Here is a 56,780-nt window from a genome sequence, read left to right on the forward strand (position 1 = left end):
GGCCCGCCTGTGGTCCACAGGCGGGCCCGAGCGCTCTCGGGTCCGGATGCCGGCCGGGCCGGTCAGCCCTTCCGGCCGGTCAGCCCTTCCGGCGGGTCAGCTTGGCGACCCGGTCGGCGACACCCCACGAGGTGACCCGCAGAAGCGCCTCGATCACGATGTGCCGGCTCATCTTGGAGGCGCCCAGCTCGCGCTCGATGAAGGTGATCGGCACCTCGGCCACCTTGAAGCCGGCCTTCACCGTCCGCCAGGCCAGGTCCACCTGGAAGCAGTACCCGGCCGAGGCGACCTCGTCCATGCCCAGGCCGAGCAGGGTCTCCTTGCGGAACGCCCGGTAGCCGCCGGTGACGTCCCGGATCGGCACGTTCAGCATCAGGCGCGAGTACGTCGAACCGCCGCGCGAGAGCAGCAGGCGCGACTTCGGCCAGTTCACCACCCGGCCGCCCGGCACCCAGCGCGAGCCGAGCACCAGGTCGGCGCCGCGCAGCGCGCTCAGCAGCCGGTCCAGTTCCTCGGGCTGGTGCGAGCCGTCCGCGTCCATCTCGACCAGGACGTCGTAGCCGTTGTCGATGCCCCAGCGGAAGCCGGCCAGGTAGGCGGCGCCCAGCCCCTCCTTGCCCCGGCGGTGCATCACGTGCACGTTCGAGTCCTCGGCGGCCAGCTTGTCGGCCAGCTCGCCGGTGCCGTCAGGGCTGTTGTCGTCGGCGACCAGGACGTGGGCCTCGGGGACCGCGGCACGGACCCGGCCGACGATCCGCTCGACGTTCTCCGCCTCGTTGAACGTCGGGATGATCACCAGCACCCTGCCGAGATCAGCAAAACTCTGCTGGTTCACGGTCACGTACAAACCTCTCGGCCGGTGGCGGGAAGTGCCAGTCACCGTTGCCCGCACTCTGAACGCAGTCCCCGTCGGCGTCCCGCCGACCTGGGAACCACTGTGGAAAACACTGCGTCCTGGCATCCTACTACCGGCCTGTAGGACCACCGGTACGGCTGCGGTGCTCCCCGGCCACTCCCCCCGCCCGCTCCCCCGGCACTCCCCGCCGCACCCGGCCGTTTCCCCGGGGGCCGCACCGGTCGGCTAGGGTCGATGCCCGGCCTTTGCCCGGGCCACCCGCACCGCGGGCCACCCGCACCGGCCCGCCCGGGGGCGGACCGGCGATCCGGCACACCAGCCACTGCAGCAGAGGAGCAGGACCGCGCGCATGGACAGGCTCGTCAACACTGTCCGCCCGTACGCCTGGGGGTCGGTCACCGCACTCCCCGAGCTGCTCGGGCAGGAACCCACCGGCGAACCACAGGCCGAGCTGTGGATGGGCGCCCACCCCGGCGCGCCGTCCCGCGCCGACCGGGGGGACGGCCCGCGCCCGCTGGACGAGCTGATCGCCGCCGACCCCGCGGGCGAGCTCGGCGCCGCCACCGTGGCCCGGTTCGGGCCCTCGCTGCCCTTCCTGTTCAAGGTCCTGGCCGCCGGCATCCCGCTCTCCATCCAGGCCCACCCGACCCTCGACCAGGCCCGGGCCGGGTACGCCGCGGAGAACGCCCTGGGCATCCCGCTGGACGCCCCGCACCGCAGCTACCGCGACGCCAACCACAAGCCCGAACTCATCTGCGCACTGGCCGAGTTCGACGGGCTCTGCGGCTTCCGCACGCCCGCCGGCGCGGCCGCCCTGATGGCCGGGCTCCGGGTACCCGCGCTCGACCCGCTGATCGGCCTGCTCAACACCGGGGACGAGTCCCGGGCGCTGCGCGACACCCTGGCCGCGGTCCTCACCATGGACGAGGACACCGCGGCCGCCGCCGTCCGGGACACCGCCGAGGCGGTGGACAAGGCCGCCGCCGGCGACCCCGACGGCCCGTACGCGCTGTACACCCGGATCACCCGCGAGTTCCCCGGCGACCGCGGCCTGATCGCCGGTCTGCTGCTCAACGCCGTCCGGCTCCGGCCCGGCCAGGCGCTCTACCTCGGCGCCGGCGTGCCGCACGCCTATCTGCACGGCGTCTGCGTCGAGTTGCAGGCCAACTCCGACAACGTGCTGCGGGCCGGGCTCACGCCCAAGTACGTCGACGTGCCGGAGCTGCTCAAGGTCGTCGAGTTCACCCCGGGCACCCCCGACCTGCTCGTCCCGACCGCCGTCGACGGCACCCCCGGCGAGGAGCTCTACCCCGTCCCGATCGACGAGTTCCGGCTCTCCCGCTTCACCCTGGACGGCCACGAGCGCGAGGTCGACGGCCGCGCCCCGCAGATCCTGCTCTGCACGGCCGGCACCGCCCGGCTCACCGCCGCCGACGGCACCACCCTGGACCTGGCCCGCGGCGAGTCGGTCTTCCTCCCCGCGACCGGCACCGCCACCCGGCTCGCCGGCACCGCCGCCACCGTCTTCCGCGCGACCGTCACGCTCTGACGGCGGCACGCGCCGCCCGCACGACGCACCGGGCCCGCACCCCCCGAGGGGGTGCGGGCCCGGCGTGCGTGCAGTGCTCAGGCGGCGCTGCCGGCCTTGCGGCGGCGGACGTAGAACAGCACGCCGACACCGGCGGCCATCGACACCGCGCTCATCAGCGCGAGCTGCGACGTGGCGTCCGAGGCACCCGTGTCGGCCAGCTCACCGGCCGCGGTGGTGGTCGTCCCGGCCGTGGTGGTCGTGGTCGTGGTGGTGGTGCCGGTCGAGCCCGTGCTGCGACCGGTCGAACCCGACGTGCGGGCCGTGGTGGTACCGGAGCCGGCCGGGACGGCCGAGGCGTTCTGCGCCGTGGTCGTCCCGGCCGGGACGGTCTGCGCCTGCTCGGCCGGGGTGCCCGACCCGGTGCCCTCGGCCGGCTTCGGCGCGGGCAGCGCAGCCGCGGCCGCCCGGAGGTCCGCGAGCGCCTTGTCCGCCGCCTCCTTGGCCTCCTTGGCCACCTTGAGGGCCTGCTGGGCCTTGCCGAGCTCCCGCGAGACGGCGACCCGCCAGTCGTCCGCGGCGTCCTTGGCGGCGGCCGACTCCTGCTCCGCGGCGGCCAGCCCGGCCTTCGCGGCGTCCAGCTCGACGTCCCGCTGGTGCAGGGCGACGAACAGGGCGACCCGCTCGTCATCGGTCGCGGTGGGCGGCAGCTTGTCGATCGCGGCGCTGGCGTCCTGACGCGCCTTGACCGCGGCGTCCCGCTTGCGGACCGCGGCGGACTTGGCGGCGTCCGCCTTGGCGACCCGCTCGCCGATCTCGGCCGGCAGCGGCCCGTGCAGCTTGTCCGTGGTCTCCTTCTGCTTGGCGGCCTCCTCGGCCACGGCGGCCTCGTAGGCCTTCGCCGCGTCGGCCGCGGCCTTTTCCAGCTTGGCGATCCCGTCGACCCGGCCCTGGCCGGCGCCGGTCTCGGCGAAGGCGGGCGTGACGGACAGCGCGGCGGGAGAAAGCACGGCGGCGGCGACGACGGCAGCCGCCAGTGCACGACGGATCTTCAAAACAGTGCCCCCCTAGGCATGTTCAGAATGCGCGGATGCGCAGGTAAGGCCGTGGCGGAGTCGCGGAGGAAACTGGCTCAACGCAACACGACAGTCGTGATCATATAAGCAGTCCGCACCGGAACCGCAAGGGGATTCCCAACGGCCGTCCGTACCTGAACGGTTGCCCGGTCAGTCTCTCGTCATGTCGACAAAGCGCGAGTAATGGCCCTGGAATGCCACGGTGATGGTGGCGGTCGGACCGTTACGGTGCTTGGCGACGATCAGGTCGGCCTCGCCCGCGCGGGGGGACTCCTTCTCGTAGGCGTCCTCGCGGTGGAGCAGGATGACCATGTCGGCGTCCTGCTCGATCGAGCCGGACTCACGCAGGTCGGAGACCATCGGCCGCTTGTCGGTGCGCTGTTCGGGACCACGGTTCAGCTGGGAGAGCGCGATCACCGGGACTTCGAGCTCCTTGGCCAGCAGCTTCAGGTTTCGCGACATGTCCGAGACCTCCTGCTGACGGTTCTCGGCCCGGCGGGAGCCGCCGGACTGCATCAGCTGGAGGTAGTCGATGACGATCAGCTTGATGTCGTTGCGCTGCTTGAGCCGGCGGCACTTGGCCCGGATCTCCATCATCGACAGGTTCGGCGAGTCGTCGATGAACAGCGGCGCCTCGCTGACGTCCGGCATCCGGCGGGCGACCCGCGTCCAGTCGTCGTCCGTCATGTTCCCGGAACGCATGTGGTGCAGCGCGACCCGGGCCTCCGCGGAGAGCAGGCGCATGGCGATCTCGTTGCGTCCCATTTCGAGCGAGAAGATCACGCTCGGGAGCTTGTTGTGGATCGAGCAGGCCCGCGCGAAGTCCAGCGCCAGCGTCGACTTGCCCATGGCGGGACGGGCGGCGATGACGATCATCTGGCCGGGGTGCAGGCCGTTGGTCAGCTGGTCGAAGTCGGCGAAACCGGTGGGGACGCCGGACATCTGGCCGTTGCGGGAGCCGATCGCCTCGATCTCGTCGAGCGCGCCCTCCATGATGTCGGCCAGCGGCGCGTAGTCCTCGTTGGTGCGCTGCTCGGTGACGGCGTAGATCTCCGCCTGCGCCGCGTTGACGATCTCGTCCACGTCGCCCTCGGCGGCGTAGCCCATGCCGGCGATCCGGGTGCCTGCCTCGACCAGCCGGCGCAGCACGGCGCGCTCGTGGACGATCTCGGCGTAGTACTCGGCGTTGGCCGCGGTGGGGACGGAGTTGACCAGGGTGTGCAGGTAGCCCGGGCCGCCGACCCGGGTCAGCTCGCCGCGCTTGGTCAGCTCGCCGGCCACGGTGATCGGGTCGGCCGGCTCACCGCGGGCGTAGAGGTCGAGGATGGCGCCGTGGATCAGCTCGTGCGCGGGCCGGTAGTAGTCGGCCGGCTTGAGCACCTCGACCACGTCGGCGATGGCGTCCTTGGAGAGCAGCATGCCGCCGAGGACGGACTGCTCGGCGGCGAGGTCCTGCGGGGGGACCCGCTCGAAGCCGTCGACGCCCTCGGAGCGCGTGTCCTCGTCCTGGCGGCGCTTGCCGTCGCGCTGGAAGCCGCCGGAGCCCTTGCCGCCCTTCTGGAAGCCGCCCTGCGAACCGCCGCCCTGGAAGCCGCCCGAGCCCTGGCCCTGGCCGTTGCCGCGGCCGCGCGAGACCGGCAGCCGGTCGCCCGGGCCGGCCGGGAACGGGTCGTCGGCGAAGGCGCCAGCCGGGAACGGGTCGTCGGTCGGCCAGTCCTCCTCGGGCGGCGGGGCGTCGTGGTCGTCGTACTGGGGGCCGGTCACGCGTGTTCCCCGTTCAGCGAGTGGTGCGAGTTGGAGCGGGCCTTGCCGGTGGCCGGGTGGAGCGGAGCCGCGCTGCTCGTCTCGGGCCACCGCATTTCTACGCCACCTCACCGACGAACCGGACGGCGCGGCGGGTGGGAGTGTCGGCCTGGACAGCCCACGCTAAGGCGCCGGACACCCTTCAGCCAAGGCGGTTATCCACAGGGGGTGTGGACGAGCACCCGGAGGCTGTGGAGAAGTGCCGCAAACCTGTGGACACCCCTGTGGAAAGCCCTGTGGATAACCCGACGATCGATCCACCGTCAACTTGCTGACCTGCGATGACCCCTTTCCGGGGCTGTGCATGAGAAATTCTTCACACACAGCCGAGTGGCCGTGGACACACACCGCGGCGGGCCCGTCGCTCATGATTGCGAGTAACACTCCAAACCCCCTGGCAGTCGTTACCTGTGGATGAGTAGCCTTGTCCGCATGACCGCCCCCACCACCGTCCGCCGCCGGCACGACCGGGAGATCCTCTCCCTCGCCGTCCCGGCCTTCGGCGCCCTGGTCGCCGAGCCGCTGTTCCTGATGGCCGACTCGGCCATCGTGGGCCACCTCGGCACCCCGCAGCTGGCCGGGGTCGGCGTCGCCTCCGCCGCGCTCACCACCGTCACCGGGGTCTTCGTCTTCCTGGCCTACGCCACCACCGCCGCGGTCGCCCGCCGGATCGGCGCCGGCGACCGCCGGGCCGCGATCCGGCAGGGCATCGACGGCATCTGGCTCGCCCTGGCGCTCTCGGTCGGCGTGGTCGCCCTGACCCTGCTGCTGGCGCCCTGGACCGCCGAGGTGCTGGGCGCCTCCGCGACGGCCGCCCCGTACGCGGTGTCGTACCTGCGGATCAGCGCGCTGGGCATCCCGGCGATGCTGATGGTGATGGCCGCCACCGGCGTGCTGCGGGGCTTCCAGGACACCCGGACGCCGCTGCTGGTCGCGATCGCCGGGTTCACCGCCAACGTCGGCCTGAACGCCGGTCTGGTGTACGGCGCCGGGCTCGGCGTGGCCGGCTCGGCCTGGGGCACGGTGCTGGCGCAGACCGGGATGGCCGCCGCCTACCTGTTCGTGGTGGTCCGCGGGGCCCGCCGGGAGCGCGCCCCGCTCCGGCCGGACCCGGCCGGCATCCGGGCCTGCGCCAGGGCCGGCGGGCCGCTGATGGTCCGCACGCTGAGCCTGCGCGCCATCCTGATGATCGCCACCGCGGTGGCCGCCGGGCTCGGCGACGACCAGATCGCGGCGCACCAGATCGCCATGACGGTCTTCCTCTTCATCGCCTTCGCCCTGGACGCCATCGCCATCGCCGGGCAGGCGATCATCGGCCGCTACCTGGGTGCCGGGGACGTCCCGGGCGCCCGGGCGGCCACCCGGCGGATGATCGAGTGGGGCACCGGCGCCGGCCTGGTGCTCGGCCTGCTGGTGGTGGCCGCCCGCCCGCTGTACGTCCCGCTGTTCACCCCGGACCCGGCGGTGCAGGCGCAGCTCGGCACCGTCCTGCTGCTGCTCGCGCTCTGCCAGCCGGTGGCCGGCCTGGTCTTCGTGCTGGACGGGGTGCTGATGGGCGCCGGCGACGGCCCCTACCTGGCCTGGGCGATGCTCGCCACGCTGGCCGTCTTCGCCCCGGTGGCGCTCGCGGTGCCCGCGACCGGTACCGGGCTGGCCGGGCTCTGGTGGGCGATGAACCTGTTCATGCTGGTCCGCGGCGCCTTCCTGGCCTGGCGGGCGCGCGGCGGCAAGTGGCTGGTCACCGGCGCGGTGCGGGCCTGACCGGCGGCCCGGGGAACGACCGAGGGCCGGCCTCCCCGTGACGGGGAGACCGGCCCTCGGGCCACTGCTACGGAACTCAGGCAGCGACGACGGCGACGTCGAGGTTGGCCTGAACGTCGGCGTGCAGCTTGACCGAGACCTTGTGGGTGCCCACGGTCTTGATCGGCGAGCCGATCGCGACGGCGCGCTTGTCCACGGCCGGGCCGCCGGCGGCCTTGATGGCCTCGACGACGTCGGCCTGGGTGACCGAGCCGAACAGGCGGCCGGCCTCACCCGAGCGGACGGCCAGCTTGACCTGGACGCCCTCCAGCTTGCCCTTGACCTCGTTGGCGGCCTCGAGGGTCTGGATCTCGTGGATCTTGCGGGCGCGACGGATGGCGTCGACGTCCTTCTGGCCGCCCTTGGTCCAGCGGATGGCGAAGCCACGCGGGACCAGGTAGTTGCGGCCGTAGCCGTCCTTGACCTCGACGACCTCGCCGGCGGAGCCGAGACCCGGCACCTCGTGCGTGAGGATGATCTTCATCAGTTGGTCACCCTCTCTTAGCGCGCGGTGCTGGTGTAGGGCAGCAGCGCCATCTCACGGCTGTTCTTCACGGCCGTGGCGACGTCACGCTGGTGCTGGGTGCAGTTGCCGGTGACCCGGCGGGCACGGATCTTGCCGCGGTCGGAGATGAACTTCCGCAGCAGGTTCGTGTCCTTGTAGTCAACGTAGTTGACCTTGTCCTTGCAGAAGACGCAAACCTTCTTCTTCGGCTTGCGAGCAGGCGGCTTCGCCATTGTGTGCTCCATTTGGGGTTCACGGTCCGGCAGGCGTCCCAGGACGCCGGCCGCCGGACCGCACGAAATCTGTCAGCTCTAGAACGGGGGCTCTTCCGAGAAGCCGCCACCGGACGGGGCACCCCAGCCGCCGCCACCCTGGTTGCCACCAGAGGGAGCGCTGGACGCCCACGGGTCCTCGGACGGACCGGACTGGCCGCCGGAGTTGCCACCCCAGCCGCCGCCCTGCTGGCCGCCACCGCCGCCCCAGCCACCGCCCTGGCCGCCGCCCTGCTGGCCGCCGCCGAAGCCGCCGCCGCCGGGAGCGCCGGACCGGTTGGCCCGGGTGACCTTCGCGGTCGCCGAGCGCAGGCTCGGGCCCACCTCGTCGACCTCGACCTCGAAGACCGTCCGCTTCTCGCCTTCCTTGGTCTCGTAAGACCGCTGGCGCAGTCGGCCCTGCACGATGACGCGCATGCCGCGCTGCAGCGACTCGGCCACGTTCTCCGCCGGCTGCCGCCAGACGTTGCACGTGAGGAAGAGGCTCTCGCCGTCCTTCCACTCGTTCGTCTGACGGTCGAAGGTGCGGGGGGTGGACGCGATGCGGAACTTCGCGACCGCCGCACCCGACGGGGTGAAGCGCAGCTCGGGGTCGTCGACGAGATTGCCGACGAGGGTGATGACGGTCTCGCCTGCCATGGTGGTGATGACCTCTCCGGAAGAGTTCCGTTCACCGCTGTTTCACGTGAAACAGCGGACGCGAGCTACCCGAGGCCCGGAGGCCTCAGAGGTGGCTCAGTGGGTGTCCGGGCGCAGGACCTTGGTCCGCAGAACCGACTCGCTCAGGCCCAGCTGGCGGTCGAGCTCCTTGACGACCTCAGGCGTGGCCTTCAGGTCGATGACCGAGTAGATGCCCTCGGACTGCTTGTTGATCTCGTAAGCCAGACGGCGACGGCCCCAGGTGTCGACCTTCTCCACCTTGCCGCCGCCGTTGCGGACGACGGTGAGGAAGTTCTCGATCAGGGGGGCGACAGCGCGCTCCTCAACCGAGGGGTCGAGGATGACCATCAGCTCGTAGTGACGCATGAGTAACCCACCTCCTTTGGACTCAGCGGCCACGGTCTCTCCGTGGCAGGAGGGTTGTGCAGCGTCGGCACCGGAGTAGTGACGACTCCGGCCCACCGTAGTGGCCGGGTCCGACAATCGGGCCCCGCCGACCCGGAAGAGGGCGCAAGGGGGCACAACTACACCAGTGCAGACGGCACAGCCTACCTGCACTCGGACGGCCGAACAAAACGCATAGGGGTTGTGATCCCCATCCAACCGCCGCAATCTGGACGGAACGGGTTTCCTGCTCGTTCGTCTCCTCGCCAGGAGGTAGGACTCATGGCTCTGACCATCCACGGGCTCCCTCTCACCCTGAACACCGACGGCCACCGGCACCCCAGGGAGAACACCCTGGTCGGCATCACCGCCGTCCTGGGCGTGCTGGCCTTCACGACCTCCTTCTTCCACAACCTCCACATCATGTCTTCGTGGACCGGGCTCTTCGGCGTCGTCACCGGTCTCTGGGGGCAGTTCGTCTCCGTCACCACGGCCGAGCGGTTCGTCCTGATGATCTCGGTCGTCGCCTCCGCGTGGGGCCTCTACCTGGGCATCGCCCGCGGCGGCTTCGTGGGTTAGCCGCCCCGCACGCCACCCGGCGGGACTGCCCCGCCGGCCCTGCGGCCGCCCCGCCAGGAACCTCCCGCGCCCCCGCCGCGTACCTACGTCCAGGAGACGGGTACGCGACGGGGGCGCTGCCGTGCCCGCAGCCGCAGGGGCCCCGGGGGATAAAGTCACCCCGAGAACCCGGGGCCCACCGAGCCCGACCGACGAGGAGCACCGAGCATGAGCCTGCGCCTGAGGACGATCACCCGCGAGGAGCACCTCGCCTTCATCAGGAGCCGCGCCTCGGCCAGCCACATGCAGGTGCCGTCCTGGGGCGATGTGAAGGCCGAGTGGCGCTCCGAGTCGATCGGCTGGATCGACGAGTCCAACCAGATCGTCGGCGCCGGACTGGTGCTCTACCGGCAGCTGCCGAAGGTCAAGCGCTACCTGGCCTACCTGCCCGAGGGGCCGGTCATCGACTGGTTCGACCGCGACCTGGAGCGCTGGCTGTCGCCGATGCTGGCGCACCTGAAGTCGCAGGGCGCCTTCTCGGTGAAGATGGGCCCGCCGGTGGTCATCCGCCGCTGGAACGCGCCGACCATCAAGGAGGCCATCGCCGGCAAGCAGGCCAAGCGCCTGCGCGACATCGAGGCCGACTGGTACGAGCCGCGCGCCTTCGAGGTGGCCGACCGGCTCCGCAAGGCCGGCTGGCTGCAGGGCGAGGACGGCGGCGCCGGCTTCGGCGACGTCCAGCCGCGCTACGTCTTCCAGGTGCCGCTGGCCAACCGCTCGCTGGACGACATCCAGAAGGGCTTCAACCAGCTCTGGCGCCGCAACATCAAGAAGGCCGAGAAGAGCGGCGTCGAGGTGGTCCAGGGCGGCTACGACGAGCTGCCGATCTTCCACCAGCTGTACCTGGTGACCGCCGAGCGCGACCGCTTCACCCCGCGCCCGCTGTCGTACTTCCAGCGGATGTGGAAGGCCCTCACCGCCGAGGACCCGAACCGCATGCGGCTCTACATCGCCTACCACGAGGGCGAGCCGCTGGCCGCGACCACGATGCTGGTGGTCGGCGAGCACGTCTGGTACTCCTACGGCGCCTCGGCCAACCACAAGCGCGAGGTGAAGCCGTCCAACGCGATCCAGTGGCGGATGATGCGCGACTCCTACGCGCTCGGCGGCGGTGTGTACGACCTGCGCGGCATCTCCGACACGCTGGACGAGGACGACCACCTGTTCGGCCTCATCCAGTTCAAGGTCGGCACCGGCGGCCAGGCCGCCGAGTACCTCGGCGAGTGGGACTTCCCCCTCAACAAGCTGCTGCACAAGGCACTCGACCTCTACATGTCGCGCCGCTGAGCAGCCGCGCCGCCCGCCCCGCCGTGCCCAACACCCTCTGGGAGATGACCCGATGACGCTGTCGCTCTATCTCGACACCGAACGCTGGCGCACGCACCAGCGGTCCGTCCTGGCCGAGTTCCCCGGCCTGGTGCCGGTGGCGAAGGGCAACGGCTACGGCCTGGGCAACCACCGGCTCGCCGAGGAGGCGACCCTCCTCGGCACCGGTGTGCTGGCGGTCGGCACCGCGTACGAGGCGGCCGACGCGGCCGACTGGTACGGCGGCGAGCTGCTGGTGCTCACCCCGTTCCGGGTCGGCGAGGAGGCGCTGCCGCTGCCGCACGCCCGGGTGATCCGGACGGTGGCGAGCGTGGACGGGCTGCGTGCGCTGAACGGCGCCCGGGTGGTGGTGGAGTGCATGACCACCATGCGCCGGCACGGCGTCTCCGCCGCCGACCTGACGACGGTCGCCGCGGAGCTGGACGGGGTCGCCTTCGAGGGCCTGGCCCTGCACCTGCCGATGGACCGGCCGGACGGCTCCAGCCCGGTCGAGGAGGTCGCGTACTGGGTGGACACCGCCCGGGCGGCCGGGGTGCCGGTGCACACCGTGTACGTCAGCCACCTCGGCGCGGCCGGCATGGAGCAGCTGGCCCAGCGCTACCCGGACACCGTCTTCCGGGCCCGGATCGGCACCCGGCTCTGGCTGGGCGACCACGGGGCGCTGGAGGTCCGGGCCACGGTCCTGGACGTCACCCCGCTGAAGAAGGGCGAACGCTACGGCTACCGCCAGCACCCGGCGCCGGCCGACGGCCACATCGTGGTGGTCGCCGGCGGCACCGCGCACGGCATCGGCCTGGAGGCGCCCAAGTACGTGCAGGGCATGTCCTCGCGGGCCAAGGGGATCGCCCGGGCCGGTCTGGCGACGGTCAACAAGACCAAGTCGCCGTTCCACTGGGGCGGCAAGCAGCTCTGGTTCGCCGAGCCGCCGCACATGCAGGTCTCGCTGCTCTTCCTGGACAACGACACCAAGCCGCCGGCGGTCGGCGACGAGCTGACCCTGCAGGTCCGGCACACCACCACGCACTTCGACCGGGTGGTGGACCGGTAACCCCTCGGGGCGGGCAGCCCCTCGGGCTCACCCGCCCCGAGGGGCCGGCGCCCCTCAGGGCTTGGAGGTCTCGGCCGGTTCCGGGGCGGGCGGCTCGGCGAGCCACTGCTCCGGGCCGGCCGGCGCGTACCCGGCGTAGCTCGCCTCCTCGCGCAGCCCCCGGGCGGTGCCGAGCACGAACACGTCCGGGGCCTGGTCGAGCACCCCGCCGGACGGGTCGTCGGTGCCGTCCCAGCGCACCGGGTCGCGGTCCGGCAGCAGGACGTCCCGGATCACCATGCCGACCAGGTAGAGCGTGCCGAGCAGGTGCAGCACGATCGCGAAGTGGTACCAGGACTCGCCGATCCCGTGCTGCTTGGGCCCGGTGATGTAGCCCAGGTGGGACCAGATGCCCAGGGTGTAGAGCACCTCGCAGGCCTGCCAGATCAGGAAGTCGCGCCAGCGCGGCCGGGCCAGCACCGCGAGCGGGATCAGCCAGAGCACGTACTGCGGCGAGTACACCTTGTTGACCAGCACGAACGCGGCCACCACCAGGAAGGCCAGCTGCGCGACGCGCGGGCGGCGGGGCGCCGCGAGGGCGAGCCACCCTATCCCCAGGCAGCAGAGCACCATCAGCACCGCGATGAAGAGGTCGAGGTTCTCCAGCGCCACGCCCCGGCTCTGCATCAGGATCAGCCAGAACGAGCCGTAGTCCTCCTTGCGGTGCTTGCTGAACACGTAGAAGGTCGACCAGCCCTGCCAGTTCGCCACCATGATCGGCAGGTTGACCAGCAGCCAGGCCCCGACCGCACCGCCCAGCAGCGCCCGGAACTCGCGCCACTTGCCGGCCCGCCAGCAGAGCATCAGCAGCGGGCCGAGCAGCAGCAGCGGGTAGAGCTTGGCGGCGGTGGCCAGGCCGATGAAGACGCCCGCCCAGAGCGGCCGCGAGCCGGCCCACCAGGCCAGCGCGACGGCGGCCAGCGCCACCGCCAGCAGGTCCCAGTTGACGGTGGAGTTCAGCAGCAGGCCCGGCGCGAGCGCGAAGAGCAGGGCGTCCCAGGGACGGCGCCGGTGGGTCCGGGAGACGGCGATCACCGCGACCACCGCGCAGGCCATCAGCATGCCCGCGTTGATCGCCCAGAACCACTGCTCCTGGCTCTGGGCGGTGCCGCCGCCGGGCGTCAGCCAGGCCGCGACCTGCATGAACAGACCGGTCAGCACCGGGTACTCGAGGTACTGCAGGTCACCGGAGGTGCCCGGGATCCGGTCCACGTACGGGTGCAGCCCGGCCGAGAACCCGCGCCCCGAGAACAGGTGCGGGATGTCGCTGTAGCAGGCGTGGATGTACTGCGGCGAACCCGGCTGGAACCAGGCCCCGTTGTAGCAGGGCAGCTTCTGCACCATGCCCAGCACCGAGACCACGATCACCACCAGCGCCAGGAAGCGCGCCGGGATCCACCAGGAGACGCCCAGCAGGGCGCGCCGGCCGGGCGGGCCGCCGATCACCTCGCTGCCGGCCGCCGCCACCGGGTCCTCGTCCGCCGGGACGACCACGGTGTTGGCCGGGGGCGCGGCCGCGGCCGCCGTGGCGGGCACCACCGGAGCCGGCCCGGCGGCCTCGGTGGGCCCGCCCCGGCCGGCGGATTCCTCAGGAGCGCTCGACGTCATGCCGGACATCCTGCCGCACCTGTCCCGGCTGGACGAGGAGGCCCCCTGAGCGGCCTTCGACTCCGTCCGGCCATTCGTGACGAAACGGCGGTGGCGGCCCTCCGGAGAGGACCGCCACCGCCGTTCCGTGCCGCCCGTGCGTCAGGGCGCCGGAGCGCCGCTCGGAGTCGCCGAACCGGTGGGCTTGCCCGGCTTGCCGGTCGAGGTCGGCGGGTCGGTCGCCGTGGCGGTCGACGTCGGCTGCGTGGAACCGCACAGCCCCGGGATGATGCAGGTGGGCGTGTTGCCGCCGCCCGTCGGGTGGGTCTTGGTCTGCGTCGGGGTCGGCACCGTGCCGGGGCAGTCCACGCCGGGGACGCAGGCCGGGCCCTGGGTCGCGGTCGGCTGCGCCGGCTGCGGGCCGCCCGGGTCCGGGGCGTTGGTCGGCGCGGTCTCGGTCGCCGACGGCGCGGCCGTGGCGGTCGCCGTGCTCGGCGCGCCGGAGGAGTCGACCTGGGTCCCGACCGGCTGGGGGCTCGGGAAGTCCATCTTCGGCTCGTTGGCCAGCGCGGCCTTCATGTAGCGGGTGAAGACGTCGGTCGGGGTGTCACCGCCGTGCACCGAGTCCTTGCCGCCGGTGCCGTTGAGCGAGAGCCGCTCGTGCTTGGTCGGGTCCTCGCGCCACATCGCGACGCTGGTGGCCAGCTGCGGGGTGTAGCCGACCCACCAGGCCGACTTGTTCTGGTCGGTGGTACCGGTCTTGCCGGCCACCGGGCGGCCCAGCGCGTTGCTCTTCGAACCGGTACCGTTCTTCGCCACGTTCACCAGCACGTCGGTGACGTTGTCCGCGACGGCCGGCTCCAGGGCCTGCTTCAGGTCCGGCTTGTTGAAGCCGGGCCGGGCGGAGCCCTGCCACTCGACCTTCTTCACCGAGTACGGGTCGGCCTGCTTGCCGCTGGCCGCGAGGGTCGCGTAGGCGTCGGCCATCCGGATCGGGCTGATGGTCGAGGTGCCGAGCGGGAAGGTCGTGGTCTTCGGGTCGGCGAAGCTCTCCTTGCGGACGCCCATCTGCTCGGCGATGTTGGCCACGTTCTGGCCGCCGACGTCCTGGTTGAGCTGGACGAACGGCACGTTGTACGACCACTGCATGGCCTGCCGCAGCGAGACGTAGCCGCGCTTGCCCTTGTCCTCGTTCTTCTGCCGGTACGGCTTGCCGGTCGTCTCGTCCATGATCAGCGAGCCGTCCGGCCGGCGGATCTCGGACAGGTCGTCGGAGAGGTAGCGGCTGTCGGCGTTGATCCGCTTCGGCTTGCCCTTGTCCTCCCCCGAGGTGGTCACGCCGACCTGCATCGCGGTGGCGAGCACGAAGGGCTTGAAGGTCGAGCCGACCTGGACGCCCTGGGCGTCGGCGTTGTTGTCGAAGTGCTGGTTCTCGACGCCGTCACCGCCGTAGATGGCGACGATCGCGCCGTCGCCGGGGCGGATGCTGGCGGCGCCGAACTGGACCCAGTTGTCGTTGTCCGGGCGCTTCTGCGGGTTCAGCGTCTCGGCCTTGACGTCGTCCACGGCCTTCTTGAGGGCGTCGACCTTGTCCTTCTCGAAGGTCGTGTAGATCTTGTAGCCGCCCTTTTCGAGGGCCTGCTGGCTGATCGTCTTGTCCTTCTGCATGACGTACCGGTTGGCGATGTCGACCAGGTAGCTGACCTGGCCGTTCATGTTGGACGACGGCACCGGCTTGATCGGGTCCGGGAAGGTCGTGCACTTGGCACGCTCCTCGGCGGTGGCGTTCTTGGTCTCCACCATCCGGTCCAGGATCCACTTCCAGCGCGCCTCGGCGCGCTCGTGGTTGCCCTTGATGCTCGGGTCGTACAGCGCCGCGCCCTTGAGCAGGCCGGCCAGCATCGCGCTCTGGCAGAGGTCGAGGTCCTTGGCGTTGACGCCGTAGTACGCCTGCGCGGCGGCCTGGGCACCGGTGCCGCGGCCGAACCAGCTGGTGTTCAGGTACCCCTTCAGGATCTCTTCCTTCTTCATGTCCTGATTGACCTTCAGGGTGATGAAGAACTCCTTCACCTTGCGGGTGAGGGTCTGCTCCTGGCTGAGGTACGCGTTCTTCACGTACTGCTGGGTGATGGTCGAGGCACCCTGGGTCTGGCCGCCCTTGGCCATGTTGTAGACCGCGCGCATCATGCCCTTGGGGTCGATGCCGCTGTCGGTGCGGAAGGTCTCGTTCTCCGCCGCGATGACCGCGTTCTGCAGGTTGGGGCTGATGTCGGAGAGCTCGACGATCTGACGGTTCGTCTCGCCCTTGCGGGTCAGCTCCGTACCGTCGGCCCAGTAGTAGATGTTGTTCTGTTCCTTCACCAGGTCCTTGAGCGGCGGGACCGTGGTGCTCTGGTAGATGAAGAACACCGTGCCGACGCAGGCCGCGAAGACCACCAGGAACGCACTGAGCCACAGCCGCCAGGACGGCAGCCAACGGCGGAAGCCCTGCTTGCCGAAGCGCGGGTAGTCGATGAACTTCTTCTTGCCGGGCGGGCCGCCCCGGCCTCCGGCGCCCGGACCACCGCCGGGACCACCGGCCGCGGCGCCGCCGCGCTTGCCGCCCTTGGTCGCGGCCTTGCGCATCTCGGCCCGCGTCATCCGGGGCTGCTGAGCGGTTTCACGGACGCCCGGGGGGCGCCGCCGGCCGAGGCCCTCCGAGCTGAGCTCGTCGGGTCCGGCTCCGCCCGGCTGTCCGCCGTCGCCCGGGGGCTGCCCACCACCGTTGGTCGACCTGCGCCGTCGATCGCTCATGTTCCAGCTACTCCTCGCCAGGCGGTCGAGCCTGAAGGCAGGGTTCACGTCCGATGCCCGTAACCGCCCTAACCCCGGAGGTGGTCCTCGTGCACACGCGACAGCGTACGCAGCCCGGAAACCCAACTAATCGGGCATCAGGCACCAATACCCGCAAAACGGCAGCAGATCATTACACGCCCGTTGCCAAGCACACCCGCGCGTCGCCTTGTGATCACATTCACGCGTGCCCCCCTTGCCCGACCGGGAGCCCAGGTTTAGTGTTCTCGATATATCGAGCCGATACATCGGAGTGGCATACCGCCGCCGACACGTCGGAGCGACCTCCCGCCGGCGGCGGGACGGGACCGGTCGAGGGGAAGGAGGACACCGCATTGGGCAGGCGCTCGGGAGTGCTGGAGTTCGCCGTCCTCGGCCTGCTCCACGACGCACCGATGCACGGGTACGAGCTGCGCAAGCGGCTCAACGTCCTGCTCGGTTCGTTCCGCGCGTTCTCCTACGGAACGCTCTACCCCTGTCTGAAGAGCCTGGTGGCCCAGGGTTTCCTGGTCGAGGACAACCCGGACGTCGAGTACGTCCCGGCCACCGCGCTCAACGGCAAGCGGTCCAAGATCGTCTACCGGCTCTCCGCGGAGGGCAAGCAGCGCTTCGAGGAACTGCTCGCCGACTCCGGCCCCGACGCCTGGGAGGACGAGCACTTCGGCGTCCACTTCGCGTTCTTCGGCCAGACCGACCGGGCGGTGCGGATGCGCGTCCTGGAGGGGCGCCGCAGCCGCCTGGAGGAGCGCCTGGAGCGGATGCGCAACTCGCTGGCCCGGGCGCGCGAGCGGTTCGACGACTACACCGTCGAGCTGCAGCGGCACGGCCTGGAGTCGGTCGAGCGCGAGGTCCGGTGGCTCAACGAGCTGATCGAGACCGAGCGGGCCAACCGCACCGGCCGGACCGGACCGTCCACCGACGGGCCGGGCCCCGCAACACCCCACAAGACTTCGGACGGCCGTGGCGAGGAGGCCGGATCCCCGGATCCGCCCGGGCCACCGTACGACCGCCCGGGGCGCTCCGCCCAGGAGCGCTGACGCCGCGTCCGCCCTGTGCCGCGCGGCAGGAGTGGGCGCCTCGCGCGCCCGTCAAGCAGTCATCGAAGAAGCAGGACGAGTGCCGCCGAGCCCCGGCGGCCCTCATGAGATCACAGGGAGCAACCGGAATGGGTTCGGTTCGCGTAGCCATCGTGGGCGTGGGCAACTGCGCCGCGTCGCTGGTGCAGGGTGTCGAGTACTACAAGGACGCCGACCCGGCCGGCAAGGTCCCCGGCCTGATGCATGTCCAGTTCGGTGACTACCACGTCCGTGACGTGGAGTTCGTCGCCGCCTTCGACGTCGACGCCAAGAAGGTCGGCTTCGACCTGGCCGACGCCATCGGCAACAGCGAGAACAACACCATCAAGATCTGCGACGTGCCGCCGACCGGCGTCACCGTCCAGCGCGGCCACACCCTCGACGGCCTGGGTAAGTACTACCGGGAGACCATCGAGGAGTCCGACGAGGCCCCGGCCGACGTCGTCCAGATCCTCAAGGACAAGCAGGTCGACGTCCTGGTCTGCTACCTGCCCGTGGGCTCCGAGGCCGCGGCCAAGTTCTACGCCCAGTGCGCCATCGACGCCAAGGTCGCCTTCGTGAACGCCCTGCCGGTGTTCATCGCGGGCACCAAGGAGTGGGCCGACAAGTTCACCGAGGCCGGCGTGCCGATCGTCGGTGACGACATCAAGTCCCAGGTCGGCGCCACCATCACGCACCGCGTGATGGCGAAGCTGTTCGAGGACCGCGGTGTCATCCTCGAGCGCACCATGCAGCTGAACGTCGGCGGCAACATGGACTTCAAGAACATGCTCGAGCGCGAGCGCCTGGAGTCGAAGAAGATCTCCAAGACCCAGGCCGTCACCTCGCAGATCCGCGACCGTGAGCTGGGCGCCAAGAACGTCCACATCGGCCCCTCGGACTACGTGGCCTGGCTGGACGACCGCAAGTGGGCCTACGTCCGCCTCGAGGGCCGTGCGTTCGGCGACGTCCCGCTGAACCTGGAGTACAAGCTCGAGGTCTGGGACTCCCCGAACTCGGCCGGTGTCATCATCGACGCCGTGCGCGCCGCGAAGATCGCCAAGGACCGCGGCATCGGCGGCCCGATCCTGTCGGCGTCCTCGTACTTCATGAAGTCCCCGCCGGTGCAGTACTTCGACGACGAGGCCAAGGAGAACGTCGAGAAGTTCATCCGCGGCGAGGTCGAGCGCTGAGCGTCGGACGCAGCGCAGCGACGTGAGCCTTTGTAGGCTCTGTGAACGGGTCCACGGTCCGCCGTGGGCCCGTTCACCGTTTCCCGGCGAATGTTTCACGTGAAACACGGACCGGATCCATGGCAGTCTGGGCGGGTGGCGATCACGGAGAACGGAAGCACCCAGTCCGCGCAACGCGCCACGCTGCTCGGATTGCTCCGAGGGCGTGACTTCCGCCGGCTGCTGACCGCCCGGGTGCTGTCCCAGCTCTCCGACGGCGTCTTCCAGGTCTCGCTCGCCGCCTCCGTGGTGTTCTCGCCGGAGAAGCAGTCCTCCCCCGCCGACATCGCCTCGGTGCTCGCCGCGATGCTGCTGCCCTTCTCGGTGATCGGCCCGTTCGCCGGGGTGCTGCTCGACCGCTGGCGCCGCCGCCAGGTGCTGTACTACGGCAATCTGGCCCGTTTCGGGCTCGGTCTGGTCACCGCCGTCCTGCTGCTGGCCGAGGCCCCGAAGGGCCTGTTCCTCTGCTCGGCGCTCCTGGTCACCGCGCTCAACCGCTTCATCCTGGCCGGCCTCTCCGCCGCGTTGCCCCGGGTGGTGCCCCAGGAGCAACTGGTGACCGCCAACGCGGTCTCCCCGACCCTGGGCAGCGTCGCGGCGGCCTCCGGCGCGGGGGTGGGCTTCCTGCTGCACCAGGTGGCGGCCCCCGGCCCGAAGTCCGACGCCGCCCTCGTGACGGTCGCCGCGCTGCTCTACCTCTCCGCCGCACTGGCCGCCGTCCGGATGGACCGGGACCTGCTCGGGCCTGAGCACCGGCGGGAGCACCCCGCGCTGCACCGGGCGATCGGCCGGGCGGCCCGGGAGCTGGGCGCGGCCGTGCGGCACCTGGTCCGCGACTGCCGGCCGGCGGTGCACGCGCTCGCCGCCGTCACCGCCGCCCGCTTCTGCTACGGCGTGCTGATCGTGGCCGTGGTGATGCTCTCCCGCTACACCTTCAACGCCCCCTCCGACCCCTCGGGCGGCCTGGCCACCCTGGGCCAGGCGGTCGGCCTCTCGGCGGCCGGTTTCTTCCTCGCCGCCCTGGTCAGCCCGTGGTGCACCCGGCGGCTCGGACTGGCCGGCTGGATGACGGCCTGCCTGGTGGCACCGGTGGTGTTCGTGCCGGCACTGGGCCTGAGCTTCTCGCTGGTGCCCTGCCTGATCGCCGCGCTGCTGCTGGGCGTGGTCACCCAGGGCACCAAGATCTGCGCCGACACCGTGGTGCAGGAGTCGGTGGAGGACGACTACCGGGGCCGCGTCTTCGCCATCTACGACGTGCTGTTCAACGTCGCCTTCGTGGCCGCCGCCGCGGTCACCGCGCTGGTGCTGCCGCTCTCCGGCCGCTCGGTCGGGGTGGTCGTCGGCGTCGCCCTGGTGTACGCCCTGGCCGCCGTGCTCTACCTGCGGGCGGCCCGCCGGTCCGGCCCGCTCCCGGGCGACCGCGAGCTCGCCGCCCCCGCCCGCCGCTGACCGGCCGCTCCGCGGGCCCGTGCCCCCTCCGCACCGGCGTCGTCGGCGAGAGTCGCTAAGGTACGTCAGATCTGTCGGAGCCACAGCACTCTGTCTCGGGGGACAACCTGATGAGCACACCGCCCAGTAGTCCGTACGGGCCACCGCCCCAGTACGGCTATCCGCAGGCGTCGCCGGGTCAGCCCGGCCCTGCGCCGGCCCCCCAGGCCTACGGTGCTCCGGCTCCGCAGTTCGGCCCCCCGCAGCCGGCACCCGCCGGCTACGGGCAGCCCCCGGCGTACGGCTACCCGGCGGCGCCCCCGCCCGGCCAGCCCGCGCCGGGGTACGGGCAGCCGCCCGCGTACGGCCAGCAGCAGCCGTACGGCCCGCCGCCCGGCGGCCAGCCCCCGTACGGGCAGCAGCCCCCGTACGGACAGCAGCCCCCGTACGGGCAGCCGCCGACGGCGCCAGCCCCGCCGGCGAAGCGGAGCGGCAAGGCCAAGCTGAAGATCATCGGCGGTGTGGGTGCCGGTATCGCACTGATCGTCGGCTACTTCGTCACCGGCCCGAGCGTCAGCAGCGCCAAGGCCGGCGACTGCGTCAGGGCGGGCGGTTCGCGCGACGTCGACATCGTCAAGTGCACCGACGCCAAGGCCAACTACAAGGTGCTGGCGACGTTCTCCGGCACCACCGACACCAGCCGTTGCAAGCAGACCGCCGGGACCACCAGCACGGTCTCGGGCTCCAGCGGCCGCCGGTGGAGCAAGAAGCGGTACGTGCTCTGCCTCGGCCCGCTGTCGCCCGGCGTCCCGCCGGTCAAGAAGTCCTGATCCAGTTCGCCGCACCACACCTTCACCGGGGGACACCCTTGTCCGTTCCACCGCCCCAGATGCCGTACGGCGCGCCGCCGCCCGCCGACAGCAACAACCCCTACGCCGCCGGCAACCCGTACGGTGCCCAGCCGGCCCCGCCCGGCTACGGCTACCCGGCCGCGCCGCCGGCCGCCGCGCCGCCCGCCGCCGGGTACGGCGTGCCGCCGCAGGCCGCCCCGCCCGGCTACGGCTACCCGCAGCAGGCCGGCTACGCCCCGCAGGGGCCGCACGGCGGACCGGTCTGCCGGTTCTGCGGCGGCTTCCCGGCCGTGGACACCACCGTCCGCGGGCACCAGGGCATCATCATCATCCTGCGGTTCCTGAAGCAGCCGGGGCCGTACTGCCGTACCTGCGGCACCGCCATGGTCCGCGACATGTCGGCGCGCACCCTGGTGCAGGGCTGGTGGAGCTACCTGGGCTCGATCTTCACGCTGGTCACCCTGCTGCGGAACCTCTCCGCCCACAACAAGATCAAGGTCCTGCCGCCGCCGGCCCCCGGCACGCACGGCCCGCAGCTCGACCCGGGCGCCCCGCTGCTGAAGCGGCCGCACGCGCTGATGCTGCTGCTGCCGGTCCTCTGGATCATCTCGCTGATCGTGCTCATCGCCACCGGCGCCCTGCTGAACAACAACGACCACGGCTACAACTCCCGGCCGTACCACCCGATCGTGGTGCCCACGCCGAGCGCGGTGACCATCCCGCCGATGCCGTCGTTCTCGCTGCCGCCGATCCCGGAGATCACCACTCCGGCCGTGCCGAAGCCCTCCTCCCCGGCGGCCAGCTCCGTGCCGAACGACATCGACATCGCCAAGGCCGGCGACTGCCTGCGCAACGAGAACGGCACCAGCGCCACCCACGACCCCAACCCGCGGATCACCATGCTGCCCTGCAGCGACCCGCGCGCCCAGTACAAGGTGCTCAAGAAGCTGTACGCCACCAGCGACGACAAGGCCTGCGACAACGTGCCCGACTCGGACAGCAGCTACACCCGCACCTCGTCCTCCGCCGCGCTGAGCTACGTGCTCTGCCTGAAGGGGGTCAACGGCACCTGACCGGTGCCGACGGCCGTCCGCCCGCTGCCGGACGTGCGGAAGGGGTGGACCCGGGATTCCGGGTCCACCCCTTCCGTTTCCGCACGTCCGGGCTCAGCCCTGCTGGGCGTCCCACCAGGCGCGCAGCGCGGCGACGGCCTCGTCGTGCTCCATCGGGCCGTGCTCCAGCCGCAGCTCCAGCATGTGCTTGTACGCCTTGCCGACCTGCGGGCCCGGCTTGATCCCCAGCAGCTCCATGATCTGGTTGCCGTCCAGCGCGGGGCGGACGGCGTCCAGCTCCTCCTGCTCCTTCAGCTCGGCGATCCGCTTCTCCAGGCCGTCGTAGGTGCGGGAGAGCGCGGTGGCCTTCTTGCGGTTGCGGGTGGTGCAGTCGGAGCGGGTGAGCTTGTGCAGGCGCTCCAGCAGCGGCCCGGCGTCGGTGACGTAGCGGCGCACCGCCGAGTCGGTCCACTCGCCGCCGCCGTAGCCGTGGAAGCGCAGGTGCAGCTCGACCAGCCGCGAGACGTCCTCGGTCAGCTCCTTCGAGTACTTCAGCTCGCGCATCCGCTTGCGGGTCATCTTGGCGCCGACCACCTCGTGGTGGTGGAAGGAGACCCGGCCGTCCGACTCGAAGCGGCGGGTGCGCGGCTTGCCGATGTCGTGCAGCAGCGCGGCCAGCCGCAGGGCGAGGTCGGGACCGTCCTGCTCCAGGTCGATGGCCTGCTCCAGGACGGTCAGCGAGTGCTCGTAGACGTCCTTGTGCCGGTGGTGCTCGTCGCGCTCCAGGCGCAGGGCCGGCAGCTCGGGCAGCACGTGGCCGGCCAGCCCGGTGTCGACCAGCAGCCGCAGGCCCTTCACCGGGTGGGCGGAGAGCAGCAGCTTGTTCAGCTCGGCCTGGACGCGCTCGGCCGAGACGATGGTGATCCGCTCGGCCATCGCGGTCATCGCCGCGACCACCTCGGGGGCCGGGTCGAAGTCCAGCTGGGCGGCGAAGCGGGCGGCCCGCATCATCCGCAGCGGGTCGTCGGAGAAGGACTCCTCGGGGGTGGCGGGGGTGCGCAGCACCCGGGCCTCCAGGTCCTCCAGCCCGTGGTGCGGGTCGACGAAGCCGCGGCCGGGCAGGTCGACGGCCATCGCGTTGACGGTGAAGTCGCGGCGGACGAGGTCCTGCCCGATGGTGTCGCCGTAGGTGACCTCGGGCTTGCGGGAGCTGCGGTCGTACGCCTCGGAGCGGTAGGTGGTGATCTCGATCAGGAAGGACCCCGCCGGGGTGTCCTTGCGGGCGCCGACCGTGCCGAAGGCGATGCCGACGTCCCAGACGGCGTCCGCCCAGCCCTTGACCAGCTTGAGGACCTGGTGCGGGCGGGCGTCGGTGGTGAAGTCGAGGTCGTTGCCGAGCCGGCCCAGCAGCGCGTCCCGGACCGAGCCGCCGACCAGCGCGAGCCGGTGACCGGCCGCCTGGAAGCGGCGGGCGATCTCGTCGGCGACCGGGGACACCCGCAGCAGCTCCTGCAGACCCAGGGTCTGCGCCTCGCTCAGGCCTGGGACGACCTGGGTGGCGGTGCTGGAATGATGGAAGCCGGACTCGTGGGGCTCATTGGCAGTGGACACGGCTCACAAGGGTACGTGGCCCGGCGGCCCCGCTGCCCGCGCGTTTTCCGGCGCTCACCCCGAGGCCCGCAACACTCGACCCCCCGCCACATCGTTACCATGCCGGTGGAGCGAGTCACGGGCACCGACGAGGGCCCGCGGTGCCGCGTGCCAGGACGGCCGAACCGGAGCACGGTCGGTCGCCGTCTTCACCGCTGATCCCCACGGCCGGCCCGCCCGGCGGACGGGGATCCGCAGCACCCCAGCAGCAAGAACAAGCAGCGAGCATTCGAGAACGGCGAGGGCGAAGCGCGTGGTCGAGCCGGCACGGCACTCGGACCCGGAGGCGTACGGACCCCCTGGGCGTACCGCGGAACACACCCCCGCAGGCATGCCCGAACGCGCGCCGGGCCGCCGCGCGGCGCGCACCGCGCGCCGGTTGGCGGGCGCGTTGGGCGCCGCGCTGGCGCTGCTGCCGGCGGTGCCCGCCGTCGCGCTGCCGGCCGGCGGCCCGCGCCCGGCCGGCGAGGCCGGCGCCTCCGCCGAGTCCCCGGTGGTGATGACCATCGAGGCGGTGAACAAGCCGGTGGCCGTCCAGAACGGCACCGTGACGATCACCGGGCACATCACCAACAGCGGCAAGTCGGTGCTCAAGTCCGCGCACGCGGCGGTGCGCAAGCCGTGGTCGGCCAAGCCGCTGACCACCCGCAGCGAGCTGGCGACGGTCGCCTCCCGGACGACCCCGCTCAACACCGACGGCATCGACCTGGAGAGCCCGCAGTACGCGCTGAACGAGCTCGGCCCGGGCCAGACCCAGCCGTACACCCTCAGCGTCGCGGTGAGCGACCTCCAGCTGACCGGCGAGGGCGTCTACGAGCTGGCGGTGGACGTCTGGGGCTCGACCGCGGACAACCAGCGCGACCGCGCGCTGGGCATCGCCCGGACCTTCCTGCCGTACGACCCGACGCCGGCCGAGGCGCAGCCGTCCAAGGTGACCACCCTCTGGCCGCTGGTGCACGCGCCGGTGCTGGCCGCGCAGACCATGTCGGACAACGACCAGACCGTCCCGGTGCTGCGCAACGACAGCCTGGCCGCCGAGTTCGCGCCGGGCGGCCGGCTGTACGAGCTGGTGGAGACCGGTTCCACGCTGACCGGCCTGACCTGGGTGGTCGACCCGGACCTGCTGGACACCGCGTTCGCGATGACCAAGCGCTACCGGGTGCAGAAGCCCGGCACCGGCACCAAGAACGACAACGACAAGAAGAAGAAGGTCGCGGCGAAGGAGGAGAACACCGTCGAGGGCACCGGCTCCGCCGCCGCCACGGCCTGGCTGGAGAAGCTGCGCGCCGCGGTGGCCAAGAACGGCAGCCAGGTGGTCGCGCTGCCGTACGCCGACCCGGACATCGCCTCGATCGCGCACAACGCCGCGGAGGCAGACGGGGTGGACGCCGCGCTGGGCAAGGCGGCCACGGCGGGCCGGCTGACCGTCGAGGGCCGGCTGGCGGTCGACACCCGTTCGGACGTGGCCTGGCCCTACGGGGGCCACCTGGACCAGCAGATCGCGGGCATGGCGCAGCGCGCGGGCAGCGGGCTGCTGCTGGTGAACGGCGCGAGCCTGCCGGAGCCGGACGCGCTGAAGTACACCCCGACGGCGGTCCGGCCGATCGGCAACGGGCAGAACGCGGTGGTGGCCGACGAGGAGATCTCCGCGCTCTTCGAGGGCGACCTCGGCACGCCGCAGGCGCAGACCCTGGCCGTGCAGCGGTTCCTCGCCGAGACCTTCGTGATCTCCCGGCAGGAGCCGCAGAACCCGCGCGGGCTGCTGGTGATGCCGCCGCGCGAGCTGTCCGCGACCACCGCCAAGGTGCTGGCCACCGCCGTGCAGGCGGCGCAGGCCGGCAAGTGGGTGGAGCCGGTCAAGCTGGACGTGCTCGCCCAGGGCCCGGCCGACCCGAAGGCCAACGGCGCCGTCCCGGCCGCCACCGACTACCCGGCGCAGGCCCGGGCCTCGGAGCTGCCGTCCTCGGCGCTCACCGACACCGTCGACGTCCAGGCCAAGCTGGACACCCTGATGCAGGTGCTCACCCTGCCGCAGCGGGTGCGCGGTCCGTTCAGCGCCGCGATGGTCCGCTCGATGTCCGCCGAGTGGCGGGCCGACGCCCCGGCCGGGTCGGACTACCGGAGGGGCGTGAAGCAGTACCTCGACGAGCTGACCGATGCGGTGAACGTCCCGAGGAAGACGTCCATCACCTTCGCCGGGGACACCGGCGTGCTGCAGGTCAGCGTCCGCAACGACCTCACCCAGGCGGTCACCAACCTCAAGCTGGTGCTGACGCCGCAGCAGGCCAACCGGCTCAAGGTCCACCCGGCCGAGGAGCTGGTGCTGCCCGCGTCGCAGAGCGTCACCCTGCGCTTCCCCGCGGAGGCGCAGAACAACGGGCCGGTGCAGGTGACCGCCCAGCTCTGGACCACCGGACCGAACCCGAAGCCGTACGGCAGTCCGCAGTCCTTCACCGTCGAGGTCACCTCGGTGACCAACGGCGTGCTGTACGTCTTCGGCGGCGGCCTGGTGCTGCTCCTGCTGGCGGCGCTGCGCTTCTTCCGCCAGCGCAAGCTGCGGGTGGCCAACGACGACGAGGGCGACGCGCCGCTCGCCGACGGGGCGGCGGACGAGGACGGCGACGGGGACGGCGAGGGGGGCGCCGGGGACACGTCCGGCGCCGCCGCCCCCGACGACGGCCGCGGGGCCGGCCCCGGGGACGACGGGCAGACACCGCGCGCCAGCACCGCAGATGGCCGGGATCGGGCCACCAGTGATGAGAAGGTTGGTCCTTGATACCGCCGACACCCGCCCGACGCCGGGTCGGCCTTCCCCCAGAAAGCGAAGAGGTGACATGACCGGGCGCAGCGAGGAGCGGCCGCCGGGCCGCGGTGAGGGCCGGCCGGGCGCCGAGTCGCCGTCCGGCGACTGGTACGTGGCCGACACCTACGCCCAGGACCCGTACGCGGCCGACGCGTACCGGGCCCCCGAGGACGACCAGGACCCGTACGGCCTGCGGGCCGCCCGGCCCGCCGCGCCGCAGCAGCCGGCCGCCGCGTACGACGTGCCGCCGCAGCTGCCGCCGCAGGGCGGCGGCTACCCGACGCCGGTGCCGGCGGCGCAGTTCGCCCCGCCCGTCCCGCCGGTGCAGCCCGGCTGGGACACGCCGGCGCAGCAGCCGGCCGCGGTGCAGCCCGTCGCGCCGGAACCGGAGCCGGCGGCGGCCTGGCCGGAGGAGCAGCCCTCCTGGGAGCGACCGGCGCCGGTCGGCGGCCAGTGGGCCGGCCCGCAGCAGGAGCCGCACGAGCAGCACGAGCAGCAGTGGCAGCCGGGCCCGGCGCACTCGGCCTGGGACACCGAGTCCACCGAGTACGTGGGCGTGGACGCGCTGTTCGGCGACGCCCGGGCCGGCCAGGCCGCTCAGGCCGCGCCGCCCGCTCAGCCCGGCCAGCCGGCGCAGGCCGCCCCGCCCGTCCAGGGTGACCGGGCGGGCCTCGCCGGTGCGGCCGCCGAGGCCCGCCCGCGGGCCCAGCAGCCCCCGGCCCAGGCCGCCCAGCCGCCGGCCGCGGCCGGCACGCCCTACTCCCCGTCCGCGCCGTTCCCCCCGGCCGGCGCGTACCAGGGGAACCAGGGCGGCCCGCACGGCAACGGCGGCCACGACGACCGCCCGTTCGTGCCGCCGATCGAGTTCGACCCGCCGCTCTCCGAGGAAGAGGCCACCATGCAGGTGGCCGCGGTGCAGATCCCGCCCGCGGTGGAGCCGCTGGACGAGCTGGCCGCCGAGGAACAGGCCCCCGCCGCTGCCCCCGCGGCCGGCGGTGGCGGCAAGGTCGCCAGCCTGCTCAACTCCAGCGCGATCATGGCGGCGGGCACGCTGGTCTCCCGCGGCACCGGCTTCGTCCGGACGATGGTGATCGCCTCCGCGATCGGCCTCAGCGTGATGGGCGACTCGTACAACGCCGCCAACACCCTGCCGACCCTGCTCTACATCCTGATCGGCGGCGGCGCCCTGAACGCCGTCTTCGTGCCGCAGCTGGTCCGCAGCATGAAGAACGACGAGGACGGCGGGACGGCCTACGCGAACCGGCTGCTCACCCTGGTGATGGTGGGTCTGGCCGGCGTGACCTTCCTGGCCGTGCTCGGGGCGCCCGTGCTGGTCCAGCTGATCGCGCACCCGCTGATGCAGGACCCGTCGAACGCCGACACCACCGTGGCACTGGCGCGCTACTGCCTGCCGACCATCTTCTTCATGGGCATCCACGTGGTGATGGGCCAGATCCTCAACGCCCGCGGCCGGTTCGGCGCGATGATGTGGACCCCGGTCCTCAACAACATCGTGGTGATCTTCACCTTCGGCGCGTACATCTGGGTCTTCGGCGGCTTCGGCAGCACCGAGGTCACCCCGGGGACGATCTCCCCCGAGGGCGTCCGGCTGCTCGGCATCGGCACCCTGGTCGGCCTCGCCGTCCAGGCGCTGGCGATGATCCCGTACCTGCGGGCGGCCGACTTCCACTACCGGCCGCGCTTCGACTGGCGCGGCCACGGCCTCGGCAAGGCCGCCCGGCTGGCCAAGTGGACGTTCTTCTTCGTCCTCGCCAACCAGGCCGGCTACCTGGTCATCACCCAGCTGGCCACCGCGGCCGGCAAGGCCGCCGAGAAGGGCGGCCACAACGGCGTCGGCCTGGCCGCGTTCTCCAACGCGCTGCTGATCTGGCAGCTCCCGCAGGCGGTGATCGTCGTCTCGATCATGAGCGCGGTGCTCCCGCGGCTCTCCCGCGCCGCCGCCGACGAGGACGCCGGCGCCGTCCGCGACGACCTCTCCTACGGGCTGCGCACCACGGCCGTGGCGGTCGTCCCGGCCGCGTTCCTGTTCCTCTCGCTCGGCCCGGCGATCGGCCGCTCGATCTACGCGGTCGGCGGCAACGACATCGACCTCAGCAGCGCCACCAACGTCGGCCTGATGCTCTCCGCCTTCGCCCTGGGCCTGATCCCGTACTCGGCCCAGTACGTGATGCTGCGCGGCTTCTACGCCTACGAGGACACCCGGACGCCGTTCTCCAACACCGTCTGGGTGGCCGCCTGCCAGGCCGTCTTCTCGCTGGTGTGCTGGCTCGTCCTGCCCGCCGAGTGGGTCGTGATCGGCATGGCGTTCGGATATGGTCTCGCCTACGCCGTCGGGGTGATGGTGGCGGTGCCGAAGCTGAAGAAGCGGATCGGCGGCCTGGACACCAAGCGGATCGGCAAGACCTACACCCGGCTGGCCGCCGCGAGCGTGCCGGCCGCGCTGGTCGGCGTGGGCGTCAGCCTGGCGGTCCAACAGGTCATCGGCGGCTGGCTGGGCAGCGTCCTGACGATCGTCCTGGCCGGCGGCCTCCAGCTGGCGGTCTTCGTGCTGATCGCGAAGAAGCTCCGGGTCGAGGAGCTGAACGCGATGCTGGGCATGGTCCGCGGCCGGCTGGGCCGCTGACCCGCCGTACCGACCGGTCGGACCGGCTGCCGCCCTGACCGGGCGTCAACCGGACGACCACGGTCCTCCGCCCCGTCGGGGCGGGCACTGGGCCGCCACGCCCCCGGGGGCCTCCCGGAGCCGGGCGTGGCGGCCCAGTGCCGGATCTGCACCACATCTCTCCACCATCACGCAACCGCTTGCACCCTTCAGCGGTCGTACCCGGTGGAGAAGAGTGGGCACAATTGTCCTGGAGCACAGGGCCTCGGTCCGATGCGCTCCAGCGACTCTCTCAGGCCGGGGCTTCACAAGGGGAGGCAGGACCACGGTGGCTGATGGCACCAAGGCGGTCGTCGACACGTCAGCAGCTGACGGGGCGGCGGACGAGGCCGCACTGGCCGCGGCGATCGACGAGCTCGCCGGCGAGACGGCCCGGCCCACCGCGGCCGACTCCGACTCCGACTCCGACGAGGCCGGCACCGGCACGGGCCCGGGTGAGGCCGGCACCGGCCGCGGCCGCGGGCACGACGACGGCACCGACGAGGCCTCCGACAAGGACTCCGAGGCGACCTCCGAAGCGACCTCCGAAGCGACCGGCTCCGGCAGCGAGGAGACCTCGGAGATCACCGCGCCGCTCTCGGCCGCCGAGATCCGCGCCGAACTGGCCGCCGGCACCGCCGCGCGCAAGGCCGCCGCGGAGGCCGGCACGGCCGCCCGCCCCGCCCGGCCGCCGCAGGACCCGCAGCCCACCTACGACCCGCGCGACACCGGCACCCTCCCGCAGACCCTGCCGGCCCCGCTGCGGCACAGCGGCGACAAGATCGGCCACCGGTACCGGCTGGAGGAGTGCATCTCCGACACCGAGACCTTCAGCAGCTGGCGCGCGGTCGACGAGAAGCTCCGCCGCGCCGTCGGCGTCCACCTGATGGCCTCCGGCCACCAGCGCTCCCGCAAGGTGCTGGCCGCCGCCAAGTCCGCCGCCCTGCTCGGCGACCCGCGCTTCGTCCAGGTGCTCGACGCCGTCCAGGAGGGCGAGCTGGTCTACGTCGTGCGGGAGTGGCTGCCGCACGCCTCCGACCTCGCCAAGCTGCTCGCCGACGGCCCGATGGAGCCGCACGAGGCGTACCAGATGGTCCGCCAGGTCACCGACGCGGTCGCCGCCGCCCACCGGCGCGGCCAGGCCCACCTGCGGCTCACCCCGCGCTGCGTGCTGCGCACCGACAGCGGCCAGTACCGGATCAACGGCATCGCGGTCGACGCCGCCCTGCGCGGCCTGCCCGCCGCCGGCTCCGACGAGGACGCCGAGCGCACCGACACCCGTGCCATCGGCGCGCTGCTGTTCGCCGCGCTGACCCACCGCTGGCCCTTCCCGGAGAACCGCTACGACCTCCAGGGCCTGCCGAAGAACCTCCACGACACGCCGCCGGACCGGATCCGGGCCGGGGTCCACAAGGGCCTCTCCGAGCTGGCCGCGCGCGCCCTGTTCGACCGGCCGCCGCACCACGCCGAGCCGTTCCGCTCCCCGGAGGAGCTGGCCAAGGCGATCGCCCTGATGCCGCGCATCCGCCAGCCCGAACCGGAGCTGCCCGCCTTCGCCACCGCGCCGCGGCACAACACCCACGCCCTGCCCACCGCGCCCAACCCGACCCGGGTGATCGCCGCTCCCGGCACCGCCACGCTGCCGGCCGCCTCGCGGCCCGCCCCGGTCCGGCGCACCCGGCGGCGGCTGCGCCGGATCGTCAAGGCGACGGCCTGGACCGTCGCCCTCGGCGCGATCGGCGTCGCCTCCTGGCAACTGGTCGACAACCTGCGCCACACCGGGCCGACCGTCACCGCGCCGCAGCCCTCGGTCAGCTCGGCCGCCCCGACCGTGCACGCCGTCACGCACACCCCGGTGCCGATCCCGGTCAAGGACGCCCTGTCGTACAACCCGCTGGGTGACCGGCCCGAGAGCAACGACACGGACAAAGCCATCGACGGCGATCCGACCAGCACCTGGACGACCTTCGGCTACCGGGACCCGTTCGGCCCCAAGCCGCTGAAGGAGGGCACCGGCCTGCTGATCGACCTCGGCTCCGCACAGGCCGTCAGTTCGGTGAGCGTCCAGTTCCTCGGCAACACCACGGCGGAGCTGCGCATCCCGAACGCCTCGGCGGCCGCCAACCCGCAGTCGGCCCGCCCGGGCGACTTCACCGCCGTCGGGAAGAAGACCGGCGCCAGCGCCGACTACGCCCTGGAGAACCCGGTCCCCACGCGCTACCTCTTGATCTGGCTGACCAGCCTGCCGAAGGATAAGGGCGAGTTCCGCGGCCAGATCGCCGAGGTCAAGGTCTTCGGCTGAGCCGACGGGCGCGCGGGCGCGGTGGGCGGCACGAGCGGCAAGGGGTCCTGGGGTGACGGTGGCAGACGACGACGCGGCACTGCTCGCGCGGCACGTCGCCGGTGACCGGGACGCCTTCGGCCTGCTGGTGAACCGCCACCGCGACCGGCTCTGGGCGGTCGCCCTGCGCACCCTCGGCGACCGTGAGGAGGCCGCCGACGCCCTCCAGGACGCCCTGGTCTCCGCGTTCCGCTCCGCCCACACCTTCCAGGGCCGCTCGGCCGTCACCACCTGGCTGCACCGGATCGTGGTCAACGCCTGCCTGGACCGCGCCCGGCGCACCGCGACCCGGCGCACCAACCCGCTGGACGACGACCCGCAACGGCTCGACGCACTGGTCGGCTCCGCCGAACCGGCCGACTCCCCGGTGGTCCGGGCCGAGGTGCACCGGGAGCTGGCGGCGGCGCTCGCCGAGCTGCCGGCCGAGCAGCGGGCCGCGCTGGTCCTGGTCGACATGCAGGGTTACCCGGTCGCCGAGGCGGCCGAGCTGCTGGGCGTACCGGTCGGAACGGTGAAGAGCCGCTGCGCGCGCGGCCGCGCCCGGCTGCTGCCGCTGGTCCGGCACCTCCGGGAGGACGGCACGGCCCCGGCGGCGGACGGTGTTCCACGTGGAACCGGCGCCGCCGCGGCCGGCCCCGCCGCCCCGTTGCGGGACGCCTCCGCACCACCGGGGAACCCGTCCGGGGCCCGCACCGTCAGAAGGACAGGCCCGGACACCGGCCGGCCGGTCCTGGAAGGAGATGCGAGCACGCGATGACGGCCCCCCTCTCCTCCCCCGACCCCACCGCCGGCCCGAGCGGCCCGCACCCCTCGGTCGACGAGCTGGCCGACCTCGCCGAGGGCCTGGTCGAGCCCGCGGCCGCCGCCGGGGCGCTCCGCGCCCACCTGGCCGGCTGCGCCGAGTGCCGCGGGACCGCCGAGGCCCTCGCCGAGGTGCAGGCCCTGCTCGGCGCCGTCGAGCCGCCGGCCATGCCCGAGGACGTCGCCGCCCGCCTGGACGCCGCGCTGGCCGCGGCCGCCGCCGAGCCCCCGGCCACGCCCGCCGAGGGCCCCGGCGCCCCACAGGAGGCCGCCGGACCGGCCGACCGGTCCACGGTCCCCGCCGGGCCGTCCCGGCCCGCCCCTGCCCCCTCTCCGGCGCCCACCGGGCCGCCCGGCCGCCCCACCGCCGCGGCCGCGCCCGCCGGACCGGGCCGCTCCCGCACCCGCCGGCGCCGCTTCGCCCTGCTGGCCGGTGCGGCCGCCGTGCTGCTCGGGGCGGGCCTCGGCGGCTCCCTGCTGTTCTCCCCGGCCGACCAGCGGGCCTCGGACACCGCGGCCGTCTCGGCCGGCACCCCCGCCGCCGGGCTGATGCCGGGCGGCGCCCCCAAGAGCGCCAAGGCCGAGACCGGCGGCGGCCCCGCCAGCAGCCCCGGCATGGGCGGCACCGCCTACCGGGAGGACCAGCTGGCGGCCCAGGTCCAGCAGTTGCTCGCCCGCACCGGGGCCACGCCCGACGGCCCCGCCGAACCCTCCCGACCGTCCGGCACGGCCTCCGCGGCGCCGCCCGCCGACGGGCAGCAGGGCATCACCGGGGAGCACGGCGCCACGGCCTGCCCGGCCCCCGCCGACGGGCCGCTGCTCGCCACCGACACGGGCAGCTACGGCGGCGCCCCGGTCGAGGTCCGGGTGTACGCGGTGCCGGGGCAGCCCGGACAGCTGGACGTCTACCTCCGCTCGCCCGGCTGCGGCCCGGTCCTGCTGCAGCGCACCGTCCCGGCCCGCTGACCCGGGCCGCTGGACCGAGGCCGCTGACCCGGGCCCCGGCACCGGCCCCCGTCGGCCCGCCATCCGCCCCCGCCGCCCGGCGGCTGCCGTGCGATCCTCGACCGGGACGGGCCGACGCTCCCACACTGCGGGCACCTGGTACGGATCCGCCTGGGAATGCGAGAGACTGGTCAGTCGTTGTCCCGGGCGGCGGAGCAGGACCGCCCTCCCCGCACCTAACGCGGGTCGCGATGCGAACCAGGAGATCCAGTGAGCGACGTCCGTAACGTGATCATCATCGGTTCCGGCCCGGCCGGCTACACGGCTGCGCTCTACACCGCCCGTGCCTCCCTCAAGCCGCTGGTCTTCGAGGGCGCCGTCACCGCCGGCGGCGCGCTGATGAACACCACCGAGGTCGAGAACTTCCCCGGCTTCCGGGACGGCATCATGGGCCCCGAGCTGATGGACAACATGCGGGCCCAGGCCGAGCGGTTCGGCGCCGAGCTGATCCCGGACGACATCGTCGCGGTCGACCTCACGGGTGACATCAAGACCGTCACCGACTCCGAGGGCACCGTGCACAAGGCCCGCGCCGTGATCGTCACCACCGGCTCGCAGCACCGCAAGCTCGGCCTGCCGAACGAGGACAAGCTCTCCGGGCGCGGCGTCTCCTGGTGCGCCACCTGCGACGGCTTCTTCTTCCGCGACCAGGACATCGCGGTGGTCGGCGGCGGGGACACCGCGCTGGAGGAGGCCACCTTCCTCTCCCGCTTCGCCCGCAGCGTCACCATCGTCCACCGCCGGGACGCCCTGCGCGCCTCCAAGGCGATGCAGGAGCGCGCCTTCGCCGACGAGAAGATCCGCTTCGAGTGGAACAGCGCGGTCGAGGCGATCCACGGCGACCCGAAGCTGACCGGCGTCACCCTGCGCGACACCGTCACCGGCGAGACCCGCGAGCTGCCGGTCACCGGCCTCTTCATCGCCATCGGCCACGACCCGCGCACCGAGCTGTTCAAGGGCCAGCTGGACCTCGACGCCGAGGGCTACCTGAAGGTCGAGGCCCCCTCGACCCGGACCAACATCCCGGGCGTCTTCGGCGCCGGCGACGTCGTCGACCACACCTACCGCCAGGCCATCACGGCCGCCGGCACCGGCTGCTCGGCAGCGCTGGACGCCGAGCGCTACCTGGCCTCGCTGGCCGACCTGGAGGCCCAGGCCGCCACCGTCGCGGTCTGATCCTCCGCGGCACCCGCCCTTCCCCCGCGGGGGCGTTCCACGTGGAACGCCCCCGCTCCGGCCGGGCGAGAAACAGAACGGGCCCGCCCGTTGTTCTCTCCTGGCAGCAGCCCCCCTCCGTTCGACCCAGAGGAGTCCCCGTGGCCGGCGCCACCACCACCGTCACCGACGCGACGTTCAAGACCGATGTCCTGGAAAGCGACAAGCCCGTGCTGGTCGACTTCTGGGCCGAGTGGTGCGGCCCTTGCCGCCAGGTCGCCCCGATCCTCGACGAGATCGCGGCCGAGCACGCCGACAAGCTGACCATCGCCAAGCTGGACGTCGACGCCAACCAGCAGACCGCTGCGGCGTACAACGTGATCTCCATCCCGACCCTGATCGTCTACCAGGGCGGCGAGCCGGTGAAGTCGATCACCGGCGCCCGTCCGAAGGCCGCGCTGCTGCGCGAGCTGGCCGAGTTCATCTAGGTCCGGCCGACCGCGACGCCACGAGGGCGGGGCTCCCCACCGGGAGCCCCGCCCTCGTCGTCTTCCGCTCCTGCGCCGCCGGTTCAGAACGGCCGCAGCGCCGGCTCCTTGCGCCCCCCGCCGAGCAGCCGCTCCAGCGCCACCTCCACGTCGCCGCGCCAGGAGAGCGTGGTCCGGGCCTCCAGCCGCAGCCGCGGGTAGCGGGGGTGCGGCCGGACCGTCTTGAAGCCCACCGCCAGCAGGTGGTCGGCCGGCAGGACACAGCTCGGCTGCCGGCCGACCGCGCCGAACGCCTCGATCGCCTTCACCCCGCGCCCCACCAGGTCCTTGGCCACCGTCTGCACCAGGACCCGGCCCAGCCCCTGCCGCTGGTAGCCCGGCAGCACCCGGCTGATCATCAGCTGAACGGCGTCCGGGGAGACCGGGCTGGTCGGGAAGGACTGCGACCGCGGGACGTACGCGGGCGGGGCGTAGAGGACGAAGCCGGCCGGGTTGTCGTCCACGTAGACGATCCGGCCGCAGGAACCCCACTCCAGCAGGACCGCCGAGATCCACCCCTCCTTCTCCAGCTCCGGTTTCCCGGACTCCACGGCCGCCCGCCCGCTGACCGGGTCCAGCTCCCAGAACACGCAGGAGCGGCAGGTCGTCGGCAGATCCGCGAGGTTGTCCAGCGTCAGCGGAGCGATCCGCCGTCCCATGCCCCGTACCTCCTCGTCCTCTCCACAGCGAGCATTCCCCCAGAACGGCGACGGGTGCATGTTCCACGTGAAACAGCGGTCACGTGGGACATGCACCCGTCTGGTTGCATCCTCGGCCTGATCAGCCCTGCGACAGCCGCAGCCCGTCCTCACCCGGGGCCAGGCTGTCCAGGATCCGGTTGAGGTCCTCCACCGAGCCGAACTCCAGCACGACCTTTCCCTTGCCGAGCTTGCCGCCGCGCTGCGAGACCTCGACCTTGACCCGGGTCTCGAAGCGGTCGGAGAGCCGGTTCGCCAGGTCGTTGAAGGCCGGCGAGAGCAGCTTGCCGGCCTTCGGGCCGGCCGCGCGCTTCGGCTTCACCTCGGGGTCCATGAGCCGGACGATCTCCTCGGTGGTCCGCACCGAGAGGCCCTCCGCGATGATCCGCTTCGCCAGCTCCTCCTGGCGCTCGGCGTCCGGCACCCCGGCCAGCGCCTTGGCGTGGCCCGCGGTCAGCGTTCCGGCGGCGACCCGGCGCTGGACGGACGGCACGAGCCTGAGCAGCCGCAGGGTGTTGGTGACGTGCGGGCGCGAGCGGCCGATCCGGTCCGCCAGCTCGTCATGGGTGCAGGAGAAGTCGCGCAGCAGCTGGTCGTACGCGGCGGCCTCCTCCAGCGGGTTCAGCTCCGCCCGGTGCAGGTTCTCCAGGAGGGCGTCCAGCAGCAGCTTGTCGTCCTCGGTGGCCCGGACGATCGCCGGGATCTGCTCCAGCCCGGCCTCCCGGGAGGCCCGCCAGCGGCGCTCGCCCATGATGAGCTCGAAGCGCTCCGGCCCGACCTGGCGCACCACGACCGGCTGGAGCAGGCCGACCTCCTTGATGGAGGCGACCAGCTCGGCCAGCTTCTCCTCGTTGAAGTACTCGCGCGGCTGGCGGGGGTTGGGGGTGATGGCGTCCAGCGACAGCTCGGCGAAGCGCGCGCCGGCCACCTCGGCCAGCTCCGGCCCGGCCGCCTCGACGGGTGCGACCTGCTCCCGCAGGCTCTCCGCAGCCGCCTTGGCCGCCACCGTGCCGCGGCCGGTCGGCAGCACCGGCACCGCGGCCGGCGAGACCGTCCCCGCCGCCACCGTCCCCGCCGCCACCGGGGCCGCCGCGGGCTGTGCCGCCGCCCCGCCGGCCGCCGGTGCGGCGGCCGGGATCAGCGCCCCGAGCCCTCGTCCGAGACCCCTGCGACCACTCACCGATTGCCCTCCGTCGTACCGTGCTGTGCCACCGGGGCGACCTGCCCCGTACCGCTGCCGTCCCGCTGCTGCCCCACCAACGAGCCGTTGGCCCCTGCGGACACCGCCCGCATCGCCAGCTCCCGGGCCGCCTCCAGGTAGGAGAGCGCACCGGTCGAGCCCGGGTCGTAGGTGAGCACGGTCTGACCGTAGCTGGGCGCCTCCGAGATCCGGACCGAGCGCGGGATCGCGGTGCTCAGCACCTCCTGCTGGAAGTGCGTCCGGACCTCCTCGGCGACCTGGGCGGCCAGCCGGGTGCGGGCGTCGTACATGGTGAGCAGGATGGTCGAGACGTGCAGCGCGGGGTTGAGGTGCGCCCGGACCAGCTCGACGTTGCGCAGCAGCTGGCCGAGGCCCTCCAGCGCGTAGTACTCGCACTGGATCGGGATCAGCACCTCCTGGCCGGCGACCATGGCGTTGACGGTGAGCAGGCCGAGCGAGGGCGGGCAGTCGATCAGGATGTAGTCCAGCGGCTGCTCGTACGCGGCGATGGCGCGCTGGAGCCGGCTCTCCCGGGCGACCAGCGAGACCAGCTCGATCTCCGCGCCGGCCAGGTCGATGGTGGCGGGGACGCAGAACAGGCCCTCGACCTCCACCACCGGCTGCACCACGTCGGCCAGCGGCTTGCCCTCCACCAGGACGTCGTAGATCGACGGCACCTCGGCGTGGTGGTCGATGCCGAGTGCGGTGGAGGCGTTGCCCTGCGGGTCGAGGTCGACCACCAGGACGCGCAGTCCGTGCATGGCGAGCGAGGCGGCCATGTTGACGGTGGTGGTGGTCTTGCCCACCCCGCCCTTCTGGTTGGCCACCACGATCACCCGGGTGGCGGCGGGCCGGGGCAGCCCTTCGCCCGCTCGGCCGATCGCCTGGACCGCAGCCTGGGCAGCACGCGCGATGGGCGTGTCATCGATCTGGTCGATGGTCTCCGAGTCCTGCATGGGGGTCAGTGTTTCACGTGAAACCGGAGCGGCAACAGTCGCCGCCCGGAAGAGACCGAGCCCACGGCGGAGCCGTAGATCCAAACTGTCCGAGAGCAGAGAGCGACGTTTCACGTGAAACACCATGCCCGCTTTGTCGGAAATCTGACGGTGCGACACTCCGATGGACCGGGGTCACCCGCCCGTCCGCCCGTACGTCACCGGAAAGCCGCACGGGCGGGTGCTCCCCCGGATTCGGAGGACCACCCGCCCGTGGCGAGCATCACCGGAGGATCAGCGGCCGCGCCGCCGCCCGCTCCGACCGCGCTCCCCGCCGCGCGCCGCGCCGGTGCCGGCACCGGCGTTGCGCCCGGCCCGGGCCGCCTTGGCCCGCCGGGTCGCCGCCTTCACCCCGCCGGGGCTCTCCCCCGCCTTGACCTGGACCACCCGGGTCGAGGTCTCCAGGGTGCCCTCGCCGACCGAGATCACCGTCCACTCGACGGCGCCTAGCTTGGCCAGCCCGGCCCGCGACTCCGCCAGCTCCTGCTCGGCGCTGTCCCCCTTGAGCGCCAGCATCTGGCCGTGCGGGCGGAGCAGCGGCAGGCCCCAGCCCGCCAGCCGGTCCAGCGGGGCGACCGCGCGCGCCGTCACCACGTCCACCGCGAGCTTGCCGACCATCTCCTCGGCCCGGCCGCGCAGCACCGTGACGTTCTCCAGCCCCAGCTCGCGGACGACCTCCTCCAGGAAGGTGGTCCGGCGCAGCAGCGGCTCCAGCAGCGTCACCGAGACGTCCGGGCGGGCCAGCGCGACCGGGATGCCGGGCAGGCCGGCCCCGGAGCCGACGTCGCACAGCGTGGAGCCGGGCGGCAGCAGCTCGGCCAGCACCGCGCAGTTCAGCACGTGGCGGTCCCACAGCCGGGGCACCTCGCGGGGACCGATCAGCCCGCGCTGGACGCCCGACGTCGCCAGCAGCTCGGTGTACCGGACCGCGGCGTCGAAGCGGTCGCCGAAGACCTCCCGGGCCACGGCCGGGGCCTCGGCCAGCCCCTCGGCGGCCGTGTCGGCCGCACCGGCCGCGCCTTCGGCGGCCGAACCGCCGGCACCCGCCACCGGCTCACCGGCAGCCGCGCTCTCCGTGTCCATCTCGACCTCTCCGCTCCCCGGATCCACCGACCCGCTCTCCGCACCGTTTCACGTGAAACATCTCTCGCCGGGCTGCCACACCCCGCGAAGGGACGACGACCCCGCCCGCACGAGGCGGACGGGGTCGAGTCCTCTGAAGGTCACCGGCCGCCGGAGCGACCGGTCATCGACTTCTGCCGGCTCAGGCCGGCAGCACGACCACGCACCGCTGGGGCTCCTCGCCCTCCGACTCGCTGCGCAGACCGGCCGCGGCCACGGCGTCGTGGACGACCTTCCGCTCGAACGGCGTCATCGGCCGCAGCTTGACCTGCTCCCCGGTGCTCTTCGCCTGCTCCGCGGCCTTGGCCCCGAGTGCGGCCAGCTCGGAGCGCTTGCGGGCCCGGAAGCCGGCAATGTCCAGCATGAGGCGGCTGCGCTCGCCGGTCTCCCGGTGGACAGCCAACCGGGTCAGCTCCTGCAGGGCCTCCAGCACCTCGCCGTCCTGGCCGACCAGGCGCTGCAGCGCGCGGTCGTTGCCGTCGCTGACGATGGACACCAGGGCACGGTCGCCCTCCACGTCCATGTCGATGTCACCGTCGAGGTCGGCGATGTCGAGCAGACCCTCCAGGTAGTCCGCCGCGATGTCGCCCTCCTGCTCCAGACGGGAGATGAGGCTCTCGTCGGCGCTGGCAGCGGCCTCGACCTCGACGGCGGAGGTGGTGCCTTCCGTCACTGATGGACTCCTTCGGGGATGGGCCCGGATGGTGGGCCGGGAACGAGGTTCGGGGGGCCGCTGGGCGGGGCCGGTCGGTCAGGACTTCTTCTTCGGCCGCTGGCCGCCCTGCCCACCGCGCCGCGGCTGCTGCCGGCCGCCCTGCCGGGCCGGGCCCGACTTCGCACCACCGGGCCGGCTCGCGGCCGGCTTGGCGCTGCCGGACTCGGCCGGGACGGCCTCGGTCTTCGCGCCCTCCCCGGCCGGGGCGGCGTCGTCCTTGGTCAGGCTGGCCGTCTGGGCGCCGCCGGTGTGCTGGCGCTGGGACTTGGTCTGCTTGCGCGGCTGCTGGCGGCGTACCTGCACAGAGTCCTCGACCACGGCCGCCGCGGAGCCGGTGGCGGCCTTCTTCGGCGGCAGGATGCCCCACAGCGCGCCCTTGATCACGGTGCCGTCCGGGTTGAGCCGGCCCGCCTTCTTGAGGCGCGCCTGGCGCTCGTCCCAGGCCTTGCTGCCCGGAGTCGGGTTGTTGCGGATGACGATCAGCTGCTGGCCCATCGACCAGACGTTGGTGGTCAGCCAGTAGACCAGCACACCGACGGGGAAGTTGATGCCCATCACGGCGAACATGATCGGGAAGACGTACATCAGCATCTTCTGCTGCTGCATGAACGGCGTCTTGACCGTGAGGTCCACGTTCTTGGTCATCAGCTGGCGCTGCGTGATGAACTGCGACAGCGACATCAGGATGATCATCACGGCGACGACGATCTTGACGCTGGTCTCGCTGCTGCCGACGAACGTCGCCGAGAGCGGGGCACCGAAGATGTGCGCCTGGCCGGCGCTGGTCAGCAGGTCACCGTGGATGACGCCGATCGGCTGCCCCTTGGCGACCTTGGCCAGCACCCCGTAGAGGGCGGTGAAGAACGGCGCCTGCACGAGGATGGGAAGGCAGCTGGAGAACGGGTTGGTACCCGCCTCCTTGTACAGCTTCATCATCTCTTCGGACTGGCGCTGCTTGTCGTTCTTGTAGCGCTCCTGGATGGCCTTCATCTTCGGCTGGATCGCCTGCATGGCCCGGGTCGCCTTGATCTGCTTCACGAAGAGCGGGATCAGGCAGATCCGGATCACGACCACCATGGAGGCGATGGCCAGACCCCAGGCCCAGCCACCGTTCGGGTCGAAGATGTGGCTGTACAGCGAGTGGAACTGGACGATGATCCAGGACACCGCTGTGTACAGGGGGTTCAGGAAGGAGAAGGTCACCGGTCAGGCTCCTTGGACATTGAGATCGGCCCCACGGGACCAATGGTCGCCGGGCCCTCGGGGTCCGGACCGGCGGGGGGCGTGGTCACCGGCTGCCCGACGGCGGACCGGCTGCTCAGCAGGTCACGCAGTCGGCGGTGCCACACCGGATGCTTGCGTGGCGGGACGTGATCGACCCCGCCGGGCGTCCACGGATTGCAGCGCAGGATGCGCCACACGGTCAGGCCACCGCCCTTGACCGCCCCGTGCACCTTCACGGCCTCGAAGCCGTAGTGCGAGCAGGAGGGGTAGTAACGGCACACCGGACCGAGCAGTGGGCTGATGGTCCACTGGTACACCCTGATCAGACCCATCAGCAGGTACTTCATCGCCCTGCTCCCGTCGGCGCCGTCACGGCGGGCTCCGCCTTCAGCAGCCGCTTGAGCGCCGCGTCCAGGTCGCGTTCGAGGTCCTGGTACGAGGCGGACGCGGCCTGGGGCAGCGCACGCACCACTATCAGGCTACCGGCGGGCAGCCTGGACAGACGATCACGGACGAGGTGGCGGAGCCGGCGCTTGACCAGGTTGCGGACGACCGCAGGGCCGACGGCCTTGCTCACGACGAAACCCGCACGCGCCGAAGGAGTCCCCTCGGCGACGTGCGGGCGGGAGTCGCTGGTCCGGTCGGCCTGCCCCTTCGGGTCACCGTCTCTGCTGAGATGGACGACCAGTAGGGGCCGGCCGGCCCGGCGACCGCGTTTCACCGCGGTCGCGAAGTCCTGGCGCCGCCGCAGCCGATTCTCGGAGGGCAGCACAACAGACTCTGGCGCGGATCAGGCGGACAGGCTGGCGCGGCCCTTGCCACGGCGGGCGGCCAGGATGGCGCGGCCGGCGCGGGTACGCATACGCAGCCGGAAGCCGTGGGTCTTCGCGCGACGACGGTTGTTCGGCTGGAAGGTGCGCTTGCTCACTCGGGGGCTCCTGAGGTGAATCGTAGGATGACGGGGTGTCGCTTGGCCGTCACCGTGCGTCCGCGTGATCTCCCCTGATACGGAAATCCGGCCCGTCACCCCAGTTCGGCTGGGGTTGAGGCAATCCACGGCGCCCGTGCTGCGCGCCTTATGGAGCGGGTGGACCCGCGGACATGCGGCAGCGGCCATCGACAACTCGACCTGGTTACGGTACGCGGGACGGGGCGCGAGGGTCAAACCAGCCGTTCACCCGGGGCGGGACGGACCGCCCCTGCGCACCAGCCCACGGGGCCCGTCGCCCACAGCCTGTGGACAACGACTTGATCCGGCTCAGTTCGCTGACTACCGTTGCAGGACTTGTCTGGTTTGTTCTGCGTCGCCGGACCACCGATCCACAGTCTCTTGATCCACCACCCCCTGCTGGAGCCGCGGGGAACCGAGAAAGCGTGCACCAGTGGCTGATGTCAACAGCGACCTCGTCCCGGTCTGGGCGAGGGTCGTCGAGCGGCTGGTCAGCGACCCGGACGTCGGGGAGATGGACAAGCAGTGGGTGCAGCGCACCCAGCCGATGTGGATGATGCACGACACCGCCCTGCTGGCGACCCCGAACGAGCGGGCCAAGCAGGTGCTGGAGGGCAGGCTGCTGCCCCAGCTGACCGAGGCGCTCAGCCGCGAGCTCAGCCGTCCGGTCCGGATCGCCGTGATGGTCGACGCCAACGCCGTCCCCACCGCCCCCGCGCCGGCCCCGGCCGAGCCGCCCGCCGCCGAGCCGTGGACGCACGCCGAGGGCGGCGGTGACTACGGCCGCCAGCCGCACCCCGGCCACCAGGGCCACCCGAACCACCAGGCGTACGAGCCGCCCTACGAGGCCGACTACGAGCGCGACCAGTACGGCACCGGCGGGTACGAGGAGCGCCCGGCGCCCTCGTACGGCGGCCACCCCTCGCCCTACGGCGGGCCGGCCCAGCCCCCGTCCTGGGACGACCACCAGGGCTACCCCGAGCCGTCCGCCGGCTACCCCGAGCCGGAGCAGCCCCAGCGCCCGGCCCCCCGGCCGCTCCCCGGCCCGCCGGCGACCACCCAGGGCGACCTGTTCGGCGGCGCCTACGGCCCCGGCCCGGGCGAGCACCCCCGCACCGGCGCCGGCCGCCGCTCCCCCGCGGCCCGCCCGGTCGGCCGCGGCGCGGAGAAGGCGCCCGCCGAGCGCGCCACCGACCGCCCGGCCGTGCCCGGCGTCCCCGCGCCGCCCGGTGCCCCCCCGGCTGGTGGCTCCCGCAAGGACGAGCCGGCCGCCCGGCTGAACCCCAAGTACCTGTTCGACACCTTCGTCATCGGCGCGAGCAACCGCTTCGCGCACGCGGCGGCGGTGGCGGTCGCCGAGGCCCCGGCCAAGGCGTACAACCCGCTCTTCATCTACGGCGAGTCCGGGCTGGGCAAGACCCACCTGCTGCACGCCATCGGGCACTACTCGCGCAGCCTCTTCCCGGGCACCCGGGTGCGCTACGTGTCCTCCGAGGAGTTCACCAACGAGTTCATCAACTCGATCCGGGACGGCAAGGCGGACGCGTTCCGCAAGCGCTACCGGGACATGGACATCCTGCTCGTGGACGACGTGCAGTTCCTCGCGAGCAAGGAGTCCACGCAGGAGGAGTTCTTCCACACCTTCAACACCCTGCACAACGCCAACAAGCAGATCGTCCTCTCGTCGGACCGGCCGCCCAAGCTGCTGACCACGCTGGAGGACCGGCTCCGCAACCGCTTCGAGTGGGGGCTGATCACCGACGTCACCCCGCCGGAGCTGGAGACCCGGATCGCGATCCTGCGCAAGAAGGCGATCCAGGAGCAACTGAACGCCCCGGCGGACGTGTTGGAGTTCATCGCCTCGCGGATCACCCGCAACATCCGGGAGCTGGAGGGCGCCCTGATCCGGGTCACCGCCTTCGCCAACCTCAACCGGGCGCCGGTGGACCTGGAGCTGGCCGGCATCGTCCTCAAGGACCTGATCCCGGGCGGGGACGAGGACGCCGGGCCGGAGATCACCGCGCAGGTCATCATGCAGCAGACCGCCGCGTACTTCGGGCTGGGCGTGGACGACCTCTGCGGATCCTCGCGCAGCCGGGTGCTGGTGACGGCGCGCCAGATCGCGATGTACCTCTGCCGGGAGCTCACCGACCTCTCGCTGCCCAAGATCGGTGCCCAGTTCGGCGGCCGCGACCACACCACGGTGATGCACGCCGACCGGAAGATCCGGTCCCTGATGGCCGAGCGGCGCTCGATCTACAACCAGGTCACCGAACTCACCAACCGCATCAAGAGCTAGGCGGCGGCCGTCGGGCCCCCGTCGGGCCGTCCGCACCCCGGGAAGGGCGTCAGGAGCGATCCTGACGCCCTTTCGGCATATCCACAGGTGTGCGTCACCGATTCGCTGGGCAGAGATCCGGCAGGGCCGTCGTGGACGGACGTTCCGCCAGTCCACGCCCCGCGTCGAACATCTGACCGCGGATTCGAACCCGCCGGCCGCACCGGGCCGTCATCCACAGCGGGGGCCGCTTCTCCACCGTCCACAGGCCGGGAAGCTCCGAGTTATCCAGAATTCCTCCACAGGCCGCCCGCCGCTACGCTCTTCCGCGCAGGTCAGGTGCCTGTGGACTTGTGCACAACGGTTATCCACAGGGTGTGGACAATTGGCGGGGCATCAGGGGGCCATCCGGGTTGTCCACCGGTTGTCCCCAGGGCCGTCCGGGTTATCCCCAGGTTGTCCACAGCGGCGTCCACAGTTCGACAACCTTGGGGTGGCGTTCACGCCCTGGTGTGAAAGGCGTCACGTGATGTTGACCGGCGCCCGTGGATAACCGGGCCCGGATCTGGGGACGGCTCTGGGGATAACCTGTGGATACCCACCGTGCCCTGTGGGTAACGCTCCGCTGTCCACAGCGGGCCCTGTCCGTCCACAGCCCCCGTCCACACGCCCTGTGGACAAAAAACGAGCCCTGACCTGCGTAAACGGGGTTATCCACGGTTTCCACAGCCCCTACTACTACTGCTACACCTATAGACCGATCGACTTGCTCAAAAGCGGGTGGGCCCCGGATCTGTGGACAACCGGGCCCCGACATCTGTTCGGCTTGCTTCCGCCCGTCTGCCCCGTCTGTCGGTGGAGTACGTCAGACTGTCCTCGGCGACTGGATGCGGAGTGGCAGAGCTCGGCGGCCAGCCGCACCGAAGACCAAGATCAGAAGAACCAGACGTGCGAGCGGGAGCGCTCGATCCAGGAGGCGGTTACCGGTGAAGTTCCGGGTGGAGCGTGACGTCCTCGCGGAGGCGGTGGCCTGGGCTGCCCGCAGCCTCCCGGCACGGCCGCCGGTGCCGGTGCTGGCCGGCCTGCTGCTGACGGCGCAGGACGGCAGCCTGGCGCTGTCCGGCTTCGACTACGAGGTCTCGGCCCGGGTCGAGCTGGAGGCCGACATCGAGGAGGCCGGCACCGTGCTGGTCTCCGGCCGGCTGCTGAACGACATCTCGCGGAACCTTCCCAACAGGCCTGTGGAGATCTCCACCGACGGCCAGCGGGTCAGCGTGGTCTGCGGCAGCTCCCGGTTCACCCTCCCCACCCTCCCGGTGGACGAGTACCCGGCCCTGCCCCAGATGCCCACCGCCACCGGCACCGTCCCGGGCGACGTCTTCGCCTCGGCGGTCAGCCAGGCCGCGGTGGCCGCCGGCCGCGACGACACCCTGCCGGTGCTGACCGGTGTCCGGGTCGAGATCGAGGGCGACCGGATCACCCTGGCCGCCACCGACCGCTACCGCTTCGCCGTCCGCGAGCTGCTGTGGAAGCCCGAGCAGCCGGACATCTCCGCGGTCGCCCTGGTGCCCGCCAAGACCCTCCAGGACATCGCCAAGTCCCTCGGCAGCGGCGACAACGTCTCGATCGCGCTCTCCTCGGGCGGCGCGGGCGAGGGCCTGATCGGCTTCGAGGGCGCCGGCCGCCGGACCACCACCCGGCTGCTGGAGGGCGAGTTCCCGAAGTTCCGCAGCCTGTTCCCGACCGAGTTCAGCGCGGTCGCGGCGATCCAGACCCAGCCCTTCCTGGAGGCGCTCAAGCGCGTCTCGCTGGTCGCCGAGCGCAACACCCCGGTCCGGCTCAACTTCGAGCAGGGCGTGCTGACCCTGGAGGCCGGCTCGGGCGACGACGCCCAGGCCACCGAGCGGATCGACGCCGACCTCGAGGGCGACGACATCTCGATCGCCTTCAACCCCGGCTACCTGGAGGAGGGCCTCAAGGCCATCGACTCCGCGTACGCCCAGCTGAGCTTCACCACGCCGACCAAGCCGGCCCTGCTCAGCGGCAAGGCCTCGGTCGACACCGAGGCGGACGAGGCCTACCAGTACCTGATCATGCCGGTCCGCCTCTCCGGCTGATCCCGCGCGTTACCCACAGGCTGTGCACACGGCCTGTGGACGGCCTCCCCCGGTCGGCCCGGCCACGGGGAGGCCGTCGTGCTGTACGGCGTAGGCTCAGGACGAACGCGGCAACGGCGCCGCCGGCAGGCACGTCACCACAGGTAAGGACTTTGGTCATGGAGCTCGGCCTCATCGGTCTCGGCAAGATGGGCGGCAACATGCGCGAGCGGATCCGCCGCGCCGGCCACACCGTCATCGGCTACGACCGCAACCCGGACATCTCCGACGTCGCGAGCCTCCAGGAGCTCGTCACCAAGCTCCAGGGCCCGCGCGTGGTCTGGGTCATGGTCCCGGCCGGCGCCGCCACCCAGGCGACCGTGGACGAGCTCGCCGAGCTGCTCTCCCCCGGCGACGTGGTGGTCGACGGCGGCAACTCCCGCTGGACCGACGACGTCAAGCACGCCGAGGCGCTGGCCGCCAAGGGCATCGGCTTCGTGGACTGCGGCGTCTCCGGCGGCGTCTGGGGTCTGGAGAACGGCTACGCGCTGATGTACGGCGGCGACGCCGAGCACGTCGCCAAGGTGCAGCCGGTCTTCGACGCGCTCAAGCCCGAGGGCGACTTCGGCTCGGTGCACGCGGGCGCGGTCGGCGCCGGGCACTTCGCCAAGATGGTCCACAACGGCATCGAGTACGCGATGATGCAGGCCTTCGCCGAGGGCTGGGAGCTGCTGGAGGCCGCCCCCGAGGTCACCGACGTCCGCGAGGTCTTCCGCAGCTGGCAGGAGGGCACCGTGATCCGCTCCTGGCTGCTCGACCTGGCCGTCCGCGCCCTGGACGACGACGAGCACCTGGCCCAGCTCAAGGGCTGGGCCGCCGACTCCGGCGAGGGCCGGTGGACCGTCGAGGCCGCGATCGACCACGCCGTGCCGCTGCCGGCGATCACCGCCTCACTGTTCGCCCGCTTCGCCTCCCGCCAGGAGGACTCGCCGCAGATGAAGATGATCGCCGCGCTGCGCAACCAGTTCGGCGGCCACGCGGTCGAGTCGAAGTAAGTCAGTCACCGGCCGGGGTCCGATCCCGGCCGGAAGGTCATAGAAGGCGAGCGCAGTCCACAGCCATGCACGTCGCGCATCTGTCGCTCGCCGACTTCCGGTCCTACGCCGGGGTCGAGGTGCCCCTCGACCCCGGCGTGACCGCCTTCGTCGGACCGAACGGCCAGGGCAAGACCAACCTGGTCGAGGCGATCGGGTACGTGGCCACCCTGGGCAGCCACCGGGTGGCCACCGATGCGCCGCTGATCCGGCTGGGCGCCGAGCGGGCGGTGGTCCGCGCCTCCGTGGTCTCCGGTACCCGCTCCACCCTGGTCGAGCTGGAGATCACCCCGGGCAAGGCCAACCGCGCCCGGATCAACCGCTCCGACAACGTCCGCCCGCGCGACGTGCTCGGGCTGCTGCGCACCGTGCTGTTCGCCCCCGAAGACCTCGCCCTGGTCAAGGGCGACCCCGGCGAGCGGCGGCGCTTCCTGGACGAGTTGCTGACCGCCCGGGCCCCCCGGCTGGCCGGGGTCCGGCAGGACTACGAGCGGGTGCTCAAGCAGCGCAACGCCCTGCTCAAGACCGCCGCGATGGCCCGCCGGGCCGGCGGCGGCAAGGGCGCCGACCTCTCCACCCTGGAGGTCTGGGACGGCCATCTGGCCCGCGCCGGAGCCGAGTTGACCGCCTTCCGGATCCAGCTGGCGGCCGCCCTGCAGCCGCTGGTGACGGCCGCGTACGGGCAGCTCGCGCCCGGTGGCGGCGAGACCGTGCTGGAGTACCGCAGCTCCTTCGAGGGCGAGCTGCCGGCCAGCCGCGAGCAGGCCGAGGAGCAGCTGCTCCAGGCGCTGCAGGCGGTGCGCAAGCAGGAGATCGAGCGCGGGGTCACCCTGGTCGGCCCGCACCGCGACGAGCTGGCGCTCAGGCTCGGTCCGCTGCCCGCCAAGGGCTACGCCAGCCACGGCGAGTCCTGGTCGTTCGCGCTGGCGCTGCGGCTGGCCTCGTACGAGCTGCTGCGCGCCGACGGCGGCGAGCCGGTGCTGATCCTGGACGACGTCTTCGCCGAGCTGGACGCCACCCGCCGGGACCGGCTGGCCGAGCTGGTCGCCGGCGGCGAGCAGGTGCTGGTCACCGCGGCGGTCGCCGAGGACGTGCCGAAGGCGCTGGCCGGGGCCCGCTACGCGGTGGCCGACGGCGCGGTGCGCCGGGTCGACGCCTGATCCCTGCCCGACCCGCGCCTGACCGGCGCCCGGCCGCCGGTTGACGCCCGGCCGCGTCCCCCCTCCACTTCCACACACTTCCCGTCCGTGCACAGGCTGTGCACGGGGCGGCCGTCGCCCGCCGGCTCCCGTACGCTGGACGGCTCACCGTTGTCCACAGCCTGGGGATAGGAGACCGCCGTGAGCGAGCCGGCCGAGGACCCCGCGCAGCCGGGGGACGCCGGGCCGACCGGTGCCGACCTGGCCCGCTCGGCGCTGCGGGCGGCCCGGGCGCAGGCCCGCCAGCGCGGCGAGCAGGTCCGGGAGAAGCGCGAGGCGAAGCGGCACGGGCTGCGCAGCGGCGCCCGCTCGGACGGCCGCGACCCGGTGCCGCTGGGGGCGGCGCTGAACCGGCTGCTGACCGAACGGGGCTGGGAGTCCTCGGCGGCGGTCGGCGGGGTGATGGGCCGCTGGCCGCAGATCGTCGGCCCGGACATCGCCGCGCACTGCTCGCCCACCTCCTACGACGACGCGGCCGCGGTGCTCACCGTGCAGTGCGACTCCACCGCATGGGCGACCCAACTGCGCTGGCTGGCACGCCAGTTGGTGGCCCGTCTGAACCACGAGCTGGGCCACGGCACGGTGAAGACGATCAAGGTGCTGGGCCCGGCCGCGCCGGCCCGCGGTTACGGCCGGCTGCGCGCGCCGGGGAGCAAGGGGCCGGGCGACACCTGGGGCTGACGGGGGCCGGCCGGGCGGCGAGCGGACCGGGACCTTCCGGAACCCCTGACGGCCCTTCCAGGCGCTCTGAGCCCCCGGGTCGAGTATCGGGACATGTGCAGAGGGGATTCAGGGCGGCATATCTGCCCTCAGAGGCTGCCAAACGCCCATCTCTGTCAGTCGTACCGGTAGACTGAGAGCCAAACACTGTTGCTAGTGGCAACCGAGTCGAAACGCCGTGGTCGCACGCCCGCCCACACGGGGCGGGGATGCGGCCCGTGCTGTGCCAGAGAGGGCGCTTCGTGGCCGATTCCGGCAACCCCAGCCAGACCCAAGACCAGACCGACCAGGCCTCCTACACCGGTAGCAACATCCAGGTGCTGGAAGGCCTCGACGCCGTCCGCAAGCGTCCCGGCATGTACATCGGTTCGACCGGTGAGCGCGGCCTGCACCACCTGGTGCAGGAGGTCGTGGACAACTCCGTCGACGAGGCGATGGCCGGGTACGCCGACACCATCGACGTCACGATCATGCCCGACGGCGCGATCCGCGTGGTCGACAACGGCCGCGGCATCCCGGTGGACATCGTCCCCGGCCAGGACAAGCCCGCCGTCGAGGTGGTGCTCACGGTCCTGCACGCCGGCGGCAAGTTCGGCGGCGGCGGCTACGCGGTCTCCGGTGGTCTGCACGGCGTCGGCGTCTCCGTGGTGAACGCGCTGTCCACGCGGCTCTCCGTGGAGATCCACAAGGACGGCCACATCTGGACCCAGGACTACAAGATGGGCGCCCCGGCCGCCCCCCTGTTCAAGGGCGAGCCGACCGACCGGACCGGCACCACGGTGACCTTCTGGGCCGACGGCGACATCTTCGAGACCACCGTCTACTCCTTCGAGACGCTCTCCCGGCGCTTCCAGGAGATGGCCTTCCTCAACAAGGGCCTGTCGATCTCGCTGACCGACGAGCGCCTGGAGCACCTGGACGAGGAGGGCAAGCCGCTCAGCGTCACGTACAAGTACGACGGCGGCATCGCCGACTTCGTCGCCCACCTCAACTCCCGCAAGGGCGAGGTGATCCACCCCTCGGTGATCGACTTCGAGGCCGAGGACAAGGACAAGGCGATCTCGGTGGAGATCGCGATGCAGTGGAACTCCTCCTACACCGAGGGGGTCTACAGCTTCGCGAACACCATCCACACGCACGGCGGCGGTACCCACGAGGAGGGCTTCCGCGCCGCGCTGACCGGCCTGGTCAACCGCTACGCGCGGGACAAGAAGCTGCTCCGCGAGAAGGACGACAACCTCTCCGGCGAGGACATCCGCGAGGGCCTGACCGCGATCATCTCGGTCAAGCTCGGCGAGCCGCAGTTCGAGGGCCAGACCAAGGACAAGCTGGGCAACACCGAGGCGAAGACCTTCGTCCAGAAGGTGGTCCACGAGCACCTGAACGACTGGCTGGACCGCAACCCGAACGAGGCCGCGGACATCATCCGCAAGTCCATCCAGGCCGCCACCGCGCGCGTCGCCGCCCGCAAGGCGCGCGACCTGACCCGCCGCAAGGGCCTGCTGGAGTCCGCCTCGCTGCCGGGCAAGCTGAGCGACTGCCAGTCCAAGGACCCGGCCGAGTGCGAGATCTTCATCGTCGAGGGTGACTCCGCCGGCGGCTCCGCCAAGCAGGGCCGCGACCCGCGCATCCAGGCCATCCTGCCGATCCGCGGCAAGATCCTGAACGTCGAGAAGGCCCGGATCGACAAGGTCCTGCAGAACGCCGAGGTCCAGGCGCTGATCTCGGCCTTCGGCTGCGGCATCCAGGAGGACTACGACGAGTCCAAGCTCCGCTATCACAAGATCGTCCTGATGGCGGACGCCGACGTCGACGGTCAGCACATCCGCACCCTGCTGCTCACCCTGCTGTTCCGCTTCATGCGGCCGCTGGTCGAGGCCGGGTACGTGTATCTGGCGATGCCGCCGCTGTACAAGATCAAGTGGGGCAAGGACGACTTCGAGTACGTCTACTCCGACCGCGAGCGCGACGCCGTGATCGCGGCGGGCGTGGCCGCCGGGCGCCGGCTGCCGAAGGACGACGCGATCCAGCGGTTCAAGGGCCTCGGCGAGATGAACGCCGAGGAGCTCCGGGTCACCACCATGGACCAGGCCCACCGCCTGCTGCTCCAGGTCACCCTGGAGGACGCCGCCCGCGCCGACGACCTCTTCTCCGTCCTGATGGGCGAGGACGTCGAGGCCCGCCGCTCCTTCATCCAGCGCAACGCCAAGGACGTCCGCTTCCTGGACGTGTGACGCCGGCGGGCCGGCCCCGCGCCGCCCGCAAGGCCCCGCACGTACCAGTCCGCGTGAAAGGAAACTGACCACCAGTGGTCGACGACAACCGTCCCGACGGCGAGCAGCCCGAGACCCCCGAGGCCGCCGCGGTCACCATGCGGGTCGAGCCGATCGAGCTCGAGACCGAGATGCAGCGCTCGTACCTCGACTACGCGATGAGCGTGATCGTGAGCCGCGCGCTGCCCGAGGTCCGCGACGGCCTCAAGCCGGTGCACCGCCGCGTGCTCTACGCGATGTACGACGGCGGGTACCGCCCCGAGAAGGGCTACTACAAGTGCGCCCGCGTCGTCGGCGACGTCATGGGCAACTACCACCCGCACGGTGACACCTCGATCTACGACACCGTGGTCCGCCTGGCCCAGCCGTGGTCGCTGCGGATGCCGCTGGTGGACGGCAACGGCAACTTCGGCTCCCCGGGCAACGACCCGGCCGCGGCCATGCGCTACACCGAGTGCAAGATGATGCCGCTGGCCATGGAGATGATGCGCGACATCGACGAGGAGACCGTCGACTTCGCGCCCAACTACGACGGCCGCTCGCAGGAGCCGACCGTCCTGCCCGCGCGCATCCCCAACCTGCTGATCAACGGTGCCACCGGCATCGCGGTCGGCATGGCCACCAACATCCCGCCGCACAACCTCCGCGAGGTCGCCTCCGGCGCGCTCTGGGCGCTGGAGCACCCGGACGCCTCCAACGAGGAGCTGCTGGAGGCCCTGGTCGAGCGGATCAAGGGCCCGGACTTCCCGACCGGCGCCCTGATCGTCGGCCGCCGCGGGATCGAGGAGGCGTACCGCACCGGGCGCGGCTCGATCACCATGCGTGCGGTGGTCGAGGTCGAGGAGATCCAGGGCCGCCAGTGCCTGGTGATCACCGAGCTGCCGTATCAGGTCAACCCGGACAACCTCGCGCTGAAGATCGCCGACCTGGTCAAGGACGGCAGGGTCGCCGGCATCGCCGACGTCCGCGACGAGTCCTCCTCGCGCACCGGCCAGCGCCTGGTCATCGTGCTCAAGCGCGACGCCGTGGCCAAGGTCGTGCTGAACAACCTCTACAAGCACACCGACCTGCAGACCAACTTCGGCGCCAACATGCTGGCCCTGGTCGACGGCGTGCCGCGCACGCTCTCGCTGGACGCCTTCATCCGGCACTGGGTCAACCACCAGGTCGAGGTCATCGTCCGCCGGACCACGTTCCGGCTGCGCAAGGCCGAGGAGCGCGCGCACATCCTGCGCGCCCTGCTCCGCGCGCTGGACGTGATCGACGAGGTCATCGCGCTGATCCGGGCCTCGGAGAGCGCCGACGCCGCCCGCACCGGCCTGATGGGCCTGCTCTCCATCGACGAGCTCCAGGCCAACGCGATCCTCGAGATGCAGCTGCGCCGCCTGGCCGCCCTGGAGCGCCAGCGGATCACCGACGAGCACGACGAGCTGCAGCGCAAGATCGACGAGTACAACGCGATCCTGGCCTCGCCGGCCCGCCAGCGCGGGATCATCTCCGAGGAGCTCACCGCGATCGTCGAGAAGTACGGCGACGAGCGGCGTTCCACCCTCATCCCCTCCGACGGCGACCTCTCCATCGAGGACCTCATCGCCGAGGAGGACATCGTCGTCACCATCACCCGCGGCGGCTACGTCAAGCGGACCCGCTCCGACCTCTACCGCTCGCAGAAGCGCGGCGGCAAGGGCGTCCGCGGTGCCCAGCTGAAGCAGGACGACATCGTCGACCACTTCTTCGTGACGACGACCCACAACTGGATCCTGTTCTTCACCAACAAGGGCCGGGTCTACCGCGCCAAGGGCTACGAGCTGCCGGACGCCGGGCGCGACGCCCGCGGCCAGCACGTGGCCAACCTGCTGGCCTTCCAGCCGGAGGAGCACATCACCCAGGTGATGGCGATCCGCACCTACGAGGACAAGCCGTACCTGGTCCTCGCCACCCGGGCCGGCCTGGTGAAGAAGTCCGCGCTCAAGGACTACGACTCGCCGCGCTCCGGCGGCCTGATCGCGATCAACCTGCGGCAGGACGAGGAGGGCCGGGACGACGAGCTGATCGGCGCCGAGCTGGTCTCCGCCGAGGACGACCTGCTGCTGGTCTCGAAGAAGGCCCAGTCGATCCGGTTCACCGCGACCGACGACGCGCTGCGGCCCACCGGCCGCGCCACCTCCGGCGTCAAGGGCATGGCCTTCCGCGAGGACGACGAGCTGCTCTCGATGAACGTGGTCCGTCCGGGCACGTTCGTGTTCACCGCCACCGACGGCGGCTACGCCAAGCGCACCGCGGTGGACGAGTACCGTGTCCAGGGACGCGGCGGCTACGGCACCAAGGCGGCGAAGATCGTCGAGGGCCGGGGCTCGCTGGTCGGCGCCCTGGTGGTCGACGACAGCGACGAGATCATGGCGATCACCCTCTCGGGTGGGGTGATCCGCACGAGGGTTTCCGAGGTTCGTGAAACCGGACGTGACACCATGGGCGTCCAACTGATCAACCTCGGAAAGCGCGATGCGGTCGTGGGCATGGCCCGCAACGCGGAGGCCGAGGACGAGGAGTCGGTGGAGGACGAGGCGGCAGGCGCCGAGTCCGCCGAGGCGGCCGAGGGTACGGAGACGGCGGCGGGCGGCGAGGAAGCCCAGGCCTGACCGCCACCGCGCCGGCCGGTACCGTCGCGTCCGTGACCACGGCGCAGCGGTACCGGCCGCCGACCAGTTCCGGGCAATCCCGCCGGGCGCTGGATGACGAAAGACGACGCAGGGCGGTGCCGCCGCCCTGGTGGGAAGTGCGGGAGGACCAGTGAGTGGAGCCACGGGTGCTGCGGGAGGAGCCACCGGCGGCCGTCCGGGCGCAGCACAGGGCGGGGGCTACGGGGTGCCGCAGCCGCCGGCCGAGCATCCCTCCGCGTCCACCTCGCTGATGCCCCCGGTCGGCGCGGCGGGCCAGGGCGGCGGGGCGACCTACGGGGGCCAGCCGGGCACGCCCCCGCCGCCGAGCGCGCCGGCGCCGGGCGCCGGCGGGTTCTCCCAGCCCACCACGTACGCCAAGGGCCAGCCGACGCCGGCCCGGGGCACCCGGGTGAGCGGCAACACGCCGCCCGGCGGGACGCCCGTCGCGGGCGGCACCGCCCGCCGTCCGGCGGCCGCCCCGGCCGCCGCCGGTCCCGGCCTGGGCCGCACGCGCAAGGCCCGGCTGCGGATCACCAAGGCCGACCCGTGGTCGGTGATGAAGGTCAGCTTCCTGCTGTCGGTGGCGGTCGGGATCATCATCATCGTGGCGGCCGCCGTGCTGTGGATGACGCTGGACTCGCTCGGCGTCTTCGACTCGCTGGGCAAGACCCTCAAGGAGGTCACCGCCGGCGAGGCGCCCAACAGCGGCATCAACCTGATGGACTACGTCGGGTTCGGCAAGGTGATGACCTTCACCTCGCTGATCGCGGTGGTCGACGTGGTCCTGCTGACCGCGCTCTCCACCCTGTCGGCGTTCATCTACAACGCCGCGGCCGGCTTCACCGGCGGCATCGAGCTGACCCTGGCCGAGGAGGACTGATTCCGGCCACCGCGGCCGGAGGCTGACGTCCGGTCAGATCGTCGTCCGCGAACGGAATGGGCGGGCCCCGCAGGCTGTTCCAGCCTCCGGGGCCCGTCGGCATTCGGGTGACAGGCGGTCCCCGCGGCGTGCCGCCCGGATCGGCGTGCGCCGCGGTGGGCTTAGCTGGGTGCGCTCGTTCCGAGTTTCCGACTGCCGCAGGCCGCCCCCCGGTCCGACGGACCGGGGCTGGTACGGCTGTGCAGGTACGGCTGGACGGAGGCGCGCGATGGCTCAGCTGGCAAGGCGACTGGTCGAGGCCCTGGACGGGCTCCTGGGAGTCCCGGTGCCACTGCGGATCCAGGCCTGGGACGGCAGTGCGGCGGGGCCGCCGGGTGCGCCCACCCTGGTGCTGCGCAACCGCCGCGCGCTGCGGCGCCTGCTCTGGCAGCCGGGCGAGCTCGGCCTGGCCCGCGCCTACGTCTCCGGCGACCTCGAACTGGCCCCCGGCACCGACCTCTACGAGGTGCTGAAGGCCGTCGCGCACTTCGCCGAGCACCCGGACATCCGCCGGCTGGAGCTGGGCCCGGCCGACGTGCTCGGCCCGAAGGGCCGCCGGGTGCTCGGGGCCCTCCTGCGGGCCGGCGCGCTGGGCCCGCAGCCCGTCCCGCCGCCGGAGGAGGCCGGGGCGGCCCGGGGGCGGCTGCACAGCCGCAGCCGGGACCGCGCGGCGATCAGCCACCACTACGACGTCGGGAACGACTTCTACGGCCTCGTGCTGGGCCCGTCGATGGTGTACTCCTGCGCGTACTGGGAGCCCGCCGCGAAGAGCCTGGAGGCCGCCCAGGAGGCCAAGCTCGACCTCATCTGCCGCAAGCTCGCCCTGCGGCCCGGGATGCGCCTGCTGGACGTCGGCTGCGGCTGGGGCTCGCTGGTGCTGCACGCGGCGAAGCACTACGGGGTCACGGCGGTCGGCGTCTCCATCTCCGGGGAGCAGGTGGCGCTGGCCCGGCGGCGGATCGGGGAGGCGGGCCTGGCCGGCCGGGTGGGGATCCGCCTGCAGGACTACCGGGAGGTCGCGGACGACCCCTTCGACGCGATCTCCAGCGTGGGCATGGCCGAACACGTCGGCTCCGCGCAGTACCGGGTCTACGCCGAGGGCCTGTACCGGCTGCTGGTGCCCGGCGGCCGGCTGCTCAACCACCAGATCGCCCGGCGCCCGAACCACCCCGGTGAGCGGTACCGCCCCAGCCCCTTCATCGACCGCTACGTCTTCCCGGACGGCGAGCTCTCCCCGGTCGGTTCCACGGTGGCCCGGCTGGAGGAGGCCGGCTTCGAGGTCCGTGACGTCGAGGCGCTGCGCGAGCACTACGCGCTCACCCTGCGCGAGTGGGTGGCCAACCTGGAGGCGGGATGGACGGAGGCGGTCGGGTTGGTCGGCCGCGGCCGGGCCCGGGTCTGGCGGCTCTACATGGCGGCCTCCGCGCTCGGCTTCGAGGAGAACCGGCTCGGGGTGAACCAGATCCTCGCCGTCCGCACCGGGCCCGAGGGCGCCGCCGGGCTTCCCGCCAGCCGCGAGGAGTGGCTGCTCCGTCCCGTCACCGCCTCCCACCAGCAGAGCCCCGCCGCAGCCCCGGCCGGTCCGGATTTTGGAGATCGGCCGTCGGTCCGCTAATCTTTCAGTGCGGCAAGGGCCTATAGCTCAGACGGTTAGAGCGCTTCCCTGATAAGGAAGAGGCCACAGGTTCAAGTCCTGTTAGGCCCACCACCGCGAAGGGCCCGGAGCGATCTCGCTCCGGGC

The 56,780-nt window shown here is 72.2% G+C and carries 45 protein-coding genes and 1 tRNA gene; 27 read left to right on the forward strand and 19 right to left on the reverse strand.

The window, feature by feature from the left end; genetic code table 11:
* Positions 1-79 precede the first annotated feature (79 nt).
* The gene (locus tag ABZ885_RS02830) at positions 80-841 is read right to left on the reverse strand and encodes a polyprenol monophosphomannose synthase (protein ID WP_360182658.1); all 762 of its coding nucleotides are present in this window, start codon (positions 839-841) and stop codon (positions 80-82) included.
* Between the two features lie 364 nt (positions 842-1,205).
* On the opposite strand from ABZ885_RS02830, the gene manA reads away from it, so the two are divergent.
* Positions 1,206-2,405: a mannose-6-phosphate isomerase, class I gene (gene manA / locus ABZ885_RS02835; RefSeq protein ID WP_360182661.1), complete on the forward strand. Its 1,200-nt coding sequence runs from the start codon at positions 1,206-1,208 to the stop codon at positions 2,403-2,405.
* A 77-nt stretch (positions 2,406-2,482) separates the two neighbouring features.
* On the opposite strand, the gene ABZ885_RS02840 is transcribed toward manA, so the two are convergent.
* On the reverse strand, positions 2,483-3,439 hold the full coding sequence (locus tag ABZ885_RS02840) for an LAETG motif-containing sortase-dependent surface protein (protein ID WP_360182664.1): 957 nt from the start codon (positions 3,437-3,439) through the stop codon (positions 2,483-2,485).
* A gap of 171 nt (positions 3,440-3,610) precedes the next feature.
* Entirely contained in the window at positions 3,611-5,101 is a 1,491-nt protein-coding gene (gene dnaB, locus ABZ885_RS02845; RefSeq protein ID WP_360182745.1) for a replicative DNA helicase, read from the reverse strand.
* Positions 5,102-5,695: 594 nt separating this feature from the next.
* On the opposite strand from dnaB, the gene ABZ885_RS02850 reads away from it, so the two are divergent.
* On the forward strand, positions 5,696-7,024 hold the full coding sequence (locus tag ABZ885_RS02850; protein WP_360182667.1) for an MATE family efflux transporter: 1,329 nt from the start codon (positions 5,696-5,698) through the stop codon (positions 7,022-7,024).
* Positions 7,025-7,100: 76 nt separating this feature from the next.
* On the opposite strand, the gene rplI is transcribed toward ABZ885_RS02850, so the two are convergent.
* From rplI to rpsF, 4 genes are all read right to left on the reverse strand, one after another.
* Positions 7,101-7,547 (reverse strand): 50S ribosomal protein L9, encoded by a 447-nt coding sequence (rplI, locus tag ABZ885_RS02855; RefSeq protein WP_360182670.1) that lies wholly within the window; start codon positions 7,545-7,547, stop codon positions 7,101-7,103.
* A gap of 17 nt (positions 7,548-7,564) precedes the next feature.
* A complete protein-coding gene (gene rpsR / locus ABZ885_RS02860; protein ID WP_030304537.1) occupies positions 7,565-7,801 on the reverse strand; it encodes a 30S ribosomal protein S18 in 237 nt (78 codons plus the stop codon).
* 78 nt (positions 7,802-7,879) lie between these two features.
* Positions 7,880-8,479, reverse strand: a complete 600-nt coding sequence (locus ABZ885_RS02865; protein WP_360182675.1) for a single-stranded DNA-binding protein — start codon at positions 8,477-8,479, stop codon at positions 7,880-7,882.
* 96 nt (positions 8,480-8,575) lie between these two features.
* A complete protein-coding gene (gene rpsF, locus ABZ885_RS02870; protein WP_148643846.1) occupies positions 8,576-8,866 on the reverse strand; it encodes a 30S ribosomal protein S6 in 291 nt (96 codons plus the stop codon).
* A 300-nt stretch (positions 8,867-9,166) separates the two neighbouring features.
* Here rpsF and ABZ885_RS02875 point away from each other — a divergent pair, with 300 nt between their 5' ends.
* The 3 genes from ABZ885_RS02875 (at position 9,167) to ABZ885_RS02885 (ending at position 11,876) form a co-directional block, all read left to right on the forward strand.
* Positions 9,167-9,463 (forward strand): hypothetical protein, encoded by a 297-nt coding sequence (locus ABZ885_RS02875; RefSeq protein ID WP_360182678.1) that lies wholly within the window; start codon positions 9,167-9,169, stop codon positions 9,461-9,463.
* A gap of 207 nt (positions 9,464-9,670) precedes the next feature.
* Entirely contained in the window at positions 9,671-10,789 is a 1,119-nt protein-coding gene (locus ABZ885_RS02880) for a peptidoglycan bridge formation glycyltransferase FemA/FemB family protein (RefSeq protein ID WP_360182680.1), read from the forward strand.
* Positions 10,790-10,841: 52 nt separating this feature from the next.
* Positions 10,842-11,876 carry an alanine racemase gene (locus tag ABZ885_RS02885; RefSeq protein WP_360182682.1) on the forward strand — a complete coding sequence of 345 codons (1,035 nt, stop codon included), beginning with the start codon at positions 10,842-10,844 and terminating at the stop codon, positions 11,874-11,876.
* 54 nt (positions 11,877-11,930) lie between these two features.
* Here the strand turns inward: ABZ885_RS02885 and ABZ885_RS02890 are convergent, their stop codons facing one another.
* Together ABZ885_RS02890 and ABZ885_RS02895 are read right to left on the reverse strand one after the other, a co-directional pair.
* A complete protein-coding gene (locus tag ABZ885_RS02890; protein ID WP_360182684.1) occupies positions 11,931-13,523 on the reverse strand; it encodes a glycosyltransferase 87 family protein in 1,593 nt (530 codons plus the stop codon).
* A gap of 141 nt (positions 13,524-13,664) precedes the next feature.
* The gene (locus ABZ885_RS02895; RefSeq protein ID WP_360182686.1) at positions 13,665-16,142 is read right to left on the reverse strand and encodes a transglycosylase domain-containing protein; all 2,478 of its coding nucleotides are present in this window, start codon (positions 16,140-16,142) and stop codon (positions 13,665-13,667) included.
* A gap of 527 nt (positions 16,143-16,669) precedes the next feature.
* Here ABZ885_RS02895 and ABZ885_RS02900 point away from each other — a divergent pair.
* The 5 genes from ABZ885_RS02900 (at position 16,670) to ABZ885_RS02920 (ending at position 21,973) form a co-directional block, all read left to right on the forward strand.
* Positions 16,670-17,371: a PadR family transcriptional regulator gene (locus ABZ885_RS02900; protein ID WP_360182688.1), complete on the forward strand. Its 702-nt coding sequence runs from the start codon at positions 16,670-16,672 to the stop codon at positions 17,369-17,371.
* Between the two features lie 128 nt (positions 17,372-17,499).
* On the forward strand, positions 17,500-18,582 hold the full coding sequence (locus tag ABZ885_RS02905) for an inositol-3-phosphate synthase (RefSeq protein ID WP_360182690.1): 1,083 nt from the start codon (positions 17,500-17,502) through the stop codon (positions 18,580-18,582).
* Positions 18,583-18,717: 135 nt separating this feature from the next.
* Positions 18,718-20,070, forward strand: coding sequence for an MFS transporter (locus ABZ885_RS02910; RefSeq protein WP_360182692.1), 1,353 nt, complete (start codon positions 18,718-18,720; stop codon positions 20,068-20,070).
* Between the two features lie 110 nt (positions 20,071-20,180).
* Entirely contained in the window at positions 20,181-20,879 is a 699-nt protein-coding gene (locus tag ABZ885_RS02915; RefSeq protein ID WP_360182694.1) for a hypothetical protein, read from the forward strand.
* Positions 20,880-20,938: 59 nt separating this feature from the next.
* A complete protein-coding gene (locus ABZ885_RS02920; protein WP_360182696.1) occupies positions 20,939-21,973 on the forward strand; it encodes a hypothetical protein in 1,035 nt (344 codons plus the stop codon).
* Between the two features lie 93 nt (positions 21,974-22,066).
* On the opposite strand, the gene ABZ885_RS02925 is transcribed toward ABZ885_RS02920, so the two are convergent.
* The gene (locus tag ABZ885_RS02925) at positions 22,067-23,491 is read right to left on the reverse strand and encodes a CCA tRNA nucleotidyltransferase (RefSeq protein ID WP_360182747.1); all 1,425 of its coding nucleotides are present in this window, start codon (positions 23,489-23,491) and stop codon (positions 22,067-22,069) included.
* Between the two features lie 442 nt (positions 23,492-23,933).
* Here ABZ885_RS02925 and ABZ885_RS02930 point away from each other — a divergent pair, with 442 nt between their 5' ends.
* From ABZ885_RS02930 to trxA, 7 genes are all read left to right on the forward strand, one after another.
* Positions 23,934-26,378, forward strand: a complete 2,445-nt coding sequence (locus ABZ885_RS02930) for a DUF6049 family protein (protein WP_360182698.1) — start codon at positions 23,934-23,936, stop codon at positions 26,376-26,378.
* Positions 26,379-26,436: 58 nt separating this feature from the next.
* The gene (gene murJ, locus ABZ885_RS02935) at positions 26,437-29,049 is read left to right on the forward strand and encodes a murein biosynthesis integral membrane protein MurJ (protein WP_360182700.1); all 2,613 of its coding nucleotides are present in this window, start codon (positions 26,437-26,439) and stop codon (positions 29,047-29,049) included.
* A 307-nt stretch (positions 29,050-29,356) separates the two neighbouring features.
* Complete coding sequence (locus ABZ885_RS02940) at positions 29,357-31,369, forward strand: serine/threonine protein kinase (protein ID WP_360182701.1); 2,013 nt, start codon at positions 29,357-29,359, stop codon at positions 31,367-31,369.
* A gap of 52 nt (positions 31,370-31,421) precedes the next feature.
* Positions 31,422-32,165: an RNA polymerase sigma factor SigM gene (gene sigM / locus ABZ885_RS02945; protein WP_360182703.1), complete on the forward strand. Its 744-nt coding sequence runs from the start codon at positions 31,422-31,424 to the stop codon at positions 32,163-32,165.
* Positions 32,162-33,175, forward strand: a complete 1,014-nt coding sequence (locus ABZ885_RS02950) for a hypothetical protein (protein ID WP_360182705.1) — start codon at positions 32,162-32,164, stop codon at positions 33,173-33,175. The genes sigM and ABZ885_RS02950 overlap by 4 nt, the downstream gene beginning before the upstream one ends.
* Positions 33,176-33,424: 249 nt before the next feature.
* Positions 33,425-34,390 (forward strand): thioredoxin-disulfide reductase, encoded by a 966-nt coding sequence (gene trxB, locus ABZ885_RS02955; RefSeq protein ID WP_360182707.1) that lies wholly within the window; start codon positions 33,425-33,427, stop codon positions 34,388-34,390.
* Positions 34,391-34,530: 140 nt separating this feature from the next.
* Positions 34,531-34,857 carry a thioredoxin gene (gene trxA, locus ABZ885_RS02960; RefSeq protein ID WP_360182709.1) on the forward strand — a complete coding sequence of 109 codons (327 nt, stop codon included), beginning with the start codon at positions 34,531-34,533 and terminating at the stop codon, positions 34,855-34,857.
* 83 nt (positions 34,858-34,940) lie between these two features.
* Here the strand turns inward: trxA and ABZ885_RS02965 are convergent, their stop codons facing one another.
* The 9 genes from ABZ885_RS02965 to rpmH all read right to left on the reverse strand — a co-directional run bounded on the left by ABZ885_RS02965 (position 34,941) and on the right by rpmH (position 41,779).
* Positions 34,941-35,555, reverse strand: coding sequence for a GNAT family N-acetyltransferase (locus ABZ885_RS02965; RefSeq protein ID WP_360182711.1), 615 nt, complete (start codon positions 35,553-35,555; stop codon positions 34,941-34,943).
* Between the two features lie 121 nt (positions 35,556-35,676).
* Positions 35,677-36,774 carry a ParB/RepB/Spo0J family partition protein gene (locus tag ABZ885_RS02970; RefSeq protein ID WP_360182713.1) on the reverse strand — a complete coding sequence of 366 codons (1,098 nt, stop codon included), beginning with the start codon at positions 36,772-36,774 and terminating at the stop codon, positions 35,677-35,679.
* Positions 36,771-37,751, reverse strand: coding sequence for a ParA family protein (locus ABZ885_RS02975; protein WP_360182715.1), 981 nt, complete (start codon positions 37,749-37,751; stop codon positions 36,771-36,773). Before ABZ885_RS02975 ends, ABZ885_RS02970 begins: the two co-directional genes overlap by 4 nt.
* A 273-nt stretch (positions 37,752-38,024) precedes the next feature.
* Positions 38,025-38,873 (reverse strand): 16S rRNA (guanine(527)-N(7))-methyltransferase RsmG, encoded by an 849-nt coding sequence (gene rsmG / locus ABZ885_RS02980; protein ID WP_360182717.1) that lies wholly within the window; start codon positions 38,871-38,873, stop codon positions 38,025-38,027.
* A gap of 181 nt (positions 38,874-39,054) precedes the next feature.
* Positions 39,055-39,585, reverse strand: coding sequence for a R3H domain-containing nucleic acid-binding protein (locus ABZ885_RS02985; RefSeq protein ID WP_360182719.1), 531 nt, complete (start codon positions 39,583-39,585; stop codon positions 39,055-39,057).
* A gap of 78 nt (positions 39,586-39,663) precedes the next feature.
* A complete protein-coding gene (gene yidC, locus ABZ885_RS02990; protein ID WP_360182720.1) occupies positions 39,664-40,830 on the reverse strand; it encodes a membrane protein insertase YidC in 1,167 nt (388 codons plus the stop codon).
* A complete protein-coding gene (gene yidD, locus ABZ885_RS02995) occupies positions 40,827-41,198 on the reverse strand; it encodes a membrane protein insertion efficiency factor YidD (RefSeq protein ID WP_360182722.1) in 372 nt (123 codons plus the stop codon). The genes yidC and yidD overlap by 4 nt, the downstream gene beginning before the upstream one ends.
* Positions 41,195-41,623, reverse strand: coding sequence for a ribonuclease P protein component (gene rnpA / locus ABZ885_RS03000; RefSeq protein WP_360182724.1), 429 nt, complete (start codon positions 41,621-41,623; stop codon positions 41,195-41,197). Before rnpA ends, yidD begins: the two co-directional genes overlap by 4 nt.
* An 18-nt stretch (positions 41,624-41,641) precedes the next feature.
* Entirely contained in the window at positions 41,642-41,779 is a 138-nt protein-coding gene (rpmH, locus tag ABZ885_RS03005) for a 50S ribosomal protein L34 (RefSeq protein WP_030059672.1), read from the reverse strand.
* A 454-nt stretch (positions 41,780-42,233) separates the two neighbouring features.
* Here rpmH and dnaA point away from each other — a divergent pair, with 454 nt between their 5' ends.
* From dnaA to ABZ885_RS03055, 10 genes are all read left to right on the forward strand, one after another.
* The gene (gene dnaA / locus ABZ885_RS03010; protein ID WP_360182726.1) at positions 42,234-44,099 is read left to right on the forward strand and encodes a chromosomal replication initiator protein DnaA; all 1,866 of its coding nucleotides are present in this window, start codon (positions 42,234-42,236) and stop codon (positions 44,097-44,099) included.
* 965 nt (positions 44,100-45,064) lie between these two features.
* A complete protein-coding gene (dnaN, locus tag ABZ885_RS03015) occupies positions 45,065-46,195 on the forward strand; it encodes a DNA polymerase III subunit beta (RefSeq protein WP_360182729.1) in 1,131 nt (376 codons plus the stop codon).
* Positions 46,196-46,353: 158 nt separating this feature from the next.
* The gene (gene gnd / locus ABZ885_RS03020; RefSeq protein ID WP_360182731.1) at positions 46,354-47,229 is read left to right on the forward strand and encodes a phosphogluconate dehydrogenase (NAD(+)-dependent, decarboxylating); all 876 of its coding nucleotides are present in this window, start codon (positions 46,354-46,356) and stop codon (positions 47,227-47,229) included.
* A gap of 65 nt (positions 47,230-47,294) precedes the next feature.
* The gene (gene recF / locus ABZ885_RS03025; protein ID WP_360182733.1) at positions 47,295-48,428 is read left to right on the forward strand and encodes a DNA replication/repair protein RecF; all 1,134 of its coding nucleotides are present in this window, start codon (positions 47,295-47,297) and stop codon (positions 48,426-48,428) included.
* A 180-nt stretch (positions 48,429-48,608) separates the two neighbouring features.
* Entirely contained in the window at positions 48,609-49,148 is a 540-nt protein-coding gene (locus ABZ885_RS03030; RefSeq protein ID WP_360182735.1) for a DciA family protein, read from the forward strand.
* Between the two features lie 257 nt (positions 49,149-49,405).
* On the forward strand, positions 49,406-51,421 hold the full coding sequence (gene gyrB, locus ABZ885_RS03035) for a DNA topoisomerase (ATP-hydrolyzing) subunit B (RefSeq protein WP_360182737.1): 2,016 nt from the start codon (positions 49,406-49,408) through the stop codon (positions 51,419-51,421).
* 74 nt (positions 51,422-51,495) lie between these two features.
* Positions 51,496-54,099: a DNA gyrase subunit A gene (gene gyrA / locus ABZ885_RS03040; protein ID WP_360182739.1), complete on the forward strand. Its 2,604-nt coding sequence runs from the start codon at positions 51,496-51,498 to the stop codon at positions 54,097-54,099.
* Positions 54,100-54,250: 151 nt separating this feature from the next.
* Positions 54,251-55,000, forward strand: a complete 750-nt coding sequence (locus ABZ885_RS03045; RefSeq protein WP_360182741.1) for a DUF3566 domain-containing protein — start codon at positions 54,251-54,253, stop codon at positions 54,998-55,000.
* A gap of 268 nt (positions 55,001-55,268) precedes the next feature.
* On the forward strand, positions 55,269-56,654 hold the full coding sequence (locus ABZ885_RS03050) for a cyclopropane-fatty-acyl-phospholipid synthase family protein (RefSeq protein WP_360182743.1): 1,386 nt from the start codon (positions 55,269-55,271) through the stop codon (positions 56,652-56,654).
* Between the two features lie 16 nt (positions 56,655-56,670).
* A tRNA-Ile gene (locus ABZ885_RS03055) sits at positions 56,671-56,747 on the forward strand.
* The last annotated feature ends 33 nt before the right edge of the window (positions 56,748-56,780 follow it).

Source organism: Kitasatospora sp. NPDC047058 (assembly GCF_040643935.1).
Lineage (GTDB): Bacteria > Actinomycetota > Actinomycetes > Streptomycetales > Streptomycetaceae > Kitasatospora.

Bases quoted from the DNA above. Each gene is read 5' to 3' on its own strand.
- manA (WP_360182661.1), top strand. From the start codon at position 1,206: ATGGACAGGCTCGTCAACACTGTCCGCCCGTACGCCTGGGGGTCGGTC.
- ABZ885_RS02875 (WP_360182678.1), top strand. From the start codon at position 9,167: ATGGCTCTGACCATCCACGGGCTCCCTCTCACCCTGAACACCGACGGC.
- rplI (WP_360182670.1), bottom strand. From the start codon at position 7,547: ATGAAGATCATCCTCACGCACGAGGTGCCGGGTCTCGGCTCCGCCGGC.
- ABZ885_RS02975 (WP_360182715.1), bottom strand. From the start codon at position 37,751: ATGCAGGACTCGGAGACCATCGACCAGATCGATGACACGCCCATCGCG.
- recF (WP_360182733.1), top strand. From the start codon at position 47,295: ATGCACGTCGCGCATCTGTCGCTCGCCGACTTCCGGTCCTACGCCGGG.
- ABZ885_RS02850 (WP_360182667.1), top strand. From the start codon at position 5,696: ATGACCGCCCCCACCACCGTCCGCCGCCGGCACGACCGGGAGATCCTC.
- ABZ885_RS02930 (WP_360182698.1), top strand. From the start codon at position 23,934: ATGCCCGAACGCGCGCCGGGCCGCCGCGCGGCGCGCACCGCGCGCCGG.
- ABZ885_RS02965 (WP_360182711.1), bottom strand. From the start codon at position 35,555: ATGGGACGGCGGATCGCTCCGCTGACGCTGGACAACCTCGCGGATCTG.
- ABZ885_RS02890 (WP_360182684.1), bottom strand. From the start codon at position 13,523: ATGACGTCGAGCGCTCCTGAGGAATCCGCCGGCCGGGGCGGGCCCACC.
- yidD (WP_360182722.1), bottom strand. From the start codon at position 41,198: ATGAAGTACCTGCTGATGGGTCTGATCAGGGTGTACCAGTGGACCATC.
- ABZ885_RS02915 (WP_360182694.1), top strand. From the start codon at position 20,181: ATGAGCACACCGCCCAGTAGTCCGTACGGGCCACCGCCCCAGTACGGC.
- ABZ885_RS02880 (WP_360182680.1), top strand. From the start codon at position 9,671: ATGAGCCTGCGCCTGAGGACGATCACCCGCGAGGAGCACCTCGCCTTC.
- rpsR (WP_030304537.1), bottom strand. From the start codon at position 7,801: ATGGCGAAGCCGCCTGCTCGCAAGCCGAAGAAGAAGGTTTGCGTCTTC.
- rsmG (WP_360182717.1), bottom strand. From the start codon at position 38,873: ATGGACACGGAGAGCGCGGCTGCCGGTGAGCCGGTGGCGGGTGCCGGC.
- ABZ885_RS02865 (WP_360182675.1), bottom strand. From the start codon at position 8,479: ATGGCAGGCGAGACCGTCATCACCCTCGTCGGCAATCTCGTCGACGAC.
- ABZ885_RS02895 (WP_360182686.1), bottom strand. From the start codon at position 16,142: ATGACGCGGGCCGAGATGCGCAAGGCCGCGACCAAGGGCGGCAAGCGC.
- murJ (WP_360182700.1), top strand. From the start codon at position 26,437: ATGACCGGGCGCAGCGAGGAGCGGCCGCCGGGCCGCGGTGAGGGCCGG.
- rpsF (WP_148643846.1), bottom strand. From the start codon at position 8,866: ATGCGTCACTACGAGCTGATGGTCATCCTCGACCCCTCGGTTGAGGAG.
- gnd (WP_360182731.1), top strand. From the start codon at position 46,354: ATGGAGCTCGGCCTCATCGGTCTCGGCAAGATGGGCGGCAACATGCGC.
- ABZ885_RS02920 (WP_360182696.1), top strand. From the start codon at position 20,939: ATGCCGTACGGCGCGCCGCCGCCCGCCGACAGCAACAACCCCTACGCC.
- ABZ885_RS02885 (WP_360182682.1), top strand. From the start codon at position 10,842: ATGACGCTGTCGCTCTATCTCGACACCGAACGCTGGCGCACGCACCAG.
- ABZ885_RS03050 (WP_360182743.1), top strand. From the start codon at position 55,269: ATGGCTCAGCTGGCAAGGCGACTGGTCGAGGCCCTGGACGGGCTCCTG.
- ABZ885_RS02950 (WP_360182705.1), top strand. From the start codon at position 32,162: ATGACGGCCCCCCTCTCCTCCCCCGACCCCACCGCCGGCCCGAGCGGC.
- ABZ885_RS02905 (WP_360182690.1), top strand. From the start codon at position 17,500: ATGGGTTCGGTTCGCGTAGCCATCGTGGGCGTGGGCAACTGCGCCGCG.